The sequence below is a fragment of the Methylobacterium sp. E-045 genome (genome assembly GCF_022829685.1).
GTDB lineage: Bacteria > Pseudomonadota > Alphaproteobacteria > Rhizobiales > Beijerinckiaceae > Methylobacterium.
The window spans coordinates 1-45,364 of record NZ_JAKSYE010000071.1; the positions used below are offsets into that span (position 1 = coordinate 1).

A 45,364-nucleotide genomic window follows, 5' to 3' on the forward strand; every position below is an offset into this window, starting at 1 on the left:
GCGCTTACCGGTCTCGTGGAAGCTCGTCGCCAGGATGTAGGCGAGATGCCGGCGATCGAGCAGCACAGCGTGCAGCAGGAAGGCGTCGAGCAGGCGGTTCAGCCCGTCGACCTGGTCCTGCGTGAACGAGCCGAATAGGGAGCGGATCGACGCGAAGAAGCGGTCTCGGTCGAGGCGCGCGAAAGCGCCCGCGTCGGTGGACGAGGTCATGCGGGGCTCCATGATCGGGGCACGAAAAAGCCGCCCGGAGGCGGCTGATGGAAGATGCAGCGGGAGACCGGCCTCAGGGGGCCTTCAGCCCGTCGTCCTCACTCCATGTCCAACCGACGTCGCCGACGTCCGACGCAACGACGTGGAACTCGTCGGTCGCGAACAGCCGCTCGTAATTCGGAGACGCCGGGTCGGTCTCGAAGGTGATCTTGTCGACGACCTCGTTCGGGGCCTTCGACGTGTCGATGATGAGATGACGGGTCTGGGCCATGGCAGTCTTTCCGAAGTGATCCCGAAGGTAGCCTAGAACACCTCGTTCTGCCGAAGCAGCTCGCGGTAGACGGTGATGTTGAGCTTGAGGTTCTCAACCACCGTTGGCTTCCACAGCAGCCGCGCGAAGCGGCTTACACGCTGTTGGGCAATGGGGATGTCCACGACGAGCATGGCATCTTCCGTGGTCAGCGAGGAAAAGTCCGTCGTCGCCGGCACCAGAATGACGCCATCCCGGTTCGCCTTCGAGGACACCGTTCCCCGCAGCACGGTCGGAGCCTTCGTCGCGCCCCAGAACCGCAACCGCGTGACGACATAGGTGTCTTGGCCGTCCTGCGTGGCCATGCCGAGTTCGATGTCGTTCGTGGTCGAGCAGTCGACCCCCTCGGTGGTCATCAGGACGCCATCGGGCTTGCGCCGGATCGTGATCGGCCCCTCGACGCCGTCGTTGTTTTCGACCCAGATACCGTCGCGCCCGTGAATCGGTGCGCCCATGAGGACGGCACCGGTTTTGGTGCCGCCGACGTTGGTGACGACGCCCCGGCCAATGACCGAGACGGTGCCGCCGGAGCCGCCGCTGACGGCCCCGCCGAAGCCAGGAAACGGACCGCTCATACCTTCATCCCCAGGCTATCGGTGAGTTCACGGATCTTCGAGTAGGGCACCTCGGACACCGGGATGCCGTCACGAACGGCGACGAACGCGGCCACGCCTGCCGCCTCGCCGATCGACATCCAGGTCGGCTCCATGCGGAGCGAGCAGATGACGATGTCGCTGACTGCCGGGCAGCCGACCTCGAGCATGTTGCGGATGATCGCCGAGGGCGGCTTCAAAGCGGCGAACGGTAGGTTCCAGTACGAGCGACCGTCCTGGACGTCGTCGATCATATCGCCGTCTTGGGTGTAGCCGCCGCCCGGAATGGTCGAATGGCACTTGGCGTGGCTGTCGGCGTGGTAGCCGCCACGTCCCATTGCCTCGAGGACGGTGCCGCGCGCGCTGCGACCGATGTTCTCGAACGAAATCAGCCCGGACGACCGCATCCGGTGACTGGCGCGCACGTAGAGGTGCGAGGACCAGCCGCGCTGACCAAACCACTCGGTGACGTTGTGGTTTGGCGGCAAGCCCCAGAGGGCCATGTTCGCCCGCAGAGCCGGGTTCACACGCGGCGAGTTCTGCGCGAGGTAGTACCAGCCAGCCGTGTAGTAGTAGTGCCACGCCCAGAACAGTCGCCGCTGCGCCTTCGTCTTGCAGCGAACGTATTCCATCGGCGAGCCCCATTGAGAGCCGCCGTTGGTCGTCATGCAATATTGGTCGACGAACTGACCCGACGAGATCTGCTCGATGTTGGTATATTTTGAGCCGCGTTCGTTGATCCAGTCCTCGAAGTCGGCCTCGCGGAACGGGAGCCCGTCGGGACGCATCGGAGCCTGGAAGGGCAGGCGGTTCGGGTGCTGCGAGAACGTCGAGCGCCAGTTGTAGGCCATGACGCGCAGGTCGCCGAAGCCTTCAGCAACGGTCGTGTAGCCCTGGTTGCCCTTGATGATGTCGCCCTTGGCGTTCAGCAGAGCGGCCGGGAGCGTATTCCGGTTGTTGCTGTAGGCACCGGCGAGCAGCTCGTCGAATGTCGCGCGGTTCTCCGAGCGACCATAGGTGTAGGGCACCTTGGCGGCACGCCCGAGCTGCGCCTCGTAGGAGCAGGACAGGAACTGCTTGGCCTTGACCTGCCGTCCGTCGGCGAAGGTGACGACGCCACCGAGTTTCGTGAACTGATCGATCTGGAAGTCGACGATCTCGATGTCCCAGAAGGTCTGCAGCCCGGCCAACATTTTGTCGCGGGCATAACGACCCCATTCCGGCAAATACCGGCGCGGGAGATCGGCGTACTGCCGGCCGTAGCCACGGACCTCCGGCGTCGGCGGGGTAGTGCTGTTGTCGGCGGGCGAGCCGACGACAGCACCGTCGGCAATGGCCGCCACCTCGCAGTCGAGGAAGAACTTGCGACCGAACCCTGACAGGGTGTCGGTGCTAGCCCCGACCCCGACATAGTCGGGCAGGCCTAGGCCACCGGTGAGAAGCCCACCGGGCCATTGCGCCTCGTCGGCGATGGCTACTGAGGCGCCAAGGCTTTTGAGACGGGCACCGGCCGCAAGGCCGGCCCCGCCCGAGCCCATGATGAAAACGTCGACGTCTGCAACGATCGCCATGGCTCAGCCCCCCACAGCGGTGCGGAAGGTGGCCAGGAGCGAGACGAGCTTGTCGACCTGTGCGTCGGTCGGCACGGCGTCGTAGGTCTGCGCCTGGAACTCGAGCGTGCCGGTGTAGCCGAAGGTCAGGCCGCTCAGCGCATGCAGGCCGCCAATGTAGATGCTGCCGCTGCCGAGGGTCGCATCGTCGGCAACCTCGGCGATGTCCGACTTCAGCGTGCCATCCTTGTAGAAACGGATGCCGGCGTTGTTCGACCGGGTGTAGCCCTGGAGACCGCCGCGTCCACCTGCGGTCACGAGGAGCGATCCACCGCCGGTGTAGAGCGTGGTGACGGTGCCGGTACGGTTGGGGGCGACGCGGATGCCGCTGTTGCCCGTCGCGACCTTGGCGCTGCCGGCATCGGCCTGGTCCGCCGCGACGAACAGGCTGTGCTTGTTGACGGAGGTGGTCGTGGGGGTGACAAGCGTGTCGATCGCGTTGTTGCCGTTGAACACTGTTCCAGCGAACGAGGTGTCCGGAGGCGTCGAGCTGTTGATGACCACCCGGCCGAAGGTCCGGTCGGGATGGGCCCAATCGATCAGCCCGTCGAAGTTGTTCGGCGCACGCCCGACCCAGATCGAGCCGCCCTTCGCGCACATATCGATCCAGCCGCTTTCGAGCAGCCCGAGGTAGAAGTCGCCGATCCCAGCGCGGCGTGCGTCGGACATGCCGCCGCCGTAGCGTGCCAGGTGCTTCGCGGCGCGGGCCGGCGAGTTCGGATCCTTGTTGATCGAGCGCCAGAAGCGCAGTGTCACGGGAACGGCATCGCCGTTCGTGACGACCGAGACCCGCCCGGAAGGCGGGGGATCGTAGGTATACCCGGCGCCGGGGGCATAGGTGTCGGAACCGGAACCGAGATGCTCCGCATCCTTGCCGAAAGCGATCGTCGCGTAAGCCGTTTCGGACTGGTTCTTGAACGACAGGCGTCCGATGCCGGCGCCATCAAGCGGCTGGGCGACCGCGTCGACGGGCGCTTTCCCGAATTCGCCGGATGCGTTGAAGTCGAACGGGAATCGGTCTGCCAAGGCGACCTCCTGAATCCATAGGATGCTGTCGGGATGGGTGAGGTCCGCGAGCTCGCCCGTGGTCAGGTTCTTCAGGACGAGCCCGAACTGATCGCTGAGAGGGAGCGTCGTCGTGACGATCGACTTGCCGACCTCGATCGCGGCGGCGGTGGAGCCGGGGGGACCGATGCGGCGAATGGCGAGAGGATTGCCGAGGGCGGCGTAGACGCCGGGGTTCGGAACGGTGCCCGTTGCGGCGTCGTATCCGAACTCGCTGGTGATGCCCGCGTGTCGGCCCGTGTCGCCGACGAGCACTTCGTAGGTCGTCGTTGCGGAGGGGACGAGAGGTGCGATCTCGGCCCAGGTTCCTCGCGTGATGCGGTTGGAGCTCTGGGCGCGTTCGATGTTATCGACGCGGTCATCGAGGGGATCGACGGCCGCCGCGATGTCGGCGAGCGATGCCTTCTCGGCGATCGACTTCACCAAGTCCGAGCGGGTCTTTGAGAGATCCGAGTTCGTCGCTTTTTCGGCCAGCGCGTCCGAGATCGGGCCCGCAGCGACCATCTCCGCTTCGGATTTGTTGGCGACGTGGTCGAGCTCGATGAGGAGGCGCACCTCCTCGCCGGTCAGATCGGCATTGCCATCGCCAGCATTGCCCTTGATCGTGCCTTCCGGCGCTTCGACGAGATCGTCGTTCGCGATGAGGACCGGCGAGTCTGAACGGAACGCGTCAACGATCGGGTCATAGACCACCCGGTAGAGGCGCCCTTTGATCACCCGGGCGAGGGGCTGGCCCTCGATGTCGAGCCAGGGCTTGGCGACGGCGTCGTCGACCTCGATCCGTGGCGCACCGGTGAAGTCGCGGTTGGCTTGGACGAGGAAGCCGAGACCACGCTTCAGGGCCGCATCACCGGGCTCCGTCGATATGGTGAAGAGCGAGCCCGATCCGCCGGTAACGATCGCGTGGTCGTCGATGTCGAACCGAAAGGTCGTACCGTGGCGCGAGACGTCGATGCCTCGCCCGGACTCGGCGTCGATGGGAAAGACGGGCAGGCCAGATGAGCCGAGCATGCGGGTGCGCTCCGGGCATGAAAAAGCCCGCCGGGTGAGGGCGGGCGGAACGGGGTCAGACAGTCGGTCGGATCAGCGGATCTCGACGGGCTCGGCCATGATCTCGGCCGTCTCCGGACCGATCGTGAGGACGAGGCGGACGTCGTAGAGGCCAGGGCGGACCCGGCTCATGGCGGACGCGGGGAAAAGCGCCTCGACGAGGCCGGGGCTGACGATGACGAGCGAGCGGTCGGCGGTACTGGCGGTCAGGACGGGGGCAGGGCCGTCGCAACGGTCAACCGCCCCGTCCCAGCAGCCGCCGCGATCGAAGGGCGGGCGCGGTGTCACGGTGAGGACCACCAGCGAGGCGCGGCGGAAGTCGATCAGACCGTTGTCGGACTGGTCGAGGCGACCGTCGGCATAGGCGGAGCGAAACACACGGCGAAACCGCCATTGCCCGCCGCGCGAGACCGTGCCGAGGCTGTTCAGGAAGGCCATCGGCGCGCCCTCACAGCTTCAGGTAATAGGTGCCGAGACGCACCGGGGGGAGGTTGGTGAGCGGCCGCCCGCCGTCCGGGTTGACGATTGTCACGCCGAGGTTGACGGGCGGGAGATCGGACGAGACCTCGGCCTCCCCTGACCACATCGCATCGAGCGGGTAGGCCGTACCCCCGTCTCCGTTCGCGATCCTGTGCAGTGTGTCGTGCGTTTTATACGTCCGAGGCGGGTCGTCATAAGTGGTCGTCCCGCCCGGCATGGCGACGGGCAGGTTCCTGTTGCTGAGGTAGGACAGCGAGTCGCCGCCGATCTCCCCGGGGCGTTCCGCGTTCAGGACGGCAAAGCGCCCGGTGACGCTGCCTCCGGAGGCCGCCGCAGCCGAGAGGGTGACGGTGTTTCCGATGATGTCGGTGATGTACGTGCCGGCGGAGACCCCGGGAGCGTAGACGTACATTTCAGGGGCGACCCTGGAGATGTCGGGCACGGTCGCAGTTGGCGACCCTGCTGTGAGATTGATGGTCCGGAGCGCCTGGATGCGGCCAGCCGCCGTCGAACCCATCGTATCGAGGCCGCCGGCCAACGCCCCCTGCATGCTGGGAATGGCGATGGTCTTACCGAGGGCGAAATCGGCTGCCGCACCCGATGTGCCGCGCCCTCCGCTGACCGACACGATGTCATCGGCGAAGTTATTGTACAGGTACGTGAAGAGGTTCAGCGTGTCGGCATTGGCGCGCTCAGATGCGCCGGAGGTGGCATTCCCGATGCGGTTGCCGTTCATCCGGACCCAGCCCGGAAGGATCGCGCCGTCGGGGCGCCATTTGACGTCGCCCGTGCCGAAGTAGGACGCGGCATCCGGCGCCGGCGCCGGGTTCACCGGATCCACGACCGGGGCGGCTACGCCGAGGCCGTCGTCGTACCAGAGCTCGACGCCGCCCGTGCCGAGGATCTGCTCGGCATAGAGCCCAGCGGGGAGATAGACACGAGGGAATCGCCCGTTCGCATCGGCAACGACCGGCTGTTGATGCGCCTGCGTCAGTCCGGGGTTCGAGTAGGCGACGAGCGGCGTCGTGGTCCCGCCGGCGAAGAAGTTCGCCTTCAGGTCGAGGTACGGCCGGCCGGAGCCGTCGAGCACCTGAGTGCGTGAACGCGGCCAAGCCGGCATGCGGGGCTCCTGACATGCAAACGGCCGCTCTGGTGGAGCGGCCGGCGTCGAAGGTGCTGGAATGAAAAAGCCCCGCGGTGAGGCGGGGCCGTGGTCGGGCGGCGGAGTTCTCGCGCACGTCTCTCGACGGTGGCGGTTTCCGATGGATTGCCCGTCGGGTCAAGGGGCAAAGGGACTGAAAGCGGATCTTCGCAGCGCCCCTGCCCCTGGCCGTTCGTATTTCAGACGGTTAACGCGGAATTAACTAACTCCGTCGAAAATTATCAAATGGACAGCAAAGACTTCAAATTCGGACCTCACTACTGGGCAATGCATGGGCTGCTGTCGCCGCCGCCAAAGACACCCGGCCTAATAAACACGCACAAGAATTACATAGCCAATCTTTCTCGGATACATAATATGCAATATATGCTTCCTGGCATAATTGCTCCGATTATTATCATTGAAAAAACAGGAACGCACGCCCTCCTTGAATTAGAATCTAAGGAGCCAGCCGCAGACCAGCAGCGTAGAGACCAATATGCCTTGGAGAAAATATCTGAGGCAGTTGCCGCTTTTGATTCAGATGCAGTTGCAATGTCGCAAGGCAGTCCGCCAACGCGGAGGTGGTTGGAGCTGCAGGGGCGCACGTTTCATATGCTCAAGATCGTATCCACGGACTTCTCGAGCATTGAGCAATCTCTTGAGTCATGGTTAGCTTCAATTATCGTCGAGTGTTGGGGTACTTTTGAAGTCATGGCCGGCGACCTTTGGGAAGCTGCGCTCAACACTCACCCGAACATATTATGCGAAATGAGGGGCAAAAAGAAAGAAGAAATGGAGGGAAAGACCTTTCCGCTAAAGCTAATGCAAAAATATGATTATGATCTAAAGCATAAGATGGGGTCAATCTGGAGGACCGACCTTAGTTTGGCAAGCCTTGCCAGCATACAATCAGCGTACAAGGCAGCATTTTGCATTGACAATAAATCGATATTAGGAGCAATCGACTCGACAGAAATATTGCGCATCAGCGCCATGAGAAACATCATAGTTCATAATTCAAGCAAATTTGACCAACAGTATCTCAATCTCGTCAGCAAAGATTTGAAGACCCCCAAGGGGGCAGTTGGGGAATCGTTGCCACCATTTCTCGATTACGAGTTCATTGAGGAGATGTTACTCCCGTTTGTGGAACGCTCCGTGGAGCTTATCAATGCCGTCGATGACTGGATCCAAAAAAACTGAACAAGAGAGTTCACTCCTGGAGCGCATCGTCCTCGAGCGCGTTTGCGACGATTGTGGGGGCGAAGGGCGTATCCAATACACCGGCACCTGCCCGTTCTGCGACGGCGGCGGCTACATCCCAACCGAAGATGGCGAGAAGATCCTCGCCCTCGTTTTCCACTCTCGGCTTGGTCGCAGACCGCGAGACGATTGATCGGCGATAGCCCCACGCCAGACCTCCTGCTATCGTCCCGGCATGCCCCGCTGGCTCTTCCGCCGGGGCAAATGCTCATGAGCATGTTAGCGTTCACGAAGAGATTTTTCGGACACGCCAAGCTCGATGCTATGCACAAAGCGGATAGTATCTAGCGGCTGGATCGCGGCGAACCTTCCCTCATTTTCGACCGCAGGCGCTCGTATTCTGGACCATATCCAGACCGGTAAATGGTCGCGGCCAGCCGCCAAGGATTGGTCGAAAGCTTGTTCAAAAGCATCGGCGCCAAGTTCATCCCCCCATATTTCCAAAACAAATATGGGAAAGGCCGACCCAGCATGGTCATATTGATTTGTATAAGCAATTCCCAAGCTGTCGGCATGAGCATGCTTATTCTCATGAGCCGACGGATCGGTGTTGAAAGTCAAATGGGCCGTAACATGCTCCCCTAACGACCCCGGCTCCGCACCAAGACTGCCGCGATAATCCACATCTCGCTTCAGAGACCGGGAGCCGTACTGCCACGCGGCTTGTACATTCTTTCGACGCACAATCATCATAGTGTGGAATGCAGCTTCTGGCCCTTCCGTAACCTCAGACCATAGGCTTTCTGTCCAGAGGAAGCGGGTAGGCGGCTGGATTGCAGGCGCTGACGATCTAAAGAAACCCATTCCCGTCCGCTCTCTCATTCGTGGATCGCGGCACTTGCAGCATGGATTCTCACGTCTGGCCAGTTCGAACGGCACGCGGAACAGATAGCCTCGCGTCTGGGAGGATTGTATGGTGCGCAAATGTCCCGCAGCCTCTCCCGCCCCCTTTGGATGTTCGTACAGGCTACGACCATCGCGTGGCTTACTTGGAGCGCATTCCACAACGGCGATGTGTATCCAGATCCGGAAATGTCCGGACCATTCGCGCTTGTCGTGATTGCGATGGCTGCAACCCTCATGGTTGCCTTCGCCACCGCAGTCCTCACCAACGTTTGGGACTGGCTCTTTCGAAATTTGCAGAACCTACCGTACCGCAGCGGCCGGGCGGTCTCCCGACTGCGCGCCGCGCGCCGTCAGCGACACCAGACGATTGAGCAGGGCGATGGTCGAAGCGCCCGGTTGGGCGTTAGCGAGCTGCGCCAGACGCCGTCCACCCTCCGGGGTCGTGAATAGCCGAGACAACTCCTCGACGTTCTTGCCCGCCTGCCAGTTGTCGAACGCGTTCATGATGCGCGTCGGCAGCTTGAAGCCGCCGGTCGCAGCTGCGCCAGCGAGCTCGCGTTTCAACCCGCCATCCTTCAACTCCTCGCGCAGGGCGGTGTTGAACGTCGTCTTCGAGCCAATACCCTGACGCTGGCCCGTCGCTTCCATGATGTCGAGGAAGCGAGAGAAACCGGCATTGATGGCGGCGCCATCGGGGAGGGCGCGGAGCGCGGCCGAGAGGTTTTCCGCCTGCAGCTCGTTCCCCCGGATGACGGCAGCGAACCTCGCGCCACCACCCTGGTTCGGACCTGACTGAAGCCGCTGCGTCGCTTCCTTGAATTCCGTCTCCAGATGGATGCGGACGAGCTCGCGGCCGGCGCGCTGGTCGTTCCGGACAACGGCCTTGATAGCTGACGTCACGTCCTGCGCCGATCCTGCCGTGGGCTTCGACGGGAAGAGCACCGCGATGGCTTTCTTCACGTCGGGCCGCTCGGCAAGCTTGCCCAGCGGTGAGCGCTCCACCGCAGCCATGCCATCCCGCGCCACGACCACCCGTTCGAGGCGATGGTAGACGTCCGGCATCTCGCCCAGCACGTCGGCATGGTCCCGCATCAGCCCGTGCAGCTTGTCCGGATCGATGACACCGCGCTTGTCCGTGGCGCCGTCGAGGATCTTCGTCGTCCAGTTGCCCTCGTAGGCTTGGCGAGCTCGCGGCGTGGCGTTGGCGAGGAACTCGCGCGCGGCCGTAGCGCCCTGCAGATGGCTCGGCACCTGTTCGGTGGGCGTCGCCATACGGCCCGTGTTCGGATTCTGCTGGACGACAGTGGCGAGGGGCGTATTGCCGGTGAAGGGCTCGATCGGGCGCGAGTTCGCAGCGAAGTTCGCGTCGGCCGTCGCCACCTCCGGCACGGCTTTCAGCTGCCCGTCGAGGGTCGAGCGGGCAATCTGCAGATCGCGGACCTTCGTGGCGTCGCCGATTTCGCGGGCCGACGAGATGGCCTGATCGAGACGCTCGCGAGCGTGGAGCAGTCCCTCGATGCTGAGATCGGTCTCACCGCCGGGGCCGTGCAGATCCTTGCGAGCCTGGACGAGGGCGCCGCGCACGTCGCCTTTCGCGGTGCGCATTTGCGTGTCGATCGCGTCGAGGGCCGCTTGCGGGTTCACCTGGCCGAACCGCACGTCGGGAATCGTCTCGGTGACGGTGGTCGACTTCACATACGGGTCGAGCGGCCCCTTCATCGCGCCAACGGTGCGCTCGTAGGCCTTCAGCGGGTCGGTTTCCTCGCCCCGCATCAGGGCGCCGACGACGCGCTCGCGGATATCCGGGTGGATGCCCTTCGGGTCGATCTCGACGCGGGCGAGATCTTCGTCGAAGCGGCCCTCGGCCAGCGATCGGGCGTTCGCATAGTCGTCGGCAGCCTGACCGCTGGCGGCGCGCCCCTTCGGACGGCCGGCAGCATCGAGCGGGTAGGACGGAAAGCCACGCTGCTCATTCTGCAGCTTGCGCAACAGTTCCGACGTGATGTCACGCGCCATGCCGCCGTCGGCATCGGGGCGGAAGTAACCCTCCTCGATCAGACGCTCGCGCCAGAAGTTGTCGAGGCCCTTGCCGTCCGGGCGGGCGACCTTGCCGACACCGGGTACCATGAAGCGATGCAGGTCGGTCGCCGCCGCATCGCCATCCAGGCGGAGGCCGCCGTTCCGAGCGATGAAGCGGGCGAGGCTTTCGCCCTGCGGATCGTCGGCGATGACACCCGGCCGCTCGAAGGCCTCGGCCGGGCGAGGCGCATCGGCCTCGAACTGCGGACGCGAGAAGGCCGGCTGGGTGACGATCGGTTCGCCCGGGCGCTCCACCTCAATGGTGCGCTCGATGCCAACGCGATCAGGGACGTTCTTCGCCGCCGCATAGTCGACGTCAGCCTGCGCCTTCCGGGCGGCCTCGCGGGCGTCGACCACACCCCGAAGCTCGGGCTGGATTACCTGTCCGGCTTGGTCAGCGGTGATGCGCGGGCCGGTAGCCTCGCGAGCCTGCGCCAGTGCGATGCCCTCCGGAGTCTGTGCGACGCCGGCGCGAGCTGCGTCCTGGACAGCGCCACCGACACGGGCAGGGGAAGCGCCGGCCGGGGCGATGCCGTCGAGCGCCGTGCCGCCGGCAGTCGCGATCTGGTCCGGACGCTTCGCGAAGAAACTGGACATGCCGCCTTCGCCCTCGACGACGCGCATCACGTCACCAAGCCGGTTCGGTCCAACAACCTGCTGCACAGCCTCCGGCCATGACAGTGGTACGCCGCGAGCGGAGGCATCCGTCTCGAGCGACTGGATCCGGGTGACCTCGTCCGGCTTCAGCGTGCCGGCAGCGCGGTCGAAGATGCGCTCTGCAGAGCTGCGCCGACCGACAGCGCCAGCGCCGAGGCCGGTTGCCAATGCCGCGCCACCGCGAGCCCACGGTTCGGCCGCCGTGCCCTTCGTCGCCTGTCCGGCCGTCTCACTGACAACCGCCGGAGCCAGAGCGAACTTCGCCAAGCTGGCAGCCGACTTTCCAGCCCCGGGCAGGAACTCTCCGGCCGTGCGCGCATACTCGCCGGCTGTGGTCTGCGGCTCATAGAGCGGCTGTGTCGACGACTCGAGGGCCTTGATCGCGGACTCACCCGGTTTTGGCAGATCAGACGGAGACGGAACGCTCCCCGTGGAACGGGTATCAAGCCCCAGATCCGAGTTTGGCTTTCCACCAAAAGCACGGATTGCGCCACGTGCTGCTATGCCGGCCCCCTTATCCAACAGCCCATAAGCGGTTTGGGGAAGATCAAGGAGACCCGCAGCGCCTCGGATGACGCCAGCGCCTGCCGACTGCGCTACATCGGCCGCGACCGAACCCGCACGGGAAAGCGCGGACGGCTGAGCAGGATCAGCCGCCTTCGGACGAAACTCCGCCCAGGCATCAGCGCTCGCGGCCGGAGCCGCAGGCGAAGCATCGGGGGCAGGCGCAGGCCGAAACGCGGCCCAGGGATCTTCAGCCATCAGGGCACAACACCTTCCGTACCGTCGGGCAGGATGATCTTCGTCCCGCTCTTGTACCGCTTCTTGACGTCCTCGGGCTTCATCGTCGCCGGTATATTGATCGGCAACGTGGTGTCCGGCTGCTTGGGCGTCGGGGAGGCCTTCGACACAGGAGCGGCTTCGCTCTTCGACGCCGCCGGCGCAACGCTGGCATCCCGCATGTCCGCAAAGAGATCAGGCTTGCCCCGAAGGCTCTTCCGGAAGTTGAACTCGAACTCCGAAACCTTGATGGGTTTGCCGGCCTCCTGCTGGGCCTGCTGATACTCCGACCAGGCGTCACCGAACTCAAGATTCCGCTGTTGGACGCGCTTCAGGATCTCGATGGCCGTGCGATTGGCCTCGGGACGGTTCGAGATCTTCGGGAAGATATCGGTCAGGAACTCGCGGTCGGTGTTCGAGAAGTTGTTCGACGGGAACCCGCCGCTGCCGATCATGCCGGTGACGAGCTCGTTCGTGAGCTTCGTCGCAATCTGGGCCGTCACCGCCTGCTGAGGGTTCAGGCCAAGATTCTTGATGGTATCATCCGAGATGCCGAGTGCCTGCGCCAGGCCGACAACCTTGGTTTCAGTTGGGCCGAGCGTACCGGTCGTGGCATTGTCTAGGACGCCGCCGAGCATGTTCAGCTTTGCGATCTGGTCGGGCGCCTTCATCGCGCTGGCCTCGATCGTTTCAGCACGCTTGCCGCGCAGCTTGCCCAGCTCCTTCGCTTCCTCGGTCTCGCCGGCACCGATCTGGTTCGTGACGGAAACGCCCTTGCCCGTCATGAGCTGAGGCACCCCTTTGGCATCGTAGTAGCCGGGGGCGTTTGGGGCGGCATTCGGCGGCGGCTGGACGACTTGGCCGTCCGGCCCGACTGATCCCCATACCCGCACGCCTGCGTTGCCCAGCGAGAGCTTCCGCGGAGAGGCGTTGCCGTCATCCGGGTCAACGACGTACTGCGTGCCGTCCTCGGCCTTGACGATCTGCGTGCGAGGCTTCGTGGCCTGCATGACGATGCTACGCTCGCCGGTGAGACTGTTCACCTTGAACTGATTGCCATCGGCATCGGTCTCGTTCGTGAAGTGGGGCCCGACGCCGGTCACCGGGATGATTTGACCGGTGCGCGGGTTCACCCAGGACGAGACACCGTTCACAGAGTCCATTTTCCACGGGCTGTCCTTACCCGTCACGAGCGCCTGATAGACCTGCGTGGCCATGGCGCGGGTGTTGGGGTTCTTCCAAGCCGCCTTGAGGATCTCAGCCTGCTCGGGCGAGATGCGGGGCGTACCGGCAGTCCCGCTACCGCCGAAACCGCCGAACCCCTGCGCCACTGGCGCGGCGGCGGGTGCAGCCGCAGGAGCGGGCTGGCCGGGAATCTGGAACTGCGCGGGCTGTCCGCCAGCGACCGGCATGTCGGCTTCGGGGGACGCCTGCGCGGATGCGACGGCGGTCGGCGCCGCAGGAAGCGCGTTCGGGTCGAATCCTCCCTGCGCCTGCGATCCGAGGAACGTCGGAACGCGAGCGCCGGTCGGCCGAGAGGGGGATACTGGCATGGTCGCGGGAGCGCCGGCCGACATCATGCTCGGGACGCCCGCGACGGCACCGCCAGCGGGCAGGGCCGGCGTCGCCACGGGCTCGCGGCTGACGAAGCGACCAGTCCGCTCGGCATAGACCTCGCCGGCCGTCTTCGGCGAGCCGTCGCGATTGAAGAAGATCGAGCGGTTGGCGCGCGCGGCGCCAGGGCTGACGAAAGCGGTCGCGGGCGCGTCCGGGTTGTTGATCGCGCCGGGGATGAACTTCGTCGCGCCGCCGGCGCCGAGGAAGTGGGCGACGTAGAGGTTGCCCGGGTTGATCGGGATGCCCTTGCCGGAGAGGATTCCCGCGTTGTCGCTGGTGAAGGCGGCCATCGCCTTTTCCTGCTGGGCGGGATCCTTCCATCCACCCGGCTGGAGGCCGAGTTCGGGGTGCGCCTTCGCTACGCTCTGCCAGGTCGAGTCGGTGAACTGGTACCGGCCCTTGGCGGTGCTGTTCGGGTTGGCGGCGAGATCGTTGCCGCCCGATTCCACGGCGCGGGTCGTCTTCAGGTAATCGCCGATGGCGCCACCGGACGCGGTGAAGGTCGGCGCCTTCGTTCCGGTATCCTGGCCGAGCGTTCCCATGGTGATCGCCGGGGCCGAAGCGGGCGCGCTCTGGAGCCCCATCAATTTGCCGAACAGCTCCGGCGCATCATCCTCCTGCGAGCGCTTGCGCGCAGCGTCGTAGGAATCGCCGAAGGCCTGTCCCAGGCCGGCAATCATGCCGAAAGTGTTGACCGCCGGAGGTCCGTAGCCAGCGCTCATGAGATCACCCGAAGATCGAGAAGGCGGAGGACAGGTTCTTGCCGAGGTTGCCCATGGCGTTGCCGTTTCCGGCGAGCGAGCCGACCCCGTTGGCGACAAGGTTCAGCCCGCCCATCATCGCTCCGAAGCGATTGGCGGCAGCCTGCTGCCCAGCCATCAGACCGTTTGCCTGCGCGGTACCGATGCCCTGCGCGGTCTGGGTCGCGATGCCGGCCTTGGCCTGCCCCACGCCGAGGGCGGCGCTGCCGAGCTGGCCGAACGTGCCGGCCTCGCCCGTGGTCGCGCCGTAGCGCTTCGTGTCGAGGCCGCTGAGGTTCTGCAGCCAGTTATTCCAGTCCTGCGAGGCGAGGCCCTGCGAGAACTTCATCGCGTCGGTATCGGCGTTGCCCGAGGCGAGCGTGCCGGAGGCGGCGCGCGTGCGCTGGAGCGCCTGCATGCCCTGATCGAGGTTGAAGCTGTAGCCGGGGCTCGACGTGAAGGCGGACTGCGCGGCGCCCGCACCTTCCTTGCCGTTCACGCCCAACGCATCCTGGTAGAGCTTGGAACCGGCGCCGTAGCTGTCGGTGAGGCCACCGAAGATGTTGCCGGCCTGACCGTAGGCGTTCGAGGCCTGGCCGTAGGCGGTATCCAGGGCGTCATTCGCCTGACCCTGGCCCTTCACGAGGGCGGCTTCCTGGGCCTGCGCGGCGAGGCGTCCGGCGCGTCCGGAGAAGATCGATGCCATGACGGCCTCCTATCGCGCTTCGAGCGCGGCGATGCGGGCTTCGAGCTCGGCGGCGTAGGCGAGGAGCCCCGCGAGGAAGCGGAACCACTCGGGTGCGAGCGCGAGCGTCGAGGCGTTGGGGATGGTCGGCTTCGTGCTCATTCAGTGCGGGTCTCCACCGCCATCGCGCCGCCGAGCAGCGCGACATAGACCGGGTCCGACACGTCGATGCGCCAGGTGCGGCCCTGGACGCCGGTCAGTCCGGTGCGCAGCAGGTTCACGCGGGCGCGGGTCTCACCCTGCCGGCCGAGGGAGCGCACGAGCGGGCTGGACCACACCGCGCCGCCGTCATCCGACCACGACACCAGAACCTCCGGCGTCTCCACCGTGCCGCCGCCGCCGGCGCGACCGCGCCCGACGACGAAGTCGAAGTCGGCGCGGGGCACCGCAACGCGCTGGGGGAACGAGGCACCGGGCAAGGATTCGACCCGGAAGCGAAGCGGCGCGCCGTCCTCCTGGAAGACATCCTCGCGAACCTCGAGGAGGCCGGGCCCGAGGCGATCGCCGAGCAGCCAGCGCCCGAAGGCCTTCACGGACTGCGTTGCCCGCCAGCGCGATCCCGCGTGGCTGGCCCGTTCGTGCCATTGCTCGGTCGTCAGGTCGTAGACCCATGTCCGGCCGGGCATCGAGATTGCCCAGAACGCATGCCCGGCCACGAGATGCACCGAGGCCTCGATCGCGGTGGCGTCGACCTTCGCCGCGGCGGCGAGATCGCGCTCGACATCGTGGTTCGAGATCCGCTTCGGGGCGTAGCCGGACAGCTGGTAGACGACGCCGTCATCACCGGCCCAGATCAGTTCGTTCGACCAACCTTCCTCGTGCCCGGCGACCGCCCACGGCCCGATCAGGCCACGCGGGATGCCGGTGACGCGCGAGAGCGGGAATCCGTTGGCGTTGGCCGGGCCGCCGTAGACGCCGATTTCCTGCGGCCCGAAGAGGAAGAGCTCGGACCGGAACGCGATCGCCCGCATCAGGCCGCCCGGGCGAGCCTGTTCGGTCGTGTAATCGAGGGTCTTGAACGTCGTGTCGTTCAGGCCCGACGCGTAGCAGCGGCCATCGCCGCCGGTGAAGAAGAACCAGCCGAGCAGGAACTCGACGCTGTTCGGCGCCGGAAACTCTCCGGGAATCGCAAGCGGCGTCGGGATGCCGTTCGAGGTGAGGGTGTACGTCCCATATTCCGTCACGCACACGGTCTGGGGGACCGGCGCCCGGTTGTTGCGGGCGATGGTGATGCGACGCGTGCCCGGCAGGTCGCCGAGCGGCATGACCGAACCGTCGGCGCGGATCTGGACGAGTTTGTCCCGGTAGGCGGCGAGGAGCATGTCGCCGAGGGTCCGCATGCCACGCGGACCGCGCAGGCCGGTATCGGCGAAGCGGGCGAGGCCCGGCACGCGCCGGATCGAGACCGGGCCGCGGCTGCCGTCGCCGAGCTGCTCGACGAAGGCGTTGATGAGCCGGCCCGAGCCCTCCTCGGCCGATAGGCCGGGACGGGACGAGGTCGGGAACGCGATCGCGGCCATCAGACGGCGTACCCGCAACGCCGGCCCCAGAACGCTTCCGTGCGCAGCGCAGGGCGAGCGTCATAGACGAACGAGGCGTACCGGAGACGCCGCTCGGCCGCCGGCACCATCGCCGCCAGCATCGCGACGCGGGCCGGCGCCACCTCGGAGAAGGACAGGGCGCAGTCGGCCGCGAGACACTGCGCAAAAGCGCTTTGTAGCTCGGGAGACAGCTCCGAAATGTCCCTCACCCCGCAGATGTCCTGGCTGTAGAGGTCGAGCAGCTTCGGTTGGACGCGGGCGGTGATGACGGCCCGATCCTTGTCGGACGCGGTCTGACCGGCCGCCACGATGCCGAGCATCTCCAACACGACCTGGACCGGATCGAACACGGACGAGGTCGCGGTACCGGTGTCGAGCTGACGGGCGAGCGCCTTGAGGGCGGCCTCGGCGCGCTTGGCCTCGCCGGCGAGGAGCGTGCGGGTCTCGACGCCGATCCCGAATGCCTGCGAGCATGCCGACGTCAGGATGGTGGCGAGATGGATCAGGACGGCGGGGTCGGCCGCCGCGATCGAGGGGATGTTGACGATCTCACGCAGGCGGAGGTCCGCCAGGGTCGGAGCGATGCGCGCGGACACGACGGCGCGATCCTTAGCCGAGCCGGTATAGCCCGCCACGACCACGCCGAGGCTTTCCAACACGGCTTGGACGACGTCGAAGGTGCCCGAGGTCGCGACACCGCCGTCGAACTGGCGGGACATGGCGCGGAGGGACGCTTCCGCGCGTCCGGCGGGCTCGCGGAACGGGTCGGCAGGGACGCCGAACGGTACGGCGCAGGCGAGCGCCAGTATCGCTGCGACATGGAGCTTCGTGGCCGCATCCGCCGACGCGATGGCGGGAATCGCGATGATCTCGCGCTGCTTCAGGTCGGCCAGGACGGGCGCGACGCGGGCGGAGACCACCGCGCGGTCGTTTGCCGAGGCGGTCTGGCCCGCCTCCACGACCTGGAGCGTCTCCAACACCGATTGCACGATGTCGAAGGTGCCGGATACGGCCGAACCGGTATCGATCTGGCGGGCGATGCGGCGAAGGGCGGTCTCGGCGTCCTGACGCTCGCCCTTCAGCCCTGCGACCACCGCATCGGGCGCGCCGAGCAGGGCGGCACACTTGCCCGCCAGCAGCGTCGAGAGCGGCAGGAGGGTGCCCTCGTCGGCATCGTCGATCGAGGCGAGCGTGATGATCTCGCGGCGGCGCAGCTCGGCCAGCAGCACAGGGATCCGCGCCTCGACGACGGTGCGGTCCTGGTCGCTACCGGTCTGGCCGCCGGCGACGACGCCGCACTGCTCAAGCACGTTCTGGACGAGGTCGAAATCGCCGGACGTTGCCGTGCCCTTGTCGAGCTGACGCGCCATGGCCTTCAGCGAGACTTCGGCGCGACCCGCCGCAGCCGCCAGCAGCGTGCTCACGTCGGGTGGAATCTTGAAGGCGTCGGCGCAGGTCGCCGTCAGGATGGTGATGAGGTGCGGGAGCGTCGCCGCCGCAGCATCGTCCAGGGACGCGATGTCCGCGATCTCGCGCAGGCGCAGATCGTCCAGCATCGATGCTACGCGGGCGGACACGACGGACCGATCCGCATCGCTCGCGGTCTGACCAGCCTCGACGACACGCAGGCGCTCGAGCACGACCTGAAGGGGGTCCAGTGTTCCGGAGACTGCTGATCCCGTATCGAGTTGGCGCGTGATGGAGCGAAGCGCGGCTTCCGCGTCGGCGGCCTCCGCCTTCAACCCCTGCAGCATGGCGTCGGGGATGCCAAACAGGCGAGCGCAGCGGGCGGCGAGAAGGGCTGCCAGATGAAGCTTCGTCGAATCGTCCACCGACGCAATCGCCGGCAGGTCGATCACCTCCCGCTTGCGCAGGTCCGCCAGGAGCACCGCGACACGCGCGGTGATGACGGAGCGGTCTTTCGCCGTAGCCGTCTGGCCGGCAGCAACCACGCCCAGCATTTCGAGGACGGTTTGCGCCAGGTCGAAGGTGCCGCTCGTGCCGGTGCTGCTGTCGAGCTGACGGGTTTGACGTTGGAGCGCCGCCTCGGCGAGGAGCGCCTCTTCCTTCAGAGCCTTGCGCACGTCCGCCGGCAGGCCCCAGGCCATGGCACAGGCCGACGTCAGGATGACGGAGAGCTGCAGCAGGGTCGAGGCGTCGGCGTCGGCCGCCGAGGCGATCGAGATCACCTCGCGATTGCGCAAGTCGGCCAGCACCGCGCCGACGCGGCCGGTGATGATGCTGCGATCCTTGTCCGAGGCGGTGCGGCCGACTGCGACGGCGCCGAGGTTCTCCAACGTCACCTGGACGAGGTCGAAGGTCCCGCCGGTGGCGACGCCCGTGTCGAACTGCCGGACCAGGCTGTTCAACGCTTGCTCGGCGCCGCCGGCGGCCTGACCCAACGCGGTCTGCGTCGCGGCATCGGCCCCGAAGGCAGAGGCGCAGCGCGCGACCAGGATGGTGGCCAGATGCGGGAGCATCGCCGCATCGGCCTGCGCCAGGGTCAGGAACGTGGTGATCTCGCGAGCGCGCAGATCCGCGAGCATGGGCGCGATGCGGGCCGTGACGACGCCACGGTCCTGCGCGGAGGGCGATTGCCCGGGCGAGACCACGCCCAGCGTCTCAAGGACGTGCTGGACGATATCGAAGGTCGCCGTCGCTGCGATGGTCGAGAACTGCCGCGCCATGCCCTTGAGCATCGCCTCGGCCTCGGCCGCGACCTGCGCGAGCTCCGTGCGCTTCGCCCCCGAGATCCCGAACGGCGTCGCACAGGCGAAGGTCAGGATATCGGCGACGTACAGGAACACGGCGTCGTCGAGGGAATCGGCGTTCAGGCCGACGAACACCTCGCGACGGCCGAGCTCGGACAGCTTCGGATCTACACGGGCGTTGACCGTCTGGCGGTCCTCCGCCGCAGCCGACTGGCCAGCCGCCAGCACGCCCAGGTTCTGGAGAACGAGCTCGATCAGATCCTGACGCGTGCGGGCCATCTTACTTGCTGCCCTTTGCGGGAGCCTTCGGGGTGGTGACCGAGTCGAGGTCGGCACGGGCCTGCGTCAGGTCGGCCGTAACGGCATCGAGCTTGGCGAGCACCTCGTCGCGCTCGGCGACAGCGAACCCGCCGTCTTCCTGCGCCTTGGTGAGCAGCGCCTTCAGCGAGACGATCTCGCCAGCGGCGGCTTCGAGCCCGGCCTCAGCGTCCTGGATCTCGCCAATCAGGCGCTCGTTCTCTGCCATGCCGGACGAGATGACAGCCTGCAGGCGTTCGATCTCGGCGACGGAGCTGGCGAGCTCGTCGAGGGCGCCGGAAGCCGGATCGGCGACGGCGGCAGCAAGCGCCGGCGGGATGTAGACGCGGCCCTCGGAGCGGGCGGTCAGCGCCTCGGCGGTCGCGAAGGCAGGATCGACGATGCAGGTCGGAGAGGCTTCCCAGCCCTCCGGCAGGCCCTCGCCCGGAGCGAGGTCGAAAATCTCGGCGGACCCGTCGGGCTTGTAGCCCCAGGTCGGAATGGTCTGGTCCATCGTAGGCCCTTCGTCAGGATCGGAGAGGGACGCGCGGCCCCAGAACGACGAAGGGCGCCACGAGGGCGCCCTTTCGTCTTAGCGGTGGTGAGACCCGATCAGCCGTTGATGCGGGTCGCGAGGCGGGGGTCGACGGCCTTCACGCCGTAGAGGATGTCCAGACGCCAGTTCGAGACGTCGTTGGTGCCGTCGTAGTACGGGATCAGGCGGACGCTGAGACCCTTGTAGGACTCGCGCTCGCAGGAGACCGCACCATCGGGCTTCACCAGCGGCACGCAGGTCAGAGCGAAGGCGCTCTTATGGGCCATGATGTTCTGGACATACGGGGTGTTGGCCGCACCGACCCAGGAGACCGCAGCACCGTTGGCCGGAACCGCCGAGACGGTGGCGAAGGCGCCGGTCGCGATGATCGCGGGTGCGATGTTGACCGCAGCGGCGCCCGAAGCGTCGGCGACGGCGGCGTTCAGCACGGTGAACTGACGCAGGAAGGGGAGAACCTGCTTGGTCACGTGGTTGACCGCGAACACGCCGGCGATGGTGAAGACGTCACCCTTGGCCAGGGTGCCGGCGTTGCCAAGGCCGGCCATGTTGAGGATCTGGCCGCCGAAGTCCTTCACCGCCACGCCGTTGGCCAGGACCTGCGTATAGGACACGCCCTGGTTCGCGCCGGCGACGGTGCCGTTGGAGCGGGTGCCGGTCACGTGCACGGGCACGTTCTGGCTCATGTACGTGTCGACCTGCGCGATGCGACCGACGGCGCCGTCGCGGTAGGCGTCGGCGACGAGCTTGTCGTTGTAGAAGGTCGACTGAGCGGCGGCGAGGCCGGACTCGTCGTCGGGGGACAGCATGCAGAAGCGGCTATCCTTCGGGACCGAACCGTTGTTCAGGCGGGTCGTGCCGCGCAGAAAGCCGGCATAGCTGCCCATCGTGGTGCCGGGGGTGCCGACCCAGCTCGGGATGGACGAGTAGAGGCTCATCACATCCTGATCGACCTGGTTCGCCAGGGTGATCATTGCGGGCTTAATCACGCGCTCGGACAGCTCGCCGATCGACAGGGTGCGATCGGTCGAGGTGATCTTGAGATCGATGCCCTTCTTCTTGTCGACGGTGACGGAGGTCGTGCCCTCGGTGATGTCCTGCGGAGCGGCCACGTCGCCGTCGCGGACGACGAACTGCGGGGGCTTCTTGATGGTGACGGACGAGCCCTTCTCGTAGCCGTTCACGGTCGAGCCGAACTCGTTCTCGTACCCGCGGAACACCTTCGAGGCGGCGACGAGTTCGTTGTCGAGGATCTTGACCGCAGCCTTGGCGATCACATTGGCGGTGAGGAAGTTATTGGCCATGACGATTCAGGTCCTTATCGAGCGGACCCGCGGGTGCCGTACGTCTTGGCGAGCCACGCATCGATCTCCGCATCGGGAGACGAGGGCGCAGCTCCACCGGTGACCGGCTTCACGGGGGCGGGGGCGGAGGGGGTTCGGTTGGGTTTCGCCAGGGTCAGGCGATGTTCGAGCGCACCCACGGCCTTGGCGGCCTGGATCGGGCTCATCCCGTTGAGCTTCGCCAGCTCGGCGGGGTTCTTGGCGAGGTAATAGGCGAGGAGACCGCCCTTCTCGCTGTCGATGACGAGTTCCTGAACGTGGGCCTTCACCTCACGCTCTGCGGCGGCCTTCAGCACCTTGTCGGCGTCGGGGATGGCTTCCCGAACGTCGTGGAGCTTGTCGTTGAAGGCTTCCACGGCCTCGCGCTTGGCCTGCGCGGTCCGGGACGAGGCCTGCGCCTCGCGCTCGGTGACACGCTGCTCGGCGAGCGCCTTGCGGATGCGGTAATCCGCCTTGGCGTCCTCGTAGGACACGTAATCCTCGAAGTCGGCCTCCTTCGGAGCCGCACCGATCTCCTTCTCGATGGCTGCCTTCCGGTCGCCACTGTCGCCCGTGGGCGCACTGCGGGTCTGGGCAAGCTCGGCCTCGAGGCGAGCGATGCGTTCCTGCATCCGGGTGATCCCCGAACGCTTCTTGGGCTTCTCCTCGCCGCCTTCGTCTTCGGCATCGGCCTTCGGAGCGGTGGCAGCAGGTTCGGCCGGGTCGTTCCCTGGCGTCGCGGCGGCAGCGTCACCCTCGGCCGGCTGGCCGGGAATGGAAGCGTCCGCCGCTTCCGAGGTCTCTGCGCTCACGGCCTGCGTCTCCGCTGGCCCGCCAAGCACGATCAGGTCCTCGTCCATGTGTGTCGTCCATAGAAAAACCCGCCACGCGCGAGCGGGACGGGTTGGGGCATCATCGCGGCCTGCGCGGATCGCTGGCCTGCGTGAAGGGGAAGCGGACGCGCGTATTCGGCCGCGGGAGGCGGCGGCGCGTCGGTCAAAAGTTGGAAAGGGGGGCGGACGGAGCCTGTTGCGGCTCGCGCGTCTCGCGACGGATAGCTCTTGCGCGGATTTTGCCCGTCGGGTCAAGTTCAAAGTGCAAATGGCTAGAGTCTCACGTCCGCACCGTCGGCTTTCGACCCATTCCGCACCTTCGATCAGGGGATGAGCTGCGTTCTGAAATCTGCGTTCGGAACGCGGAAATGCAGCTACTGGAGGCGAGTTGTCGGCCTACACCTTTTCCGCAATTATGAGATGTGACTCTGATACTGAGGAGACCGCAATGTCGAAGCTAATCGGAATAACGTCTGCCGCATTTTTATGCGCGACTGCTGCAAATGCTCAATCAAGCAGAATTTCTGCATCGGATGCCGTTCAGGTTAGGAAGTATTCCGACACCGAATTGCAGAATGTTCGTGAGATATTGAAATTCAGACCTGATGCGGCGAATGCCTGCGCAATCAGGCTTTACAAATATGGACGAGTTACTGTAGTTACAGGATTTCCGATATCTCTCTATGCTGCTACTCTAGTATATGTCGACGCAAACCAGAAATTGACATCTGGGCTTGGTGAGTATGTTGTTCCAACCGATGCTGAAAGCAGGAACGCTCCAGGCCCTTACATCGACGGCGGCACTGACTCTTGGTTTAGAGGACAGCAAAAAGAAGTTTTTTTCAACTTCAACGATTTGCCAAGTGAGTTGACGCTTGACCAGGACAGACACAACGAGAGAGAAAGAACTATTACAATCACGACTAATTGGCGAGTTGCGCACGAACCCACTCCCGCGGACATTGATAGAAAGTGTGGTCCAGAGGCGCGGTATTGCGAATGCGTTTATCAGTTTCCGCGCTAACCGAGTGAAATTTTTGTCAACCGCTTATCCCCTCACTCTTCATCCTAGGGTTTAGGCCGCCGGCATCAGAAGGGCCACCTTATGCGCAGTCCGGCCTTTAACTGGCTTTTGTAGGGTTCCGCTTAGCAACCTTTGCGGCCCCTACGAGGGTGGCAGGCGTCAGGCCTCTGCCGCTACGCTGCCCCGATACGAATGCGGCCCGCCAGATCTACACGGTGGACGGCACCGCTTACCAGCTGCGCCGGCATCACCAGTCCTGGCGTGCCTGCCGTCTTAAGCCCCGCGAGATTGATCGCTGACAGGTCGCTGGTGATGCGTCCGACAAGGTACGTTCCCGAGCTGGGATAGGTGATGTTCGCCGTGTGGTTGGTGACGTTGATGTCGGCCGCGGCAGAGGCGAACGGGATAGGATGCCCGAGAATGCGCAGGGCGCCGGTCGCAGCCGTCGTGAAGGTTGGGGTGAAGGTCAGCGTTATTTCGATATCTGCCATGAGGCCGTCGGTGATCATCACGCCGGTCTGCGTCGCGTAGGTCACCGCCCAATCGCCAGGGGTGAGCGGGACAATCGTTGGCAGGAATGGAAGGACCGACTGCGGGACGGCGCCGAGGGATTTGATCATCTCAGATCCCCTCGCCGATGGTGAACTCGATGTCCGGCGCACCACTGGTGACCAGGATGGCGACGTGCCGCTGATCCGACTGTAGGGACTGGACCTCAACGGCGCCGGGCGGGAGCGACTGAGCACCAGGCGCGCCGCCGGCGGGAGCGACGGGCAGCGGCATAGTGATGTGGGCGCCGAACTCTACGGACACCGCTACCGAACCGCGATTCCACATGCGGACCTGATTGCCACTCCCCGCCGGGAAGCCGGCGAGTAACGGTGCCGCACCGGCCGCTGTGTTGGCCTGGAGGCGGATCGTCCCGTTCGGGACAGCTCGGAAGGCTTTCATCACGACACCACCATCGGAGCCGCAGGTTCGCCCAGCGCGCTCGGGTCAAAAGAAAGGGCGCCCTGAGGCGCCCCGGTCGGTTCAGTGGGCATCGCGCCCGGCTGCATCATGTCGGACGGCGGCGGGCCGTCCTGGCTCAACGGATCACCCATCCCATAGTCGGGCGGGCCGGCCTCCGGAGGTGTCATCTCTTCCATCAGCATCGTGACCATGTCGCCGAGCTGCTGGAGGGCGGATTCCATCGCGGCGATCCGCGGATCCTCGACGGGCGCGGACGGAGTGGCGCCGGCGACGGGCTCGGGTGGCCGCGCGGCCTCGGCCATGCGCGCCTGATGGTCGAGCTGCGCCTTCTCCACCTCGGCCTGGATCTTCGCCATCTCGGCCTGGAGCTTCTGGTGCTCCACCTGGAGCTTGGCGCCGTCGAGCTGGTGTTGCGCCTCGGCAAGCTGCGTCTGGCGTTCCTGCGCCTGCATCGCAGCCTGCTGTTCCGGTGAGGGCGGCATCGCAGCGGGTGGCGGCTCACCGGCCTCCTGCGCCTCCTTCGCCTGGATCGCCGGCGGCAGCATCGTGCGGATGCGCTCGGCGACCTTGTCGGCCATCGGCCAGTCCTGCGCCTTCGCCATCAGGTCGATCAGGTACGGCGCCACCTCCGGCGCCGCCTGAACAAGGGAGACCATGCCATCGAGCGCGGCCTCGCGGCGGGTCGTGTAGGACGCGCCCATCTCCATCGCGACATCGTAGGCGCCGACGGTCACGTCGTTGCGGATCGTCTCGGGCTGATCGTCGAGGGACATGCCCTCGGGCTTGTTGATCTCGACGCGGTCGACCTTGCCGTCCTCGCCCACGATCCGGAGCGTCCGGTTCGTGTCGTAGATGTGCGGGATCAGATCGCAGACGATCGCGCCCGTGTGGCGGATCGCGCGGCCGAAATTCACGATGTAGACGAACGACCCGACGTCGCCTTCCTGCTGCCGGGCCCGGATCGCCTTGCCCGACGTCTCGTTCGAGCGGGCGCCGAGGGAAGCGTCATAGACGCCGGTCACGGCCTTGATGTCCTCGGCCGCCTCGCGGGTCAGCTCGGCGAGGCCGGCGCTGGCCACGGGCGGCTGGACGCGCTGGGGAGCGTTCGGCGCGTGCGGGTCGGAATTGTAGGGCAGGAACGGATGCGAGACCGTGTTCGCGGTCTCCCACACGTTCTCGTAGCCCTTCAGCTGGGCGACGGTCGCGACGAAGGGGCTCTTGGGCTGCAGCGCCACGACCTCAGTCTGCGTCGAGCGCGAATAGTTGTAGGCGCGCTGCGCATCCTTGGCCTTGCGCACGACGCCGCGACGGACGCGGTTCTTGCCGATCGTCATCTCGATGCCGAGCACCGGCACCACCGGGATGAAGCGGCCGGGCCAGGGCGTCGGGCCTTCGAGCACGTCGGTGGCGCTGAGGATGTAGCGTTCGACCTTGTGGCCGTCCCGCTCCTCGATGCGCGCGCCGGCGGCCTGCGCCATGGCCAGCTTCTCGGCGTGGTCGTCTTCCGCCTTGTCGGTCAGGTCGAGGATCTCGCCATCCGGCATCAGCGCCAGGCGCTTCTTCTGCGTGGTCTTCACCCAATACTCGGCGACGCGCACCGTGTCGGTGGTCGCCCATTCGGCGAGCCCACGGGTGGTCAGGTCGGCGTCACCGATCTCGGCCGCAGGCTTGTCCGGATAGGTCTCCTCGTAGATGTCCCGGCTCATGTCGAGCGGCACGAAGCAGAACCGGGCGTCCTCGCGCGTCGGCAGGACCGCGTCCGGGTCCCAGCGCACGCCGACACCATCGGGCACAGGCGCGATGCGGATTTCCTGCTCGAAGGTGCTGTCCGAGCCGTATTCCGTCATCACCTTCCAGTGGCCGATTCCGGCGGTTACCTGCTGATCTGCGGCCGAAAAGTAGGCCGCAGGGGCATCGCTGCGGTTCTCTACGTAGCGCACCAGGCCGGCGATCGTGTCGGCCGTCTTGGGGTCGCCGCGGCTGTCCACCGGCACAACCTTGATGGCCGGGCGCATCTGACGGATGTCGCCCGTGATCTGCGCGATGGTGGTGCCCATGCGATCGAACTCGAGGCACGGCCGATCGCCGCGCATCTTCTTCGCCTCGTCCGTCCACTGCGCGCCCGGCACCTCGACGAACTCGAGGTCCTCGTAGGCGAGCATCCTGTTGTCACGGTCGGACTCGTCGGCGCGCCGCCACCGCTTCATCGCGACGTCGACGATCTTGTCGAGACCGCGCTCCTCCTTCGCCTCGGGCTTCTCCGAGGGTGGGCGAGCTGGGCGCTTCGGTTGCTTCTGTGCCATCAGGAACCCATCCAGCCGCCGCCACGACGGGCGCCGAGGTTGATTTTGAGAGGCTTGGTCGGCTCCTGGAGCGCGACTGCGAGATACCGGAAGGCGTCGGCGCCGTGGCTCGCCCAGTCGTGCAGAGGGTTCTTCGAGAACTGCCCGGTATTGTTGTCGACGTCGTACCGGTAGTTTCGCAGGCACTGCAGGCCGTCGGCGCAGGCCTCAGCATCGAACCAGCACCGCGAGAACAGCGTGCGGCCGGCGTTGATGCCCTCGGCGACGCCGATCTTCGGCGTGATCTTCACCGCGAAGCCGGTGTCCGCCATCTGCTGGGCGATCGTGCGCTCGGAGCTGAGCAACTCGTTCGTTGCGTCGTGCGGCAGCCAGTGGTCACCATAGACGTAGGGCTTCGTCTGAAGGTGCTTCAGGTAGTGCCCGAGCGCGTGGCCCCGGTTCTGGTAATAGTCGATGATCCGGAACTCGAAGCCGACGACCTGGGCGAACCAGATCGCGGTCATGTCAGCCCGGCCTAGATCCCAGAACGTGTGAACCGGCTTCGTGCCGTCGTAGGGCACGCGGGTGAAGCGGTTCGCTTCGGTCGCAGCCAGGATCTCGTTCGCGTAGATCGCGCCGTCCAGCACCACCTTGCAGTGGCCATCCCAGACCGTGAGGTAGGCCGCCGGGTCGCGCGCCTTCAGGTCGAGCGCTTCCTGTCTCAGCGTGGCCGGGAACCACGGATTGTCCTGCCAGCCGATCTTGACCACGACCGCACCCGTCGGCGGGCTCTTCACGAACCGCTTATAGGTCTCGTCTTCCTCGAGCTCCGGATTGAAGCTGATCCAGATCTCCGAGCCCTCCTTACGGATGGTCGGGATCAAGACGTCCCAGGATGACTTCGACACCGTGCGGGCCTCTTCGACCCAGCAGACGTCGATTCCCTCCGTCGACTTCACCGACGAGATGTTGTGCCGGAGGCCCTTGAAGATGAACTCGGTGCCGTTGGACCCGAGGATGCGCTTTTCCTGAACCTCGTAGAGGCCGGCCAGCCCGAGCAGGTCGATCTGTTGCGCAAGCAGTGCGTGCGCCGATTCCGCGATCGAGTTCTGAAACTCGCGGGCGCAGAGCACGCGAAGCTTACGCTGGGCGCCAAGGATCAGCAGCGCCCGGGCGAAGCCCCAGGATTTCGCGCCGCCGCGACCACCATAGGCGATCTTGTAGCGCGCCGGCTCGAAGAGGCAGGCCAGCTTCTCCGGGAACTGGACGTCAGTCATCGGTCGGCCGGAGGAACGTGATGGTCAGGCCGGTCGGGATCGCGCCGCCCTCGCCGTCGCCATCGATGGGCTGCGTCGGCTTGCCGTAGCCGCGATCGAGGATGGCGGAGGCCGCAGCGACGCGAGCAGCAGCCGACGTGTCTTCGCCGCTCATGATCGAGACGAGGACGCTGATTGCAGCCTCGGTGTGCTCGCGGGCAGCATCGCGCACGCGTGCGGAAGCCTTCGGCCGACCGCTCGGGTTGCCGCTCTGACCGGGCTGGAAAGCCATTGTTCGGGCCTTGTTAGCAATGGGTTGTCAGGCGCTCGGCATCCCGTCGATGGCGGTGCAGCGGGCGCGGATGACGCTGGGATCGCCCGGCAGTCCGAAATGCTCGATGTTCGCGGCGCGGCCCTGGCAGGCATAGCGACCGCCCCACACAAGCGGAGAGGCGGTGAGCGGCCGGCAGACCGAGCCGCGGCAGGCCTCGGCCTCGATGCGGTAGCCGATGGTCTCGGCGTGCGCCGGCTTCGGGATGAACAGGTGCACCCACAGCACGATGGCGCCGACGATCGCGAGGATGGCCGGAATGCGCCACAGATCGTTGACCGGCGGCGGCGAGGGGGCGGCGACGTCGCTCATCAGTGCACCGTCAGCGAGATCGGATAGCCCCAGGCGGTCGGGGCCGGCGGGCGCGGGCGCATCGCGGTGAGGGCGACGCCGGCGAGGACAAGGAGAGCGCAGAGGCGGGGCATCAGGCGGCCTCACCACGGGTCAGCTCGCGGCCCAGCCGGATCACGCGCATGGGTAGGAAGTCCGGGCGCTTGGCGGGACGGGGCGCGGGCTTGCCGAGCAGGCGGCGGAGCAGGGCGATGTACGTCACAAGCGGAACCTCTGCATGGCGGCGCGGCGGTGCTCGCGCTGGTCGGAGCGGATGCGGATCTCGTCCGCGATGATGGTGGCGAGCCGCTCGTGCAGCGGGTTGCTCGCGACGCTGGCGAAAGCATCGAAGTCGACGGCGGCTCGTTCAGCGGTGGCGACGGTCGGACCGACCATGCTGGCGAGCAGCTCCTCCACCTGGTCGACGAGAGCGGCGGCGGTGAGCGTCATGCGTCGGTCCTCAGGGTGTACTCATCGGTGCGCACCGCGCCGCCGGGGATGAAGGTGATCTGCAGATCGCTCGGCCGGTCCGTGTCGCGCTGGACGGTGGCGAGGGTGGCGAAGACGTCGACCCACTGCGCTGGGGTGGGGTGGCCGGCGTCGATGCCGAGAGCGAAGCCGTCGAGCCAGACGAGGAAGTCGCGCGGGCTCATCAGCGCACCCTGACGACGGGGAGGGACTGCGCGACGACGAAGTCCCAGGCCTGCGCGGAGGCGCCGAAGGTCAGGGCCTGATCGCGCTCCGGCGTCCACACGAGGCGGGTACCAGCGCGCGCGGCGAACAGCGGCGCGGCGTCGCCGCTCGAAGCGAGTTCGATGCGGTAGACCATCACAGGAAACCCTTGCCGGCGTTCTCGCGGAACAGCTCCCCGTCCTCGATGTAGCCGAGGGTGGTTTCGAGCTTCGCGTGGCGCATGTGCTTGGCGGTCAGCCGCAGGTCGGCGCCGTCATCACCGGCGGTCGTCGCGAATCCGCGCCGGGGCGAGTGACCGGAGAAGGCCTCCGGATCGAGACCGGCGGCGGCGCAGCGAGCCTTGAGGATGCGGGCGAACTGCCCGGCGGTGAGACGGTCGGCCGAGAGACGGCCGCGATCGGCGCCGCGGAAGACCGGGCCCGAGGTGATACCGGAGGCGTCGAGCCACGCGGCGACGGCGGCCGGGATCTTCAGCTTGCCATCGAGGATGGCGACGGTGCGGCCCTGCCCCTGCTGGTCCGTCTTGCTCTTCGCGATCCGGACGAGGAGGCCTCGACGATGGCGCTCTAGGTCGGCAACGTCGAGGGCGACGAGCTCGGACCGCCGCAGCGCGGCGCCGAAGCACACCAGGATCAGGGCGCGGTCGCGGACACTGGCGAGATCGGTGCCGCGAATCCGCTTTAGGACCTTCGCCACCAGGTCGGCGGTGAGGGCCTGCTTCTTCGCCGGCCGGCGTCCAAGCGTATTGCGGATGCCCGCTAGGATCATGCGGACCTCCTCGAGGGCGGTCGGCGCGGTATGCCCGGCGGCGCGATGAACGGCGGCGATGGCGGCGGCCCGGCGGTCGATCGTCGAGACCGACCGGCCGAGGCCGGCGAGATGGGTCAGGTACCGGCCGACCGTGCGTCCGGAGGCCGGGAGGGAGTCGACGCCACCGTCGACACACCAGCCGGTGAAGTCGCGCCAGTCGCCGGCATAGGCCCGGCGGGTCGCGTCAGATTTCGAGGCGGCGGCGAACCCGGCGGCGGCCTCGTCCAGCGCGTCGGCCGGGGTGATGGCGAGCCCCGTCGGGCGCACGATAATGGCGCCTCCCGACATGCTGAAATCCCCGGTTTGGATGCACGAGAAGGGCGATTATCGTGCGCCCCGGCTCATCGTGGCCGGGAGCCGATCAGGCCCGAAATTCTTCGGCACATTTTTGCGCCGGGCTGGTTGGTCGATAGCCCCAAAGGAAAGAGCGATCGGGGCCCGTTCAACCCCAAGGATCACGATGTCTTCCAGCCATGAACGGAGCCCCGTCCACGCCCTCAACTTCATTCTGACGAGGTTCGTCTCGGGCCTATGGCAAGGCCAAGATCAGTTCGCCGTTTCCGATGCGGAGCTGATCCGGGCTTACGACAGCACCGACCCCGGCCCGCTGCTGCAGGAACTTGGCGAGGGCTGGAGTGTCGCCCGACAGACCGCGCGGGGCGAGACGCTCTTCATTCGCATCATCACAACGAGACAAGCCTTGGATCAGCTCGGCTTCTGATCAAGCGCTCGCCGCGACCCGCTTCGGCCGGCCGCGAAACGCGACGACGGTGCGGCTGCCGGGGAGCGATCCGGCCTGGAAAGAGCCGAGAACCGGACGGCGCGGCGCGGTCTCGCGCGGCACTTCGGTCCCGGTCAGATCACGGTAGAGGCGGCGAAGGCCGGCGCGCAGCTCGTCGATCTGACAGAGCGACGTCTCAACGGTGTGCCGATGCCCCGGAAAACGGAGGCGGTCGGCCTGGCGGAGAAGGTCGGCGACCCGCTCGGCTTGCTCGCGATCCGTCGTCATCGGGTTCCGATCATGGCAGATTTGTCCGCGCACGTCTTCGGCCTCAACGCCTAAGCTGTTGAGCCGGTTCGCGGGACTGAAAGAGGTTGGTCGCAGGGGCTGGCCTCGAACCAGCGACTGACGCGCCTTATGAGGGCGCCGCTCTACCAGCTGAGCTACGCTGCGATGGGCGCCATAGGAGGAATCGAACCTCCGTCGCCGGGTTACGAACCCGGTGCTCTTCCACTGAGCTACTTGGTGCGTGAAACGAGAACGCCCGCGGGCCTTGCGGCTGCGGGCGTGCGTCTCGTGACGATGGGTTTCTGCAACGGATTGCCCGTCGGGTCAATAGTTCGCGCAGCTTTCATGCATCGGTAAGAGCCACATCACTCCACAAGCGCGCGTGAAGTATCGCCTCTAATTCGTCCATCTTCTCTCGGCCCTCGCTCCGAAATTTTGCGATCGCCTCCCACTGTCGGTCCCTCCTATCCGTGTGGATATTATGCAAAGCGTCGTGCATCGCATTTTCGATAAGTTCCGATATAACGTGAAATTGAGACTTAAGTTCTGGCGATATAAATATGCCGTTCTGACGTATATAACGCGAGTATTGCACGCGCGGCTCTACAGAAACATTGTAGTCCTTGATAGATACGTATTTTCTGTAGGTTGCATCCATATCCTCAGAGCGCTTAATGTCATCCAGTTCATCGCTCGTAAAACCGTCTGCCAAAAGCGCCTTCTCTGACTGTGCCCAGGTTAAGTGGTTGAGCATGAATATTGAAGTTGAACCGAGTATTGTGCGCACGCTGCCTGAATACGCCTGACTTAGAAGGCGCCATGCCTCCGGCAGAACTTCATATTCGATCTGATTTATTTTCATTCTGCGGTCCATAGATTTAGTAAAGTTGTGCTTTATTAATTCCATCTCTTGCAGCTGCTGAAATTTAAATTGCTCAAGCTTTTTGTCAAATACGTTCGATACAAATCGCCATCCAATACTTTTTATTGCATAAGTTATAAGAGCAATTGCAATAAAAGCTAAGACGCCGGCCCCCCCATATACGACCCATACCGAGTTCATTGCTCGCTCAAACATGTCACTCACTGCCGCTATCCCCTTCAAAGTGCCTGCAACCTGACCGGCTTAGTGAGCTGCTGATAGCGCCTTCATCACTTCGTCCGGGCTGATCTTCGCCGCCATCAGGAACCGAAGGAATCGCGCGGCCGTAGGCGGCACCTCGCGATCGCCGGCCGCCCACTTCCTGGAGGTCCTGCCATCGACGCCAAGCAGCCGCGCCGCACCAGCCTGCGTCAGGGCGAGTGCCTCGAGGGTGGTTCGATACTCGTCCGGCGACATGGCGTCGGCGGTGCTGCGGTCGGTCGGTTCGTCGGTCATGTCGTCTCCTCGGAAATGGAGAGAGGGGCCGAAGCCCCTCCCGTTCAGTCGGCGGTGATGTTGTTGATGCTGTCGACCAGCGCCGAGCGGCGCCCATCGAACTCGGGCCGGGGCAGAGCGTGAAAGATGGACCGGGCCAGCGAGCGCACATCGTCCGAGCCGCGATCGTAGACTTGGAGGCGGAGCGAGCAGACCAGGCTATCGCGCTCGTCGACGGTGAGCTTCTCCAGGACCTGGATCAGGTTTGCGCGGGCGGCGTCGCTGCATTCGCGGTTGCAGAAGACATAATCGGAGCCGAAGCGGACGGGCTGGCCGTCGACGGTGTGGGTGTTCGAGGACTTGAGGTCCTGCATCCCGTCGAAGGAGGCTCCGGAGAACGTCTTAGCGATCGCCTCGACCTGCGCGGTGCGGGGGCCGTCGACCCAGCCGACGCGGATGGAGGCGCCGCCGGCATAGTTGGAGCTGCGGACGGAGAACTTGATTTCCGGGAAGGCCTGCTTGAGGGCCGTGCGGATCATCTTCGCCGTTTCGGCGCAGGAGAGGTAGCGGCGGGTCTGGGTGAGGTTGGCGATCGAAGCGGGAAGGGCTGTGGCGGTCATCTGTCTCTCCATCACCGGCCGACATCGGCCTTGCGATGGGTCTGTTATAGGCCCATTGGGCCTACACGTCAACAGATAATAGGCCCATTGGGCCTACATTATTCGGATTGTGCGGGCTGGCTTCGCTGTGGGGGCAGTGTCTTGAGACGCTCCGGCATCCCGTCTGCCATGTCCGCGAACTCATCGACCCGTACTGCTGCTGCCGGCGCCCGAGCGGTGTGCTGCGCCTCGGTGAGCTCGTCGAGGAGCCACCGGAACCGCTTGGCGATGTCTGAGGAGGCCCGCTCGCTGGCACCGCGCCCGCGGGCCTCGGCGTAGCTGGAGAAGCTGAAACCCTCGGCGAGGATGGAGCGGAGGAATCGGACGCCGCTGTCACCGATTACGCGGGCAGCGCGCTCGTTCATGACCTTGACCGCCTTCGCGGTCTCAATGCGGCCGAGCATCCGGATGTCTTCGATGGTCAGGCCGTTGGCAGTGTTCAGCGAAGCATAGCCGGGGCTTAGGATCGTACTGTCCCAGCTGCTGCCGTGCCGAACGCCGAGCTGCTTCTCCCACATGGCTTGCAGTGAGCGGCCGACCAGGAGCTGCGCTTCCGTGATGCGGCCGGCGGAACGCTCGGCGGCGAGGACGTCGACGCGGCGATTGACGGTGGTCGTGACGAAGGTGCTGGCGTCGTAGGGATCGCGGAAGGTGCCCGTGCCCTCGACGACCTCAAGGCCCCGCGCCGTGATGGGAGCGAGGCGGATGTTCTTGTTACGCCGCGTCGACGGCGCCACACGGGTCGCGGTCTTACGGGTGGTGCTGGACGACTTCTTGGCCGACGCGGTCACGGTGGTGCCCCTGTGCAGGTCCGATCCGTATCGCCGGGCCTAATGCCGGGGATCAAGTCTCGCTGGTATGATTGTCAATCTAAAAAATATCTCCTGATCGGCGCAGGCGTGTAATGTCGGCCCATGCCATATGTATTTAGAATCAGGTTTAGATAGCCCCGCCAGCGGCTCACGCGGTCCGCTGAAAGTACAATATTTTGCCTTTCGTCTGAATTCTTAAAAGGAGTTCTTGCATTGGAACAGGCTTTCCAATCAGATATCCCTGCACATAATGACAACCAAGGAGCTGCAGCTTGTTGACCTGGCTATCAGTTTCTACGCCTTCAGCAACACATTCTAGGTTTAAGTTTTCGCATAGATTAAGAACGGTAGTCACGATATCGGAACCAAGCTTAGAGTCTATGTTTAATATAAAGCTTCTATCAATCTTAATTATATCCAAGGGAAGACGGTGGACATAACTCAAGCTTGAGTATCCTGTACCAAAATCATCTAAGGCGACTTTAATGCCCAACTCGCGCAAGGTCGAAATCGCCGCGTGAGCTGCTTCAAAATCACGCATTAGAGCGGTTTCAGTGAGTTCGAGTGTTAACCGGTTCGGAGCAAACTTACTTGCGCGTACGGCCGAGACTATAGAAATTACGGTCGCCGATGATATGAGGTCGTGAGCGGAGAGATTGAACGACAGGCCGATTTCTTCAGGAAGAGACCGTGCTTCGTCAAGCGCTTTTCGTAGGAGTCCGATGGTAAGGGTGTGAATCCTTCCGCAGCGCTCCGCCGCTGCAATAAAGCGATCGGGACCTATGCTTCCGAGCGAAGGGCTGTTCCAACGCGCTAGCCCCTCCACTGAACTTATTGAGCGTAACCTTGTATTGAAAATTGGCTGATAATGGATTTCCATTTCGTTGAGTATATCGTTGTCGTGCAAGGCAGCCTCTATGGCGCGCTCGCCACGAATATTATTCTCATGCTCATCCGAGAAAGTTGTGATAGCTCCCCGACTATTCTCCTTCGAGTAGTAAAGAGCATAGTCCGCTCTATCAAATAATTCATGGGCACTGCACCCACCTTCCGGAAAATATGCAAGCCCACCTGAGCATCCAGTCACAAGCTGAACTCGTTCCAATATGACGGGCTTGTTCAGCTCATGGCTAATTTTGTCGCATAGAAAGCGAGCATCGGAGACATTTTTTAGTTGTCTTACTACTACGCCAAATTCGTCGCCTCCCAATCGTGCAAACACGGTGTTTGCATCTGAAAGCTCCGCGAGTCGACGTCCGATTTCTATCAGCACCTGATCGCCAATCAAGTGGCCGTAGGTGTCATTAATTGGCTTGAAATGATCAAGATCGAAAATTGCCAGGGCGATTTCGTTGCCATTGGTACGCTGGTCAGCAACCCAACTATCCAACCTCTTCAAAAATAATCTTCGATTGGGCAATCCTGTAAGACTGTCAGTAGAAGCTAATGCAGCATTTTCTTCAATAAGTCTTTGCGTTTCAGTTTGGAATTTCACCAGCCTGACGAAGTCCGCATAGTTTCTTAAAAGGATTCTTACCATTACAATAGTAACAAATAAAACGTTAAATGCTATTGCAATGAATACGTCGTTGCCGCTAATGAGATAGTAGGGTATTAACGATCCCATCACTATAATTGTGACAATAAGGGCGGCCGCTGGCAGATGCGTGAGGCAAAATATACATGCAATGACGGTAATTGCCACGAATACTGCAACATGCCCCCGCTCATAAGGGCCTCCGTATGTATCAAGCGCGAGCCCCCAACTAACGAAACCGATTGAGAGCAAAGCGGTGACGAGGCTTGTACGTCGGAGGTAGCTTACAGCTTCAGCATCGGAAGCTTCATGCGGCCTTAGACTCCACCAATGTATCCCGCGGATCAAGCAAATAGGTAAAAGTGCTCCGGGCACTGCAATTGTCAACCAAACTGGAGCAATGCTGTAATGCGTAAAAGCAAGAGCACAGGCATTCACAGATATTAGTGCATATAGCCATATCACTTGAGGTTGAAGTTCAATGAGCTGTCGCGTTGCAATCTGCCCGTAAAATCGCCTATCGCCTAGCTCCTTGAGAAATTTTATTTCATTTCTGAGAAGCTTCATATGCCAGACGCCATTCCGGATATCCCGATTCAGAGAATGGAACATTAGGGACACCGTGCCAAACGATCCGACATTTCTCAGTGCACGAGGTTAAGAAAGTATTTCGACTTGAAATTCTACCCGATTGTACGAATTCAGACGTATTGACTATTAAATCAAGAACCTAATCCGATAGAGATCAGCTTGATGGACATTTCAACGCCTCGCATGGCACTGTCACGGTTCCAGCCGTTGATTCGACAGGCCTCGCGGAAGCTGGGCTCGCGTCCGACCTGCGCATTGAGCCAAGCTTTCAGCTGCGCCTTCATGCGCCAGTCGGCGACGTGGACCTCTGGCCACCGCTGGACCCGGATGTCGCCGGGCTTGGGACCAGCCTGCGCGTCCGCCTCGCTGTGCCCGGCCCAGGCTGCGATAAGCCAGAGGCGGACGAGGGTCGTGGGGTACTGCCGGGGCGGATCGGGACCTTCGGGACGGCTGAGCATGGATCTCCTACTGGAACCGGGAAAACCGGTCCGGGGCAAAGCCCATTTCGCGGGCGATGTTAGGGTTGGGGAGTGATTCCATCTGGACGGCGATCCGGGCGTCCTCGATGACCTCCTCGGGCGTCGTGCAGTCGGGATGGCCCGGCCGGCAGTGGTTCGGCCAGGCGTCTGACCAGTGGCCGCGGAAGTGCTCCGAGGCGAGGTGGACCTGCTGGAGCCGGATCATCTCCGGGGTGATGGCCTTGCGAGGCGCTTCCGGACGGACCCCGGCGGGCTCACCGGCAATCCGATCCTTGGCAGCGGTGCGGATCCACTTATCGAAGCTTTCCCAGCAGGTTGCGCGCTTCCGGCTCTTCGCCATGAACGCCGCGATCCCGGCCTCGACGTCGGCCCGGGTGATGCCCGGTTCCCGCAGCAAGGCTCGGATCGGCGTGACGTCGGGCTCGACCGTGACGGGGTGCGTGCCGTCCACCAGGGACCGGACCCAGATTTCGACCTCGTCTGGTTTTCGGGTTTCCGGCTCGTGCGCGGCGCGAAGCGCTCTATGGTCCCTTACCTGTCCCTTACCTTCCCTTTCAGCATTGCTCCCGGCATGCGGGCGCATCTGCGTTGGCAATGCATCAGCATTTACGGGTGCATCACCACCAGCATCACTGCCGTTTCCCCCGGTCTCGCTGGTCCCGCCGCCGTTGGAGGCAGGACCATCCTTCTTGCCCCAACGGGCTCCGGCTGCAGCCTTAGCCTGCTCGGCGCGGGCCGTGGTGCGCTGGGTGTACTCTTCCTTCTTCTCCCAGGCCTCGATAGCCTTCTCGGCGATCACCGGATGGTACAGCCGCCCGTCTGAGCACTCGACCCAGCCATAGAGTGCACCCTCGGCGACGCGCTCCCATTCGGCGACCACCCGGCCGTAACCGGCGAACTTCGAGAGCTGCTTCGGATCCTTGGGCAACGACCCGGCCGGAGCCTGGTGCCATGAGGCGCACCACAGCAGGATCGCCGCCCGGAACTCGTCGCCCGTGATCTCATCCACGATTGAGGAGTCGCGCAGGCGCCCGACCTCGAGCGGCATGAAAGCGAAGTCGCGCAGGTCGATATGCGCAGGCACGAGGGGGTCAGGAAGCGGATTGGACATAGGTTCAGACCCCAGGCTGAAGGTTGCGGATTGCGTTCAGAGCCGGGTCGATCCAGGCGCGCACGATGTGGTTCGCGCGGCCGATCCGGTTCTTATCGATGATGATTTCAAGGAGGTGCCGGCAGCCCGCGTGCTCGGCGAGCGCTTCGGGGTTCTGCTCCCGGTATTTGCCTGACCGCTCGATGTAGTAGGCAGGGCGGTAGAGGAACGCGACGGCGTCCGAGTTCTCCTCGAACGCGCCAGCGCCGCGGATGTCCGCGAGGCTGGGCCGGCGGTCCTCGACGGACTTCCCCTCGGTGTTCCGGTTGCACTGCGCGAGCAGCAGGACCGGCACGTCGAGGTGCTTGGCCAAGGAGAGAGCGCCGTCGGCGACCTCCTTCAGGCCCTCGTCCTCGCGATTGTAGGCGCGAGACGGGCGGACGATGTGCGCGTGGTCGATCACCACCATGCCGAGCGGCACACCCTTACGGGCATACGAGTTCGCCAGTCGGTCGGAGGCGGCAGCGATGTCACCGATGGTGCGCCCGCCACCGTCCTCGATGTGGAAGTGCTCGCCGCGCATCTCGTAGACGGCATCAGCCACATGATCGGCCTCACTCGGAGACAGACCGCGCCGGCGCATGATCTGCTCATAGGCGAGCTTCGTTCCGCGATCGAAGAGCCAGCTCGACGTGCGGCGGGCCTGGATCTGCTTCCGGGTCATCTCGAGCGAGTGATAGATCGCGAGGTGCCCCTGTCGGCCGATCGCGCTGGCCTGCTCCACCCCGAAGATGGATTTCCCCATGGCGGTGCGGGCCGCGACCGTGATTAGCGTCGAGGGCTGGGGGCCCCCGCCGATTTCTTTGTCGAAGGCCTCGACGCGGGTGTGAGGCACGACCCGGCCATGGCCCTGAAGGTCGGCCGTGATGTCCGCGATCAGCTCGTCGCCGGCCTCGTCCGCCGTGACCGACATCACCTTGCGATCGACGAAGGACGCGCGGATCTGGTCGACACGGGCATAGACCCGTTCGAGGTGCGGGCCCGGCACGAAGCCGGAGCCGTCGGCCGCCTTGTTCGTGACGGCCGCCAGCTCGCGCAGCTGCCAGTATTGCTGGATCGTCCGGGCGTATTCCGGCGCCGAGATCGGCGTGCACGCCATGACCACGAGCCGGCCGAGGTAGGACAGCACGTTCTGGCCGCCGAGATCGAAGGCGAGGTTGGTCGCACCGAGCGCAGCCTTCACCTTGATGCCGTTCGGCGTATCGCCGGCGGCCACCAAGTCGCCCATTACCTGCCAGATGGCCCGGTGCGCCTCCTCGAAGAAGTGCTCGGCCGCGACCAGGTGCTGAACCAGCGGGAAGACGTGCGGGGCCTGCATGATGCAGCCGATGAGTCCGGCCTCGGACTCGACACTGGCGATCGGCGCGACGGTGGCGGTCGGGGCCGCAGGCGTCCGGCCGTGATCGCCGCGGTACTCTTCGATCGGGACGACGTTCTGGCCGAACCCTGGACGGTCGAGGGGCTCGTTCATGCCGAGGCCCTTTGCTCTACGGTCGCGAGCTCGCGACGGAGCATCTCCTTCACGTAGCCTTCGCCCTTCAGCTTCTCGATCTCAGCCAAATCGACGAGCAGGAGCCCGGCCTCAGCGAGCGCGAGGTCACAGTCGAACCACTTGTACTGATCGTCGCCGCGGGCGCGGGTGTAGAGGTCCCACCAGCGTTTGGCGGCCTCACCAACCACGGCAGCCAGTCGCGAGACGGGCACGGGCGAGGTCGGCTGCAGGATGTTGTACCGGGCCATCGCGCCTACTCTGCAGCCATGAGGGCGGGCGCATCGAAATGCCCGACTTCGTTCCCCCAGGCCGTCCAGCCGGGGCGGGACTCGCGCGAGAACAGATCGGCGCGGCGTAGGGCGGCTGGCATCAGCGCCTCGGCGGCGGCGTAAGCCTCGTCAGGCTTGCGGCTGTGCTCGCGGATCGGGGCCATGATCACGCTGCGCACGGACCGGCCGGCGCGCGGATGACCGAACTTCCCGATCAGGAAGGGCTCGGAGGCGCAGCGCAGCACGTAGCCGGTACCGAAGGCGATCTTGCCGCCGCTTGTCGTCTTCACCCACGTCCCGGACGTGGTGAAGGTGAAGCCCCAGGCGGCCATGACGGCGAGCGCCTGCGGGAGCATCGGGTTCGTAGCCCACAGCCAGACAAAGGCGTCACCGCGGGCGAGCTGCGCCACGGGGAGCGCCTTGATCTCGTCGAGCGTCATGCAGGCGTACTGAGCCTGCGCGCTCTTCGCCTCGCCCTTGTCGGAGCGGTGCGCGAACGACCACGGCGGATCTACCATGAGCATGTCGAAGCCGAACGGGGGTAGGGCGCCGAACGGCCACATCAGGCTGCCTCGTCCAAAGCAGGAGCAGAGGCGCCGAGGGTGGCGATCGCCGGAACCCATGGCTCGACGGTGATCACCAGCTCGGGGTTGTCCGAGTAAAACTTGCGGACGATGCCGTCGACGACGGTAGAATCGTCGCCCCACACGACTTCGTTCAGCGCGTCGCAGACCTTCCCGATGTTGTCCCAATCGGGTTTCACGACCGGGCGGATGAGGCCGTTACGCGCCTCCCGCTTCTTCGCCTGTGACCAGCTCGTGGGGATCGGCATGAACGCGTAGACGACCACCACCAAGGGGCCTGACAGGGGCAAGCGTCCGACCATCACGACGGCGGCCGTAGCCCGCAGGGCAGCTTCGTAGCGCGCCGTTTCCGGATCCGGGTATTCCTGGACGAACGGCTTCTTGCCGCCGCGCGGGGCAACGACGCGGGCGCGATGCCGGCCTTTGCCCCGCGGCTCCCCGGGGAGAGTGATGACGATCTGCTCGGACATGACGGTGCTGCGGCCCTACTCGGCGGACACGGTCTGGCGCTGCGGTCCATCGCCGAGCGCTGGAGCACCGGGGAGGGCGTTACGGGGCCCCTTCGCCGTCTGCTCCTTCAGGAAGGCGTCGCCGGCCGCCGTGCTGTCACGCATGGCCTCGCTGGGCGTGGTCGCCTTACCCTCGCGTTTCGCGCTGGCCTTCGCGTTGGCCTTCGTGAACTCGCGCTCTGCCTCCTCGAGCGGCAGGCCGGGCGAGCCCTGCGCCTGCCCCTTGCGCGACTTCTCGTCCGCCTCGGCAGCTGCGGCAGCGTCCGCGATCATCTGGCCGACGTCGTCGAGGAGGTCGCCCTGATCGCCGTAGCCCATCAGCTGGCAGCACATTAGGAAGCCGCGAATGAAGTCCTGCCGCTTCAGGTCCTCCATCTTGTGGCAGTCGAGGATGAGCTTCACCGATTTCGCCGGCAGCCCGCTACTCGCGCAGTAATCCGAGAGCGCCGTCGACTTGTTCGAGTTCGCGTTCGCAGCGCGCTGGGATGCGCCGGCGGCGTCACGGATCGCGTCCTGCAGCTGGGCGGCCGTCGTCTTGATGATCTTGGGCGTCGCGCCCTTCGGTTTCCTGGCCATGGTGACCTCTCAGGTTCGGGGAGGGAGCGACGCGGCCGACGACCGCGAAGGGGGAGGATTCGGGGGAAGGCCTACGGGCGCGGCTCACCGCGCGAGCGGGTGTCCTGCGCGCCGACGCGGGGGACGCGGGGCGGTTCGGCGGCACCGGCTAGGCGCTCGCGGAGCAGGTAGCCTTCGAGCGGCCAGATCTTCTCGCGGGCGTTCCTCTGCGCGATCTGCCGACCGATCTCGGCGTCGAAGTTCTCCGGGCTTGCCGCAGCGCTCTCGCCGGTGACGATGAAGCCGTTCCGAAGCTTCAGCGCGCAGATGGTCAGCGTCGTGCCCGGGAAGACGTAGAAGTCGGCGCCGACGATCGTGTCGTCGATATCCTGCGGGGTCAGGCGCGGAGCCGTAAGGCCTTTCGCCTGGATCGCAGCTTCGGTGTTTTGCTCTTCGAGCGACATGCTCACTCTCCCTCGATTGCCCGCCACAGCGGCAGGTCGTTCACGCCCAGCGACGGCAGAGCACCCTTGCCCACAGCCGAGCGAACCAATGGGCTGGGGGCTTCTCGTCGGGCCGGGCCTCGCGCAGCCGGGCTCGCAGCGAGGGCGTTTCGGTCCGTTCCCGATAGAGGCGCCGCAGCGCCCGCAAGAGCCGCATGGAGTTCCTCCCGAAGAGCGTTGTTGTTGGTCTCGGCCTCATCGGCCGCAGCCTCGATCCGCGCGCAAAGCCGCTCGTAGGCGGTGCGGATATTGAGGGCGTCGCGCAGGTAGATCGCGGCATCGGGCTGGCGTCCGATGACCTTGCGCACCCAGGTCTGCGACTTGCCCAGCATCGAGCCGAGCGCCTGGTACGCGTCCATTCGCGACATGCCGCGAGACTGGAGCGCCTCGACGGCCGCGACGATGTTCGGCCTGACGAGGCCGAGTTCCTGTTCAGCCGTCATCATCGACCGAACGCCTTCTTGCTTTGTCCGCATCTGGTCAGAGCCCTGTGCTTCAAGATGATCGAAGCAACGGAGGCTGATTGGTGCGGGAGGGTGGACGGGATACGCAGCACACAGGCTCGATCGACGGCTTGGCGGCACAGGCGAACGAGCAAGACGAAAGGGGACGTGCCGACCGGAGGCCTTGTGATGGTCCGGTCGGCACGCTCACGAGCGGGAGGCTTGCGCCTGCAACCGCCGTGATCTCGGAAGAGGGCGCGTCCGGTGCTCGATCTGTCGGAACGAGGATTGCCGGACGCGATCGCGGGGCGACATCCCGCGCGATGGGAAAAGGGAGCGTTCATGCCGCGAACCTCGCACCGATGAGGCACACGGCACCGGCCGCGAGGAACACGCCCGCGAAGGCCGCGCCCGTGCGCATGGCGCTGGGATCGCCGCTGACACGGTTGCTGGAGAGGCCGGCGATCAGCACCGCGTCGACAGTGAAGACCATCCCAAAGAAGGTGAGGACGAGTGCGGCCATGTCAGTGCAGCGCCTTCGTGAAGCCACCGACGGTGACTTCCTGCGGGACGCCGGTGACGTGCGCGATCAAAGCCTTGTCGAGCGCATCGTGGGCGAACGTCATCGCCTGTTCGCGCAACCGCTCGTTCGGATGGGCTGCAACCAGGGAAGCGGCAACGTCGACCAGCGCGGAGATCGCCTCGACGGCATCAATCGCCGGGCCAATGGCCTTCGGGTTGGCGCGGTCGAGCTCTTCGGCATGGCTCTCGATCAGAGAGCGGATGGCGCAGGTGAGGCAGGAGCACGCCATCACGCGGCGCTCGCTTCGGAGGCGGCGGGGGGCGCATTGTCAGGAGCGACCAATGCACCGACAGTGTGATGGTGGAGGACCGGGCTGGCACCCGATCCTCCGCGCCGAAGTCCATGCCGTTGTGAGGCACCATGAACGACGACGAACACGACGCGCGTATTGTCACGCTGGAACGCGCGTTCTTCGAGCTCTTCGCAGAGCTTCGAATGTCGGGACTGCTTTCTCCCGAGCAGACCGGAAACATAATCGCGCGAATTGCTCGACAATGTCAGTCTCAAACGGAGGTGAGATACGTTGGCGATTACACCAGAGCTTTGGCGGCTGGCGATACACTGAACGAATGGTATCGACAGCGGCAGCTTCGCGAGGGGCGTATGCCGCAGCGTTAATGCTGACATCACACGGCCTCCTGCGCTTCGGAGGCGGCGTCGATCCGAGATTGCCGACGGCGATTGCGCTCGGCTGCCTGCTCCGCCCAATCACGGACCGTGACCTTACCCTCGGTAAGATCCTCGATCTTCATCATCGTGCCGGCGTCTGGTTCACGCTCGCCGTACTTCCACTTTTTAACCGCGTGGCCGGTGCAATCTCCGATCAGCGCCGCGAAGGCGTCGTCGTCGATTTGCTCTTCGCGCATGTGATCGAGTAACCGCATGCAGCGAGCTGTTCCCCATTTTGGGGTATTCCGTCAAGCGGTAAACCCCCAAAACGGGGAGCGCTCGTGTTGATCGCTTCAGGCATTGTCCCCGATATGGGGAAAAAGCCACATCCACCGAACAACTTGAAGAAGCTCCGCGAAAAGCAGGGCTGGTCCCAGGAAGACATGGCGACCAAGCTCGGCATGTCGAAGGGCGGCTATGTGAAGGTTGAGGACAGCGATCGCGGACTGAAGGCAGATCGAATCGCCAAGGCAGCCGAGGTGCTGGGCGTCGCGCCTAGCGAGATCATTGAAGGGGGCGAGGCGGTACCGACAGCCGTGCCGACCGATGCATCAGCGAGGGAGCAGACCCCGTCACAGGCAACGCCGGCGAGCCGCGGCTTCTCATTCAAGAAGGTGACCGGCACGCTATCGGCTGGCATCTTCAAGGATGTGGAAATCCATGGCGACGAGCTAGACGAGGTCGTTTCAGCCCCGCCCAGTACAAAATACCCTTGGGCGAGGCAATTCGCTTGGCGCGTCGAGGGCGATAGCATGGATCAAGCATCACCGAAGCCAATAAGCGATGGCGATTATGTTATTGGGCTGTCTTATGAAGGCATTGAAGGGGCGGTCACACTTCGGTCAGGGCTCAACGTTGTTGTGAGGCAAACATTGGACAATGGCCAGTCATACGAAGAGACCGTGAAAGAACTAGTTCTGTCCGAGACAGCGGCCGAATTTCACCCGCGTTCGTCGAACCCAAAACACAAGCCCATCATCGTGAAGCGCGACCTCACGGCCGACGACGGCCGCAAGGTCGAGATCCGGGCATTGGTCCAGTATGTCTTCGACAACCACGAAACCGAGTTCTGATTTAGCTCAGTCTTGTGAACGCCCCTCCTCAGGGGTGCGCAGGTAGTCTACCCGAACGACAATCGACATATCCGTTCCGCATCGCTTGCAGTCGTGCTCGATGCGATCCAGCGCCCCACTGTCCGTGAAATCGTGGATCGTTGCCGGGTCCCCTGGTTCGTCCGCCATGCTGACGCACACAGCGTCCTCCGAAGCGCATCCTGGGCAGCGAAGCTGCACCCTGAACTTTCGCTCCATGATCTTGGGCTTGAACCCAGCCGAGCGGCTGGTCGTAGGCATGAACATAACCGTCACGGCGGAACTCCGATTGCGATGTTCCTATAATGTTCTAATTTTTCACTCATGAGTCGAGTCCTGATTGGGCAAAACCGCAACCTGTGGACAACGGGGAAGAAAGTGCAGCATCGAGAAGGCGTTCCACTCGGAAAACGGTGACTCCGGCGCCCGTACAGGCCGCATTTTATCGCCTATGGGGATCCAACTGGCATAGGCATTCCCAGCAGTTCCCCATTTTGGGGTTGACGCATTCCCCAATATGGGGATGATGTCTCCATCGCCCCACGGTGATGGAGCCAAAACGTGAGCCAGCCCCAACCCAAATACGTCTCGGATCGCGTCAGCGCGGAAAGCATGATTGACGACGCCTCGCAGGCGATGTCCACGCTGAACGGTGCCCGGCATCGTCTGAGCGAGGACACTCCCGAGACGGCCAACATCCTCCGCGATTACGTCCGCGACGCGCTCAAGGCGCTGACCGCCGCCGAGGTCCTGCTCTCCCGCCGTGGGGAGCAGTGAGCCATGGCGCGCCACACCCCCCTCCGCCGCGAGCTGCCGACCCTCCACCAGGACGGTTCGATCAAGTTCCGGATCGTCCTGAAGCAGGCCCGCTCCGAGAAGCGGATCCTCGCCGAGCTGATCGCCAAGCGCCGCATCGCCGGCTACCCCG

Annotated in this window: 52 protein-coding genes, 2 tRNA genes and 1 pseudogene; 7 read left to right on the forward strand and 48 right to left on the reverse strand. The window is 64.7% G+C overall.

What is annotated here, in order from left to right:
- From MKK51_RS10150 to MKK51_RS10180, 7 genes and pseudogenes are all read right to left on the reverse strand, one after another.
- A pseudogene (locus MKK51_RS10150) lies at window positions 1-210 on the reverse strand (hypothetical protein); the annotation flags it as partial.
- A gap of 73 nt (window positions 211-283) precedes the next feature.
- A complete protein-coding gene (locus MKK51_RS10155) occupies window positions 284-481 on the reverse strand; it encodes a hypothetical protein (RefSeq protein ID WP_243976824.1) in 198 nt (65 codons plus the stop codon).
- A 32-nt stretch (window positions 482-513) separates the two neighbouring features.
- Window positions 514-1,095, reverse strand: coding sequence for a hypothetical protein (locus MKK51_RS10160; protein ID WP_243976825.1), 582 nt, complete (start codon window positions 1,093-1,095; stop codon window positions 514-516).
- On the reverse strand, window positions 1,092-2,684 hold the full coding sequence (locus MKK51_RS10165) for an FAD-dependent oxidoreductase (protein WP_243976826.1): 1,593 nt from the start codon (window positions 2,682-2,684) through the stop codon (window positions 1,092-1,094). Before MKK51_RS10165 ends, MKK51_RS10160 begins: the two co-directional genes overlap by 4 nt.
- A 3-nt stretch (window positions 2,685-2,687) precedes the next feature.
- The gene (locus tag MKK51_RS10170) at window positions 2,688-4,799 is read right to left on the reverse strand and encodes a hypothetical protein (RefSeq protein WP_243976827.1); all 2,112 of its coding nucleotides are present in this window, start codon (window positions 4,797-4,799) and stop codon (window positions 2,688-2,690) included.
- Between the two features lie 72 nt (window positions 4,800-4,871).
- Window positions 4,872-5,276, reverse strand: a complete 405-nt coding sequence (locus MKK51_RS10175; protein WP_243976828.1) for a hypothetical protein — start codon at window positions 5,274-5,276, stop codon at window positions 4,872-4,874.
- 10 nt (window positions 5,277-5,286) lie between these two features.
- Window positions 5,287-6,438: a hypothetical protein gene (locus tag MKK51_RS10180; protein WP_243976829.1), complete on the reverse strand. Its 1,152-nt coding sequence runs from the start codon at window positions 6,436-6,438 to the stop codon at window positions 5,287-5,289.
- A 267-nt stretch (window positions 6,439-6,705) separates the two neighbouring features.
- On the opposite strand from MKK51_RS10180, the gene MKK51_RS10185 reads away from it, so the two are divergent.
- Both MKK51_RS10185 and MKK51_RS27540 read left to right on the forward strand, forming a co-directional pair.
- Window positions 6,706-7,665, forward strand: coding sequence for a hypothetical protein (locus MKK51_RS10185; RefSeq protein ID WP_243976830.1), 960 nt, complete (start codon window positions 6,706-6,708; stop codon window positions 7,663-7,665).
- A complete protein-coding gene (locus MKK51_RS27540; RefSeq protein WP_409565656.1) occupies window positions 7,643-7,858 on the forward strand; it encodes a hypothetical protein in 216 nt (71 codons plus the stop codon). The genes MKK51_RS10185 and MKK51_RS27540 overlap by 23 nt, the downstream gene beginning before the upstream one ends.
- 86 nt (window positions 7,859-7,944) lie before the next feature.
- Here the strand turns inward: MKK51_RS27540 and MKK51_RS10190 are convergent, their stop codons facing one another.
- From MKK51_RS10190 to MKK51_RS10230, 10 genes are all read right to left on the reverse strand, one after another.
- Window positions 7,945-8,349 carry a hypothetical protein gene (locus MKK51_RS10190; RefSeq protein WP_243976831.1) on the reverse strand — a complete coding sequence of 135 codons (405 nt, stop codon included), beginning with the start codon at window positions 8,347-8,349 and terminating at the stop codon, window positions 7,945-7,947.
- Between the two features lie 522 nt (window positions 8,350-8,871).
- The gene (locus tag MKK51_RS10195; protein WP_243976832.1) at window positions 8,872-12,069 is read right to left on the reverse strand and encodes a hypothetical protein; all 3,198 of its coding nucleotides are present in this window, start codon (window positions 12,067-12,069) and stop codon (window positions 8,872-8,874) included.
- A complete protein-coding gene (locus MKK51_RS10200; protein WP_243976834.1) occupies window positions 12,069-14,153 on the reverse strand; it encodes a hypothetical protein in 2,085 nt (694 codons plus the stop codon). Before MKK51_RS10200 ends, MKK51_RS10195 begins: the two co-directional genes overlap by 1 nt.
- 277 nt (window positions 14,154-14,430) lie before the next feature.
- Window positions 14,431-15,150 carry a hypothetical protein gene (locus tag MKK51_RS10205; RefSeq protein ID WP_243976836.1) on the reverse strand — a complete coding sequence of 240 codons (720 nt, stop codon included), beginning with the start codon at window positions 15,148-15,150 and terminating at the stop codon, window positions 14,431-14,433.
- A 9-nt stretch (window positions 15,151-15,159) separates the two neighbouring features.
- Complete coding sequence (locus MKK51_RS27180; RefSeq protein ID WP_279601067.1) at window positions 15,160-15,291, reverse strand: hypothetical protein; 132 nt, start codon at window positions 15,289-15,291, stop codon at window positions 15,160-15,162.
- Window positions 15,288-16,709: a hypothetical protein gene (locus MKK51_RS10210; protein ID WP_243976837.1), complete on the reverse strand. Its 1,422-nt coding sequence runs from the start codon at window positions 16,707-16,709 to the stop codon at window positions 15,288-15,290. The genes MKK51_RS27180 and MKK51_RS10210 overlap by 4 nt, the downstream gene beginning before the upstream one ends.
- Entirely contained in the window at window positions 16,709-19,720 is a 3,012-nt protein-coding gene (locus MKK51_RS10215) for a hypothetical protein (RefSeq protein WP_243976839.1), read from the reverse strand. Before MKK51_RS10215 ends, MKK51_RS10210 begins: the two co-directional genes overlap by 1 nt.
- A 1-nt stretch (window position 19,721) precedes the next feature.
- Complete coding sequence (locus tag MKK51_RS10220) at window positions 19,722-20,252, reverse strand: hypothetical protein (protein ID WP_243976841.1); 531 nt, start codon at window positions 20,250-20,252, stop codon at window positions 19,722-19,724.
- A 98-nt stretch (window positions 20,253-20,350) separates the two neighbouring features.
- Window positions 20,351-21,595 (reverse strand): P22 phage major capsid protein family protein, encoded by a 1,245-nt coding sequence (locus MKK51_RS10225; protein WP_243976843.1) that lies wholly within the window; start codon window positions 21,593-21,595, stop codon window positions 20,351-20,353.
- A 14-nt stretch (window positions 21,596-21,609) separates the two neighbouring features.
- Window positions 21,610-22,473, reverse strand: a complete 864-nt coding sequence (locus MKK51_RS10230; protein WP_243976845.1) for a hypothetical protein — start codon at window positions 22,471-22,473, stop codon at window positions 21,610-21,612.
- Between the two features lie 421 nt (window positions 22,474-22,894).
- Here MKK51_RS10230 and MKK51_RS10235 point away from each other — a divergent pair, with 421 nt between their 5' ends.
- The gene (locus MKK51_RS10235) at window positions 22,895-23,470 is read left to right on the forward strand and encodes a hypothetical protein (protein ID WP_243976847.1); all 576 of its coding nucleotides are present in this window, start codon (window positions 22,895-22,897) and stop codon (window positions 23,468-23,470) included.
- Between the two features lie 173 nt (window positions 23,471-23,643).
- On the opposite strand, the gene MKK51_RS10240 is transcribed toward MKK51_RS10235, so the two are convergent.
- The 11 genes from MKK51_RS10240 to MKK51_RS10285 form a co-directional block, all read right to left on the reverse strand.
- Window positions 23,644-24,090, reverse strand: a complete 447-nt coding sequence (locus tag MKK51_RS10240) for a hypothetical protein (protein ID WP_243976849.1) — start codon at window positions 24,088-24,090, stop codon at window positions 23,644-23,646.
- A 1-nt stretch (window position 24,091) separates the two neighbouring features.
- Window positions 24,092-24,421: a hypothetical protein gene (locus tag MKK51_RS10245; protein ID WP_243976851.1), complete on the reverse strand. Its 330-nt coding sequence runs from the start codon at window positions 24,419-24,421 to the stop codon at window positions 24,092-24,094.
- Complete coding sequence (locus MKK51_RS10250; RefSeq protein ID WP_243976853.1) at window positions 24,421-26,745, reverse strand: portal protein; 2,325 nt, start codon at window positions 26,743-26,745, stop codon at window positions 24,421-24,423. The genes MKK51_RS10245 and MKK51_RS10250 overlap by 1 nt, the downstream gene beginning before the upstream one ends.
- Window positions 26,745-28,001, reverse strand: coding sequence for a PBSX family phage terminase large subunit (locus MKK51_RS10255; protein WP_243976856.1), 1,257 nt, complete (start codon window positions 27,999-28,001; stop codon window positions 26,745-26,747). The genes MKK51_RS10250 and MKK51_RS10255 overlap by 1 nt, the downstream gene beginning before the upstream one ends.
- Window positions 27,994-28,272: a DUF5681 domain-containing protein gene (locus MKK51_RS10260; RefSeq protein WP_227439195.1), complete on the reverse strand. Its 279-nt coding sequence runs from the start codon at window positions 28,270-28,272 to the stop codon at window positions 27,994-27,996. The genes MKK51_RS10255 and MKK51_RS10260 overlap by 8 nt, the downstream gene beginning before the upstream one ends.
- A 27-nt stretch (window positions 28,273-28,299) precedes the next feature.
- Entirely contained in the window at window positions 28,300-28,623 is a 324-nt protein-coding gene (locus MKK51_RS10265) for a hypothetical protein (RefSeq protein WP_243976860.1), read from the reverse strand.
- 112 nt (window positions 28,624-28,735) lie between these two features.
- The gene (locus MKK51_RS27185) at window positions 28,736-28,864 is read right to left on the reverse strand and encodes a hypothetical protein (RefSeq protein ID WP_279601068.1); all 129 of its coding nucleotides are present in this window, start codon (window positions 28,862-28,864) and stop codon (window positions 28,736-28,738) included.
- The gene (locus tag MKK51_RS10270) at window positions 28,861-29,091 is read right to left on the reverse strand and encodes a hypothetical protein (protein WP_243976863.1); all 231 of its coding nucleotides are present in this window, start codon (window positions 29,089-29,091) and stop codon (window positions 28,861-28,863) included. The genes MKK51_RS27185 and MKK51_RS10270 overlap by 4 nt, the downstream gene beginning before the upstream one ends.
- Window positions 29,088-29,294 carry a hypothetical protein gene (locus MKK51_RS10275; RefSeq protein WP_243976865.1) on the reverse strand — a complete coding sequence of 69 codons (207 nt, stop codon included), beginning with the start codon at window positions 29,292-29,294 and terminating at the stop codon, window positions 29,088-29,090. Before MKK51_RS10275 ends, MKK51_RS10270 begins: the two co-directional genes overlap by 4 nt.
- The gene (locus MKK51_RS10280) at window positions 29,294-29,470 is read right to left on the reverse strand and encodes a hypothetical protein (protein WP_243976867.1); all 177 of its coding nucleotides are present in this window, start codon (window positions 29,468-29,470) and stop codon (window positions 29,294-29,296) included. Before MKK51_RS10280 ends, MKK51_RS10275 begins: the two co-directional genes overlap by 1 nt.
- Entirely contained in the window at window positions 29,470-30,432 is a 963-nt protein-coding gene (locus MKK51_RS10285) for a site-specific integrase (protein WP_243976869.1), read from the reverse strand. The genes MKK51_RS10280 and MKK51_RS10285 overlap by 1 nt, the downstream gene beginning before the upstream one ends.
- Between MKK51_RS10285 and MKK51_RS10290 the strand changes: the two genes are divergently transcribed.
- Window positions 30,431-30,865 (forward strand): hypothetical protein, encoded by a 435-nt coding sequence (locus tag MKK51_RS10290; protein WP_243976870.1) that lies wholly within the window; start codon window positions 30,431-30,433, stop codon window positions 30,863-30,865. The genes MKK51_RS10285 and MKK51_RS10290 overlap by 2 nt on opposite strands.
- Here MKK51_RS10290 and MKK51_RS10295 read toward each other — a convergent pair whose 3' ends face one another.
- From MKK51_RS10295 to MKK51_RS10385, 19 genes are all read right to left on the reverse strand, one after another.
- Window positions 30,866-31,153, reverse strand: a complete 288-nt coding sequence (locus MKK51_RS10295; protein WP_243976872.1) for a hypothetical protein — start codon at window positions 31,151-31,153, stop codon at window positions 30,866-30,868.
- Window positions 31,154-31,240: 87 nt separating this feature from the next.
- Window positions 31,241-31,318 (reverse strand) — tRNA-Met (locus MKK51_RS10300).
- Between the two features lies 1 nt (window position 31,319).
- Window positions 31,320-31,393 (reverse strand) — tRNA-Thr (locus MKK51_RS10305).
- A gap of 103 nt (window positions 31,394-31,496) precedes the next feature.
- Complete coding sequence (locus MKK51_RS10310) at window positions 31,497-32,240, reverse strand: hypothetical protein (RefSeq protein WP_243976874.1); 744 nt, start codon at window positions 32,238-32,240, stop codon at window positions 31,497-31,499.
- 39 nt (window positions 32,241-32,279) lie between these two features.
- On the reverse strand, window positions 32,280-32,531 hold the full coding sequence (locus MKK51_RS10315) for a helix-turn-helix domain-containing protein (RefSeq protein WP_243976875.1): 252 nt from the start codon (window positions 32,529-32,531) through the stop codon (window positions 32,280-32,282).
- 44 nt (window positions 32,532-32,575) lie between these two features.
- Entirely contained in the window at window positions 32,576-33,130 is a 555-nt protein-coding gene (locus tag MKK51_RS10320) for an LPD29 domain-containing protein (RefSeq protein ID WP_243976876.1), read from the reverse strand.
- Window positions 33,131-33,228: 98 nt separating this feature from the next.
- Window positions 33,229-33,960: a hypothetical protein gene (locus MKK51_RS10325; RefSeq protein ID WP_243976877.1), complete on the reverse strand. Its 732-nt coding sequence runs from the start codon at window positions 33,958-33,960 to the stop codon at window positions 33,229-33,231.
- A gap of 169 nt (window positions 33,961-34,129) precedes the next feature.
- The gene (locus MKK51_RS10330) at window positions 34,130-36,130 is read right to left on the reverse strand and encodes a putative bifunctional diguanylate cyclase/phosphodiesterase (RefSeq protein ID WP_243976878.1); all 2,001 of its coding nucleotides are present in this window, start codon (window positions 36,128-36,130) and stop codon (window positions 34,130-34,132) included.
- A 110-nt stretch (window positions 36,131-36,240) separates the two neighbouring features.
- On the reverse strand, window positions 36,241-36,567 hold the full coding sequence (locus tag MKK51_RS10335; RefSeq protein WP_243976879.1) for a hypothetical protein: 327 nt from the start codon (window positions 36,565-36,567) through the stop codon (window positions 36,241-36,243).
- 7 nt (window positions 36,568-36,574) lie between these two features.
- Window positions 36,575-37,636 carry a DUF1376 domain-containing protein gene (locus MKK51_RS10340; protein WP_243976880.1) on the reverse strand — a complete coding sequence of 354 codons (1,062 nt, stop codon included), beginning with the start codon at window positions 37,634-37,636 and terminating at the stop codon, window positions 36,575-36,577.
- Between the two features lie 67 nt (window positions 37,637-37,703).
- On the reverse strand, window positions 37,704-39,209 hold the full coding sequence (locus MKK51_RS10345) for a replicative DNA helicase (protein WP_243976881.1): 1,506 nt from the start codon (window positions 39,207-39,209) through the stop codon (window positions 37,704-37,706).
- A complete protein-coding gene (locus tag MKK51_RS10350) occupies window positions 39,206-39,478 on the reverse strand; it encodes a hypothetical protein (RefSeq protein ID WP_243976883.1) in 273 nt (90 codons plus the stop codon). The genes MKK51_RS10345 and MKK51_RS10350 overlap by 4 nt, the downstream gene beginning before the upstream one ends.
- A gap of 5 nt (window positions 39,479-39,483) precedes the next feature.
- A complete protein-coding gene (locus tag MKK51_RS10355) occupies window positions 39,484-40,062 on the reverse strand; it encodes an MT-A70 family methyltransferase (protein WP_243976885.1) in 579 nt (192 codons plus the stop codon).
- Window positions 40,062-40,553 carry a RusA family crossover junction endodeoxyribonuclease gene (locus tag MKK51_RS10360; protein WP_243976886.1) on the reverse strand — a complete coding sequence of 164 codons (492 nt, stop codon included), beginning with the start codon at window positions 40,551-40,553 and terminating at the stop codon, window positions 40,062-40,064. The genes MKK51_RS10355 and MKK51_RS10360 overlap by 1 nt, the downstream gene beginning before the upstream one ends.
- Window positions 40,554-40,568: 15 nt before the next feature.
- Window positions 40,569-41,168, reverse strand: a complete 600-nt coding sequence (locus MKK51_RS10365) for a hypothetical protein (RefSeq protein WP_243976888.1) — start codon at window positions 41,166-41,168, stop codon at window positions 40,569-40,571.
- Window positions 41,169-41,239: 71 nt separating this feature from the next.
- On the reverse strand, window positions 41,240-41,611 hold the full coding sequence (locus MKK51_RS10370; RefSeq protein WP_243976890.1) for a Gp49 family protein: 372 nt from the start codon (window positions 41,609-41,611) through the stop codon (window positions 41,240-41,242).
- 2 nt (window positions 41,612-41,613) lie between these two features.
- Window positions 41,614-42,096, reverse strand: a complete 483-nt coding sequence (locus MKK51_RS10375) for a hypothetical protein (RefSeq protein WP_243976892.1) — start codon at window positions 42,094-42,096, stop codon at window positions 41,614-41,616.
- 337 nt (window positions 42,097-42,433) lie between these two features.
- Window positions 42,434-42,616: a hypothetical protein gene (locus MKK51_RS10380; protein ID WP_243976893.1), complete on the reverse strand. Its 183-nt coding sequence runs from the start codon at window positions 42,614-42,616 to the stop codon at window positions 42,434-42,436.
- A 1-nt stretch (window position 42,617) separates the two neighbouring features.
- Window positions 42,618-42,908: a hypothetical protein gene (locus MKK51_RS10385; RefSeq protein WP_243976895.1), complete on the reverse strand. Its 291-nt coding sequence runs from the start codon at window positions 42,906-42,908 to the stop codon at window positions 42,618-42,620.
- 128 nt (window positions 42,909-43,036) lie between these two features.
- Here MKK51_RS10385 and MKK51_RS10390 point away from each other — a divergent pair, with 128 nt between their 5' ends.
- Window positions 43,037-43,294 carry a hypothetical protein gene (locus MKK51_RS10390; protein ID WP_243976897.1) on the forward strand — a complete coding sequence of 86 codons (258 nt, stop codon included), beginning with the start codon at window positions 43,037-43,039 and terminating at the stop codon, window positions 43,292-43,294.
- Window positions 43,295-43,302: 8 nt separating this feature from the next.
- On the opposite strand, the gene MKK51_RS10395 is transcribed toward MKK51_RS10390, so the two are convergent.
- Window positions 43,303-43,542 carry a helix-turn-helix domain-containing protein gene (locus MKK51_RS10395; RefSeq protein ID WP_243976899.1) on the reverse strand — a complete coding sequence of 80 codons (240 nt, stop codon included), beginning with the start codon at window positions 43,540-43,542 and terminating at the stop codon, window positions 43,303-43,305.
- Window positions 43,543-43,629: 87 nt separating this feature from the next.
- On the opposite strand from MKK51_RS10395, the gene MKK51_RS10400 reads away from it, so the two are divergent.
- Together MKK51_RS10400 and MKK51_RS10405 are read left to right on the forward strand one after the other, a co-directional pair.
- The gene (locus tag MKK51_RS10400) at window positions 43,630-44,418 is read left to right on the forward strand and encodes a helix-turn-helix domain-containing protein (protein WP_243976901.1); all 789 of its coding nucleotides are present in this window, start codon (window positions 43,630-43,632) and stop codon (window positions 44,416-44,418) included.
- Window positions 44,419-44,997: 579 nt separating this feature from the next.
- Complete coding sequence (locus MKK51_RS10405; RefSeq protein ID WP_243976903.1) at window positions 44,998-45,213, forward strand: hypothetical protein; 216 nt, start codon at window positions 44,998-45,000, stop codon at window positions 45,211-45,213.
- Window positions 45,214-45,364: the final 151 nt, after the last annotated feature.

Coding starts and splice junctions, on each gene's coding strand:
- MKK51_RS10155 (WP_243976824.1), bottom strand. CDS start 481: ATGGCCCAGACCCGTCATCTCATCATCGACACGTCGAAGGCCCCGAAC.
- MKK51_RS10160 (WP_243976825.1), bottom strand. CDS start 1,095: ATGAGCGGTCCGTTTCCTGGCTTCGGCGGGGCCGTCAGCGGCGGCTCC.
- MKK51_RS10165 (WP_243976826.1), bottom strand. CDS start 2,684: ATGGCGATCGTTGCAGACGTCGACGTTTTCATCATGGGCTCGGGCGGG.
- MKK51_RS10170 (WP_243976827.1), bottom strand. CDS start 4,799: ATGCTCGGCTCATCTGGCCTGCCCGTCTTTCCCATCGACGCCGAGTCC.
- MKK51_RS10175 (WP_243976828.1), bottom strand. CDS start 5,276: ATGGCCTTCCTGAACAGCCTCGGCACGGTCTCGCGCGGCGGGCAATGG.
- MKK51_RS10180 (WP_243976829.1), bottom strand. CDS start 6,438: ATGCCGGCTTGGCCGCGTTCACGCACTCAGGTGCTCGACGGCTCCGGC.
- MKK51_RS10185 (WP_243976830.1), top strand. CDS start 6,706: ATGGACAGCAAAGACTTCAAATTCGGACCTCACTACTGGGCAATGCAT.
- MKK51_RS27540 (WP_409565656.1), top strand. CDS start 7,643: ATGACTGGATCCAAAAAAACTGAACAAGAGAGTTCACTCCTGGAGCGC.
- MKK51_RS10195 (WP_243976832.1), bottom strand. CDS start 12,069: ATGGCTGAAGATCCCTGGGCCGCGTTTCGGCCTGCGCCTGCCCCCGAT.
- MKK51_RS10205 (WP_243976836.1), bottom strand. CDS start 15,150: ATGGCATCGATCTTCTCCGGACGCGCCGGACGCCTCGCCGCGCAGGCC.
- MKK51_RS27180 (WP_279601067.1), bottom strand. CDS start 15,291: ATGAGCACGAAGCCGACCATCCCCAACGCCTCGACGCTCGCGCTCGCA.
- MKK51_RS10210 (WP_243976837.1), bottom strand. CDS start 16,709: ATGGCCGCGATCGCGTTCCCGACCTCGTCCCGTCCCGGCCTATCGGCC.
- MKK51_RS10215 (WP_243976839.1), bottom strand. CDS start 19,720: ATGGCCCGCACGCGTCAGGATCTGATCGAGCTCGTTCTCCAGAACCTG.
- MKK51_RS10220 (WP_243976841.1), bottom strand. CDS start 20,252: ATGGACCAGACCATTCCGACCTGGGGCTACAAGCCCGACGGGTCCGCC.
- MKK51_RS10225 (WP_243976843.1), bottom strand. CDS start 21,595: ATGGCCAATAACTTCCTCACCGCCAATGTGATCGCCAAGGCTGCGGTC.
- MKK51_RS10230 (WP_243976845.1), bottom strand. CDS start 22,473: ATGGACGAGGACCTGATCGTGCTTGGCGGGCCAGCGGAGACGCAGGCC.
- MKK51_RS10235 (WP_243976847.1), top strand. CDS start 22,895: ATGTCGAAGCTAATCGGAATAACGTCTGCCGCATTTTTATGCGCGACT.
- MKK51_RS10240 (WP_243976849.1), bottom strand. CDS start 24,090: ATGATCAAATCCCTCGGCGCCGTCCCGCAGTCGGTCCTTCCATTCCTG.
- MKK51_RS10245 (WP_243976851.1), bottom strand. CDS start 24,421: ATGAAAGCCTTCCGAGCTGTCCCGAACGGGACGATCCGCCTCCAGGCC.
- MKK51_RS10250 (WP_243976853.1), bottom strand. CDS start 26,745: ATGGCACAGAAGCAACCGAAGCGCCCAGCTCGCCCACCCTCGGAGAAG.
- MKK51_RS10255 (WP_243976856.1), bottom strand. CDS start 28,001: ATGACTGACGTCCAGTTCCCGGAGAAGCTGGCCTGCCTCTTCGAGCCG.
- MKK51_RS10260 (WP_227439195.1), bottom strand. CDS start 28,272: ATGGCTTTCCAGCCCGGTCAGAGCGGCAACCCGAGCGGTCGGCCGAAG.
- MKK51_RS10265 (WP_243976860.1), bottom strand. CDS start 28,623: ATGAGCGACGTCGCCGCCCCCTCGCCGCCGCCGGTCAACGATCTGTGG.
- MKK51_RS10270 (WP_243976863.1), bottom strand. CDS start 29,091: ATGACGCTCACCGCCGCCGCTCTCGTCGACCAGGTGGAGGAGCTGCTC.
- MKK51_RS10275 (WP_243976865.1), bottom strand. CDS start 29,294: ATGAGCCCGCGCGACTTCCTCGTCTGGCTCGACGGCTTCGCTCTCGGC.
- MKK51_RS10280 (WP_243976867.1), bottom strand. CDS start 29,470: ATGGTCTACCGCATCGAACTCGCTTCGAGCGGCGACGCCGCGCCGCTG.
- MKK51_RS10290 (WP_243976870.1), top strand. CDS start 30,431: ATGCTGAAATCCCCGGTTTGGATGCACGAGAAGGGCGATTATCGTGCG.
- MKK51_RS10285 (WP_243976869.1), bottom strand. CDS start 30,432: ATGTCGGGAGGCGCCATTATCGTGCGCCCGACGGGGCTCGCCATCACC.
- MKK51_RS10295 (WP_243976872.1), bottom strand. CDS start 31,153: ATGACGACGGATCGCGAGCAAGCCGAGCGGGTCGCCGACCTTCTCCGC.
- MKK51_RS10315 (WP_243976875.1), bottom strand. CDS start 32,531: ATGACCGACGAACCGACCGACCGCAGCACCGCCGACGCCATGTCGCCG.
- MKK51_RS10320 (WP_243976876.1), bottom strand. CDS start 33,130: ATGACCGCCACAGCCCTTCCCGCTTCGATCGCCAACCTCACCCAGACC.
- MKK51_RS10330 (WP_243976878.1), bottom strand. CDS start 36,130: ATGTTCCATTCTCTGAATCGGGATATCCGGAATGGCGTCTGGCATATG.
- MKK51_RS10335 (WP_243976879.1), bottom strand. CDS start 36,567: ATGCTCAGCCGTCCCGAAGGTCCCGATCCGCCCCGGCAGTACCCCACG.
- MKK51_RS10340 (WP_243976880.1), bottom strand. CDS start 37,636: ATGCCGCTCGAGGTCGGGCGCCTGCGCGACTCCTCAATCGTGGATGAG.
- MKK51_RS10345 (WP_243976881.1), bottom strand. CDS start 39,209: ATGAACGAGCCCCTCGACCGTCCAGGGTTCGGCCAGAACGTCGTCCCG.
- MKK51_RS10350 (WP_243976883.1), bottom strand. CDS start 39,478: ATGGCCCGGTACAACATCCTGCAGCCGACCTCGCCCGTGCCCGTCTCG.
- MKK51_RS10355 (WP_243976885.1), bottom strand. CDS start 40,062: ATGTGGCCGTTCGGCGCCCTACCCCCGTTCGGCTTCGACATGCTCATG.
- MKK51_RS10360 (WP_243976886.1), bottom strand. CDS start 40,553: ATGTCCGAGCAGATCGTCATCACTCTCCCCGGGGAGCCGCGGGGCAAA.
- MKK51_RS10365 (WP_243976888.1), bottom strand. CDS start 41,168: ATGGCCAGGAAACCGAAGGGCGCGACGCCCAAGATCATCAAGACGACG.
- MKK51_RS10370 (WP_243976890.1), bottom strand. CDS start 41,611: ATGTCGCTCGAAGAGCAAAACACCGAAGCTGCGATCCAGGCGAAAGGC.
- MKK51_RS10375 (WP_243976892.1), bottom strand. CDS start 42,096: ATGATGACGGCTGAACAGGAACTCGGCCTCGTCAGGCCGAACATCGTC.
- MKK51_RS10380 (WP_243976893.1), bottom strand. CDS start 42,616: ATGGCCGCACTCGTCCTCACCTTCTTTGGGATGGTCTTCACTGTCGAC.
- MKK51_RS10390 (WP_243976897.1), top strand. CDS start 43,037: ATGAACGACGACGAACACGACGCGCGTATTGTCACGCTGGAACGCGCG.
- MKK51_RS10395 (WP_243976899.1), bottom strand. CDS start 43,542: ATGCGCGAAGAGCAAATCGACGACGACGCCTTCGCGGCGCTGATCGGA.